The sequence below is a fragment of the Rhizobium sp. AAP116 genome (assembly GCF_001295785.1).
Classification (GTDB): Bacteria; Pseudomonadota; Alphaproteobacteria; order Rhizobiales; family Rhizobiaceae; genus Allorhizobium.
Map to the genome: position 1 here is coordinate 166,584 of NZ_LJIB01000043.1, position 56,923 is coordinate 223,506.

General features: G+C 61.1%; 52 protein-coding genes and 1 tRNA gene (1 of these 53 running past the window's edge). 10 read left to right on the forward strand and 43 right to left on the reverse strand.

Annotated elements, in window-relative coordinates; translation table 11 throughout:
• Positions 1-615: the 5' portion of an ABC transporter permease gene (locus IP85_RS20920; RefSeq protein ID WP_054151593.1), read on the reverse strand. Its footprint begins 162 nt before the window's first position; the window shows 615 of its 777 coding nt (coding positions 1-615); the start codon lies at positions 613-615; its stop codon lies beyond the left edge, outside the window.
• Between the two features lies 1 nt (position 616).
• Complete coding sequence (locus IP85_RS20925; RefSeq protein ID WP_054151594.1) at positions 617-1,453, reverse strand: ABC transporter ATP-binding protein; 837 nt, start codon at positions 1,451-1,453, stop codon at positions 617-619.
• 220 nt (positions 1,454-1,673) lie between these two features.
• On the opposite strand from IP85_RS20925, the gene IP85_RS20930 reads away from it, so the two are divergent.
• Entirely contained in the window at positions 1,674-2,378 is a 705-nt protein-coding gene (locus tag IP85_RS20930) for a GntR family transcriptional regulator (protein ID WP_054151595.1), read from the forward strand.
• Positions 2,379-2,397: 19 nt separating this feature from the next.
• On the opposite strand, the gene IP85_RS20935 is transcribed toward IP85_RS20930, so the two are convergent.
• Both IP85_RS20935 and IP85_RS22590 read right to left on the reverse strand, forming a co-directional pair.
• Positions 2,398-2,799: a hypothetical protein gene (locus IP85_RS20935; protein WP_054151596.1), complete on the reverse strand. Its 402-nt coding sequence runs from the start codon at positions 2,797-2,799 to the stop codon at positions 2,398-2,400.
• A 73-nt stretch (positions 2,800-2,872) separates the two neighbouring features.
• Positions 2,873-3,079, reverse strand: coding sequence for a hypothetical protein (locus IP85_RS22590; protein ID WP_245280927.1), 207 nt, complete (start codon positions 3,077-3,079; stop codon positions 2,873-2,875).
• Between IP85_RS22590 and IP85_RS20940 the strand changes: the two genes are divergently transcribed.
• Positions 2,984-4,168, forward strand: a complete 1,185-nt coding sequence (locus tag IP85_RS20940; protein WP_245280924.1) for an amidohydrolase family protein — start codon at positions 2,984-2,986, stop codon at positions 4,166-4,168. The genes IP85_RS22590 and IP85_RS20940 overlap by 96 nt on opposite strands.
• A 182-nt stretch (positions 4,169-4,350) precedes the next feature.
• On the opposite strand, the gene IP85_RS20945 is transcribed toward IP85_RS20940, so the two are convergent.
• The 7 genes from IP85_RS20945 to IP85_RS20975 form a co-directional block, all read right to left on the reverse strand.
• Positions 4,351-5,280 carry a phosphotransferase family protein gene (locus IP85_RS20945; protein WP_054151598.1) on the reverse strand — a complete coding sequence of 310 codons (930 nt, stop codon included), beginning with the start codon at positions 5,278-5,280 and terminating at the stop codon, positions 4,351-4,353.
• Positions 5,277-7,694: an FAD-dependent oxidoreductase gene (locus IP85_RS20950; RefSeq protein ID WP_054151599.1), complete on the reverse strand. Its 2,418-nt coding sequence runs from the start codon at positions 7,692-7,694 to the stop codon at positions 5,277-5,279. Before IP85_RS20950 ends, IP85_RS20945 begins: the two co-directional genes overlap by 4 nt.
• A 9-nt stretch (positions 7,695-7,703) precedes the next feature.
• The gene (locus IP85_RS20955) at positions 7,704-10,145 is read right to left on the reverse strand and encodes an FAD-dependent oxidoreductase (RefSeq protein WP_054151600.1); all 2,442 of its coding nucleotides are present in this window, start codon (positions 10,143-10,145) and stop codon (positions 7,704-7,706) included.
• Positions 10,142-11,050, reverse strand: coding sequence for a phosphotransferase family protein (locus IP85_RS20960; RefSeq protein ID WP_054151601.1), 909 nt, complete (start codon positions 11,048-11,050; stop codon positions 10,142-10,144). The genes IP85_RS20955 and IP85_RS20960 overlap by 4 nt, the downstream gene beginning before the upstream one ends.
• Positions 11,047-13,071 carry an ABC transporter permease subunit gene (locus IP85_RS20965; protein ID WP_054151602.1) on the reverse strand — a complete coding sequence of 675 codons (2,025 nt, stop codon included), beginning with the start codon at positions 13,069-13,071 and terminating at the stop codon, positions 11,047-11,049. The genes IP85_RS20960 and IP85_RS20965 overlap by 4 nt, the downstream gene beginning before the upstream one ends.
• Positions 13,072-13,075: 4 nt before the next feature.
• Positions 13,076-14,092 (reverse strand): betaine/proline/choline family ABC transporter ATP-binding protein, encoded by a 1,017-nt coding sequence (locus IP85_RS20970; protein ID WP_054151603.1) that lies wholly within the window; start codon positions 14,090-14,092, stop codon positions 13,076-13,078.
• Between the two features lie 100 nt (positions 14,093-14,192).
• A complete protein-coding gene (locus IP85_RS20975; RefSeq protein ID WP_245280925.1) occupies positions 14,193-15,110 on the reverse strand; it encodes an ABC transporter substrate-binding protein in 918 nt (305 codons plus the stop codon).
• Between the two features lie 279 nt (positions 15,111-15,389).
• Here IP85_RS20975 and IP85_RS20980 point away from each other — a divergent pair, with 279 nt between their 5' ends.
• Positions 15,390-16,157 carry a DeoR/GlpR family DNA-binding transcription regulator gene (locus tag IP85_RS20980; protein WP_150127517.1) on the forward strand — a complete coding sequence of 256 codons (768 nt, stop codon included), beginning with the start codon at positions 15,390-15,392 and terminating at the stop codon, positions 16,155-16,157.
• A gap of 261 nt (positions 16,158-16,418) precedes the next feature.
• Here IP85_RS20980 and IP85_RS20985 read toward each other — a convergent pair whose 3' ends face one another.
• From IP85_RS20985 to IP85_RS21015, 7 genes are all read right to left on the reverse strand, one after another.
• Complete coding sequence (locus IP85_RS20985; protein WP_054151605.1) at positions 16,419-18,071, reverse strand: dihydroxyacetone kinase subunit DhaK; 1,653 nt, start codon at positions 18,069-18,071, stop codon at positions 16,419-16,421.
• Positions 18,072-18,082: 11 nt separating this feature from the next.
• On the reverse strand, positions 18,083-19,078 hold the full coding sequence (locus tag IP85_RS20990; RefSeq protein ID WP_054151752.1) for an ABC transporter ATP-binding protein: 996 nt from the start codon (positions 19,076-19,078) through the stop codon (positions 18,083-18,085).
• On the reverse strand, positions 19,071-20,168 hold the full coding sequence (locus IP85_RS20995) for an ABC transporter ATP-binding protein (protein WP_054151606.1): 1,098 nt from the start codon (positions 20,166-20,168) through the stop codon (positions 19,071-19,073). The genes IP85_RS20990 and IP85_RS20995 overlap by 8 nt, the downstream gene beginning before the upstream one ends.
• A 3-nt stretch (positions 20,169-20,171) precedes the next feature.
• Positions 20,172-20,360, reverse strand: coding sequence for a hypothetical protein (locus tag IP85_RS21000; protein ID WP_054151607.1), 189 nt, complete (start codon positions 20,358-20,360; stop codon positions 20,172-20,174).
• Positions 20,357-21,301 carry a carbohydrate ABC transporter permease gene (locus tag IP85_RS21005; RefSeq protein ID WP_054151608.1) on the reverse strand — a complete coding sequence of 315 codons (945 nt, stop codon included), beginning with the start codon at positions 21,299-21,301 and terminating at the stop codon, positions 20,357-20,359. Before IP85_RS21005 ends, IP85_RS21000 begins: the two co-directional genes overlap by 4 nt.
• Positions 21,298-22,245: a sugar ABC transporter permease gene (locus IP85_RS21010; RefSeq protein WP_054151609.1), complete on the reverse strand. Its 948-nt coding sequence runs from the start codon at positions 22,243-22,245 to the stop codon at positions 21,298-21,300. Before IP85_RS21010 ends, IP85_RS21005 begins: the two co-directional genes overlap by 4 nt.
• 205 nt (positions 22,246-22,450) lie before the next feature.
• Positions 22,451-23,737 carry an extracellular solute-binding protein gene (locus tag IP85_RS21015; protein ID WP_245280926.1) on the reverse strand — a complete coding sequence of 429 codons (1,287 nt, stop codon included), beginning with the start codon at positions 23,735-23,737 and terminating at the stop codon, positions 22,451-22,453.
• Positions 23,738-24,052: 315 nt separating this feature from the next.
• On the opposite strand from IP85_RS21015, the gene IP85_RS21020 reads away from it, so the two are divergent.
• Complete coding sequence (locus tag IP85_RS21020; protein WP_054151611.1) at positions 24,053-25,075, forward strand: LacI family DNA-binding transcriptional regulator; 1,023 nt, start codon at positions 24,053-24,055, stop codon at positions 25,073-25,075.
• 131 nt (positions 25,076-25,206) lie between these two features.
• On the opposite strand, the gene IP85_RS21025 is transcribed toward IP85_RS21020, so the two are convergent.
• The 14 genes from IP85_RS21025 to IP85_RS21090 form a co-directional block, all read right to left on the reverse strand.
• Positions 25,207-25,845 (reverse strand): DapH/DapD/GlmU-related protein, encoded by a 639-nt coding sequence (locus tag IP85_RS21025; RefSeq protein WP_054151612.1) that lies wholly within the window; start codon positions 25,843-25,845, stop codon positions 25,207-25,209.
• Positions 25,842-26,702, reverse strand: coding sequence for a phosphonate ABC transporter, permease protein PhnE (phnE, locus tag IP85_RS21030; RefSeq protein WP_054151613.1), 861 nt, complete (start codon positions 26,700-26,702; stop codon positions 25,842-25,844). Before phnE (IP85_RS21030) ends, IP85_RS21025 begins: the two co-directional genes overlap by 4 nt.
• A complete protein-coding gene (gene phnE / locus IP85_RS21035) occupies positions 26,702-27,628 on the reverse strand; it encodes a phosphonate ABC transporter, permease protein PhnE (protein ID WP_054151614.1) in 927 nt (308 codons plus the stop codon). The genes phnE (IP85_RS21030) and phnE (IP85_RS21035) overlap by 1 nt, the downstream gene beginning before the upstream one ends.
• A 63-nt stretch (positions 27,629-27,691) precedes the next feature.
• Positions 27,692-28,594: a phosphonate ABC transporter substrate-binding protein gene (phnD, locus tag IP85_RS21040; protein WP_054151615.1), complete on the reverse strand. Its 903-nt coding sequence runs from the start codon at positions 28,592-28,594 to the stop codon at positions 27,692-27,694.
• A gap of 21 nt (positions 28,595-28,615) precedes the next feature.
• Entirely contained in the window at positions 28,616-29,422 is an 807-nt protein-coding gene (gene phnC, locus IP85_RS21045) for a phosphonate ABC transporter ATP-binding protein (RefSeq protein ID WP_054151616.1), read from the reverse strand.
• A 179-nt stretch (positions 29,423-29,601) separates the two neighbouring features.
• Entirely contained in the window at positions 29,602-30,771 is a 1,170-nt protein-coding gene (locus tag IP85_RS21050; protein ID WP_054151617.1) for an alpha-D-ribose 1-methylphosphonate 5-triphosphate diphosphatase, read from the reverse strand.
• Positions 30,758-31,465, reverse strand: coding sequence for an ATP-binding cassette domain-containing protein (locus IP85_RS21055; RefSeq protein WP_054151618.1), 708 nt, complete (start codon positions 31,463-31,465; stop codon positions 30,758-30,760). The genes IP85_RS21050 and IP85_RS21055 overlap by 14 nt, the downstream gene beginning before the upstream one ends.
• A gap of 7 nt (positions 31,466-31,472) precedes the next feature.
• Positions 31,473-32,288 (reverse strand): ATP-binding cassette domain-containing protein, encoded by an 816-nt coding sequence (locus tag IP85_RS21060; RefSeq protein ID WP_054151619.1) that lies wholly within the window; start codon positions 32,286-32,288, stop codon positions 31,473-31,475.
• The gene (locus tag IP85_RS21065; protein WP_054151620.1) at positions 32,285-33,199 is read right to left on the reverse strand and encodes an alpha-D-ribose 1-methylphosphonate 5-phosphate C-P-lyase PhnJ; all 915 of its coding nucleotides are present in this window, start codon (positions 33,197-33,199) and stop codon (positions 32,285-32,287) included. Before IP85_RS21065 ends, IP85_RS21060 begins: the two co-directional genes overlap by 4 nt.
• Positions 33,196-34,281 (reverse strand): carbon-phosphorus lyase complex subunit PhnI, encoded by a 1,086-nt coding sequence (locus tag IP85_RS21070; RefSeq protein WP_054151621.1) that lies wholly within the window; start codon positions 34,279-34,281, stop codon positions 33,196-33,198. Before IP85_RS21070 ends, IP85_RS21065 begins: the two co-directional genes overlap by 4 nt.
• Positions 34,281-34,838: a phosphonate C-P lyase system protein PhnH gene (gene phnH, locus IP85_RS21075; RefSeq protein WP_054151622.1), complete on the reverse strand. Its 558-nt coding sequence runs from the start codon at positions 34,836-34,838 to the stop codon at positions 34,281-34,283. The genes IP85_RS21070 and phnH overlap by 1 nt, the downstream gene beginning before the upstream one ends.
• Positions 34,838-35,293 carry a phosphonate C-P lyase system protein PhnG gene (gene phnG / locus IP85_RS21080; protein ID WP_054151623.1) on the reverse strand — a complete coding sequence of 152 codons (456 nt, stop codon included), beginning with the start codon at positions 35,291-35,293 and terminating at the stop codon, positions 34,838-34,840. The genes phnH and phnG overlap by 1 nt, the downstream gene beginning before the upstream one ends.
• On the reverse strand, positions 35,290-36,036 hold the full coding sequence (gene phnF / locus IP85_RS21085; protein WP_054151624.1) for a phosphonate metabolism transcriptional regulator PhnF: 747 nt from the start codon (positions 36,034-36,036) through the stop codon (positions 35,290-35,292). The genes phnG and phnF overlap by 4 nt, the downstream gene beginning before the upstream one ends.
• 695 nt (positions 36,037-36,731) lie before the next feature.
• Positions 36,732-36,807 (reverse strand) — tRNA-Ile (locus tag IP85_RS21090).
• 192 nt (positions 36,808-36,999) lie between these two features.
• Between IP85_RS21090 and IP85_RS21095 the strand changes: the two genes are divergently transcribed.
• On the forward strand, positions 37,000-37,743 hold the full coding sequence (locus tag IP85_RS21095) for an SIMPL domain-containing protein (protein WP_054151625.1): 744 nt from the start codon (positions 37,000-37,002) through the stop codon (positions 37,741-37,743).
• Positions 37,744-37,817: 74 nt separating this feature from the next.
• On the opposite strand, the gene IP85_RS21100 is transcribed toward IP85_RS21095, so the two are convergent.
• Entirely contained in the window at positions 37,818-39,074 is a 1,257-nt protein-coding gene (locus IP85_RS21100) for an AGE family epimerase/isomerase (protein ID WP_054151753.1), read from the reverse strand.
• Between the two features lie 157 nt (positions 39,075-39,231).
• Here IP85_RS21100 and metH point away from each other — a divergent pair, with 157 nt between their 5' ends.
• On the forward strand, positions 39,232-42,993 hold the full coding sequence (gene metH, locus IP85_RS21105; RefSeq protein WP_054151626.1) for a methionine synthase: 3,762 nt from the start codon (positions 39,232-39,234) through the stop codon (positions 42,991-42,993).
• A gap of 14 nt (positions 42,994-43,007) precedes the next feature.
• On the opposite strand, the gene IP85_RS21110 is transcribed toward metH, so the two are convergent.
• The 10 genes from IP85_RS21110 to IP85_RS21155 form a co-directional block, all read right to left on the reverse strand.
• The gene (locus IP85_RS21110) at positions 43,008-43,670 is read right to left on the reverse strand and encodes a hypothetical protein (RefSeq protein ID WP_054151627.1); all 663 of its coding nucleotides are present in this window, start codon (positions 43,668-43,670) and stop codon (positions 43,008-43,010) included.
• 260 nt (positions 43,671-43,930) lie between these two features.
• Positions 43,931-44,461, reverse strand: a complete 531-nt coding sequence (locus IP85_RS21115) for a GNAT family N-acetyltransferase (RefSeq protein ID WP_054151628.1) — start codon at positions 44,459-44,461, stop codon at positions 43,931-43,933.
• Positions 44,462-44,535: 74 nt separating this feature from the next.
• Positions 44,536-45,405, reverse strand: coding sequence for a hypothetical protein (locus IP85_RS21120; protein ID WP_054151629.1), 870 nt, complete (start codon positions 45,403-45,405; stop codon positions 44,536-44,538).
• A 74-nt stretch (positions 45,406-45,479) separates the two neighbouring features.
• Complete coding sequence (locus tag IP85_RS21125; protein ID WP_054151630.1) at positions 45,480-46,637, reverse strand: spermidine/putrescine ABC transporter substrate-binding protein; 1,158 nt, start codon at positions 46,635-46,637, stop codon at positions 45,480-45,482.
• A gap of 102 nt (positions 46,638-46,739) precedes the next feature.
• Positions 46,740-47,783: a zinc-dependent alcohol dehydrogenase family protein gene (locus IP85_RS21130; RefSeq protein WP_054151631.1), complete on the reverse strand. Its 1,044-nt coding sequence runs from the start codon at positions 47,781-47,783 to the stop codon at positions 46,740-46,742.
• Positions 47,784-47,857: 74 nt separating this feature from the next.
• The gene (locus tag IP85_RS21135) at positions 47,858-48,910 is read right to left on the reverse strand and encodes an ABC transporter ATP-binding protein (RefSeq protein ID WP_054151632.1); all 1,053 of its coding nucleotides are present in this window, start codon (positions 48,908-48,910) and stop codon (positions 47,858-47,860) included.
• 12 nt (positions 48,911-48,922) lie between these two features.
• Positions 48,923-49,705, reverse strand: coding sequence for an ABC transporter permease (locus IP85_RS21140; RefSeq protein WP_054151633.1), 783 nt, complete (start codon positions 49,703-49,705; stop codon positions 48,923-48,925).
• Complete coding sequence (locus tag IP85_RS21145; RefSeq protein ID WP_006728769.1) at positions 49,702-50,592, reverse strand: ABC transporter permease subunit; 891 nt, start codon at positions 50,590-50,592, stop codon at positions 49,702-49,704. The genes IP85_RS21140 and IP85_RS21145 overlap by 4 nt, the downstream gene beginning before the upstream one ends.
• 98 nt (positions 50,593-50,690) lie before the next feature.
• On the reverse strand, positions 50,691-51,797 hold the full coding sequence (locus IP85_RS21150) for an ABC transporter substrate-binding protein (RefSeq protein ID WP_054151634.1): 1,107 nt from the start codon (positions 51,795-51,797) through the stop codon (positions 50,691-50,693).
• A gap of 133 nt (positions 51,798-51,930) precedes the next feature.
• A complete protein-coding gene (locus tag IP85_RS21155) occupies positions 51,931-52,809 on the reverse strand; it encodes a MurR/RpiR family transcriptional regulator (protein WP_054151635.1) in 879 nt (292 codons plus the stop codon).
• Between the two features lie 181 nt (positions 52,810-52,990).
• Here IP85_RS21155 and IP85_RS21160 point away from each other — a divergent pair, with 181 nt between their 5' ends.
• The 4 genes from IP85_RS21160 to IP85_RS21175 all read left to right on the forward strand — a co-directional run bounded on the left by IP85_RS21160 (position 52,991) and on the right by IP85_RS21175 (position 56,868).
• Positions 52,991-53,761, forward strand: a complete 771-nt coding sequence (locus tag IP85_RS21160; RefSeq protein WP_054151636.1) for an N-formylglutamate amidohydrolase — start codon at positions 52,991-52,993, stop codon at positions 53,759-53,761.
• Positions 53,762-53,866: 105 nt separating this feature from the next.
• A complete protein-coding gene (locus tag IP85_RS21165) occupies positions 53,867-54,376 on the forward strand; it encodes a TRAP transporter small permease subunit (protein ID WP_054151637.1) in 510 nt (169 codons plus the stop codon).
• Positions 54,373-55,722, forward strand: a complete 1,350-nt coding sequence (locus IP85_RS21170; RefSeq protein ID WP_054151638.1) for a TRAP transporter large permease subunit — start codon at positions 54,373-54,375, stop codon at positions 55,720-55,722. The genes IP85_RS21165 and IP85_RS21170 overlap by 4 nt, the downstream gene beginning before the upstream one ends.
• A gap of 105 nt (positions 55,723-55,827) precedes the next feature.
• Entirely contained in the window at positions 55,828-56,868 is a 1,041-nt protein-coding gene (locus IP85_RS21175) for a TRAP transporter substrate-binding protein (RefSeq protein ID WP_054151639.1), read from the forward strand.
• Positions 56,869-56,923: the final 55 nt, after the last annotated feature.

Below are 56,923 nucleotides of genomic sequence, written 5' to 3' on the forward strand. Positions count from 1 at the left end.
GTTGCCGATGCCGCGATTGGAGGCGACTGTCTCCGACAGAACGGAGCCGACGAAGGCAAAGGTCGCGGCGATTTTCAGAGAGGCAAAGAAGAAGGGCATGGTGCGCGGCAGGCCGACGTTCCACAGGATGTCCAGCTTGCTGGCGCCCATCGATTTCAGTACGTCCTCAAGTTCAGGCTCGGTCGTGGCCAGTCCCGTCGCGATGTTGACGACGATCGGGAAGAAGCACATGGCCAGCGCCGTCAGGATCGCCGGCACGGAACCGGATCCGAACCAGAGAACGAAGATCGGAACAACGGCCACCTTGGGGATCGAGGAAAAGCCGATCAGCAGGGGATAGGCCGTATCATAGGCAATCCTGGAGGTGCCGATACAAGCCCCGATCAGCAGGCCGACCGTGACGCCGAGGAGGAAGCCCACCATCGTCGTCCACAGTGTCTGCAGGATATGCGGCCAGAGGACATCGAAACGGTCCACCAGCGTCGTCATGACCTGCGAGGGGCGTGGCAGGACGAGGTCGGAAACCTGCAGCGCGATGCAGAGGATTTCCCAGAGGCCGAAGAAGGCGAAGATTAGGAATGCTGCCCAGAAGCGGCGGCGAATGGTGTAGGACATCTCAGGCCTCCTCAGCGACGTCGGTGCGGGCATCGATGATCAGCTCGCGCAGGCGCTGGTTAAGCGCCGTGAATTCCGGCTCGAAGGTCATCGGGACCGTTCGGGGGCGGGCGAAGTCGACGGTGCTGTCGTCGATGACCCTGCCGGGACGGGCGCTCATCACGCAGATGCGCGATGCCAGAAAGCCGGCTTCCTTGAGGTCATGCGTCACCAGCAGAACCGTCGGTTTGCGCTTCATCCAGAGCGACTGCATCGTCGCCCAGAGCTCCTCGCGGGTGAACTGGTCGAGCGCTCCGAAGGGTTCGTCGAGCAGGAGAAGGCTCGGTTCATGGACCAGGGCACGACAAAGATTGGCGCGCTGCAACATGCCCCCGGACAGCTGCCAGGGGTAGTGGTTTGCGAAGCGCTGTAGCCCGACGTCTGCCAGAAGGGTGTGGACGCGATCGCGGTACTCCGTATTCTTCTTGGAACGGTACTGCGAGCGGAACGGGCGCACGATCTTCAAAGGCAGCATGACGTTGCGTTCGATGGTCAGCCAGGGAAGGAGCGTTGGGTTCTGGAAGGCCATGCCGATGCGCAGAGCCTTGGCGCTGACTTCCTTGCCGCCGACGATCACCGCACCGCTGCTCGGCTGCAAAAGGCCGGAGGCCAGTTTCAGGATTGTAGACTTGCCGCAGCCGGACGGGCCGACGAGTGCGAGAAACTCGCCCTCGGCAATCTTGAGGCTCGTTTCCTGCAGGGCCGCGACGGCTCTTTCTCCGCGGCCAAAGGATACGGCCGCCTGCGACAGCTCCACCGCCACGGGATGCCTGTCTCTCGCGTCTGAAAAATCGATCATGCACCTCACCTTCAGTTGTTGCGAAACTGTATGCAACAGGCGTGCCAAATCGGCTCACTGAAGGCGAAGTCCGGAAATCATAGCAGTTTCATTTTCGTAAAATGTCCATGCGAAAAGTGCATGCAATTAAATTGTGCAATTTGCTTGCTATGGCAGCATCAGGGCGAGTTGAAAAAGCGGTTTGGGTGGATTATCCAGAGCAGCATGAAGGGAGCCCGTCATGGCATCTGAAAAGCGTCAGCCGCGGAGCGAAATCGATCGCGTGCAGGGCATTTGTCATGCTCTGCGCACGGCGATTATCGAGCGCGCGCTCTTGCCGGGCGACCGGCTGCCCGAAGATGCACTTGGTGAACGTTTTGGCGTCAGCCGCACGATCGCCAGGCACGCGCTTGGTCAGCTGGCAGCCGAAGGTCTGGTGGATTTGAGGCGTAATCGGATCGCCGTCGTGGCGACGCCTTCCTTCGAGGATGCCAGAGATATTTTCGACATCCGGGTCGACCTTGAGCGTCAGGTGGTGCGTCATCTCGCGGGTAAGCTGACGGACACCCAAGTCAAGCAGTTGAAGGCGATTGTCGAGGCAGAGCACGAAGCGCGCCATGGCGCAGAAGGCACGTCAATTCGGCTGGCGACGGAATTCCATGTCCGGCTTGCGGAGATGACTGGCAAGCCCATACTCATTCGCTACGTGACAGAGATCTGCTACCGCGCCGGCCTGTCCCTGTCCGCCTTTGCGCGTCCTCATTCCTCCGACTGCGCCGTCAGCGAGCATTTGGAGTTGATCGACGCCATCCAGCAGGGACCCGCCGAGCGGGCCTGCATGTTGATGGATGAGCATCTGGAGGCTGTCGCATCTCGGGCGCTGTTGCAAAGCTCAGGCGCCAGAAGCAGGGATCTGATGAATATCCTTGCTCCCTACGCCGATTGAAACTGTCCACACCTGCATCTCATTGCCGTGCACAGGAGGGGTCGAGGATCCATTCGGCACTGTCGTTCCATACGTCGGTCTCGACGATGAGCCCGTTGCGCACGACGAAGCGGTCGACATAGCGATTGTTGTCGAAGCGTTGCCCATCCGGCCATTCGCCGTATAGGTAGCCGAGGCTGTAGACGATCGTCTCGCCGTCGCCTGGCACGACGTCATAGCGCTCGATGCGCTTCTTCACCCATTTGTAGCGAGTGGCGTTGAAGCCCGTGGGACCGCTTGGGCTATCGAACACCCGGTTGCCTGTGAACCTGCAGACGAAGCTTGCATCCACATATCGGGCTGCCCGTACGGGGTCCGGCGCCATGGAGGCCTCCAGGTAATCTTTGACTGCCTGAAGGTCGCGCTGCGCAAGGTCGTTCATTTTTTATCCCCGTCTGTTGCCATGATCGACATTAAACTGCATACAGTTTCTCTATTCAATTCCTATTTTGGCTTCAAGCATGAGTTCCATTCCCGCCTTCGATACCCTTATCCGGAACGCCGCCCTGCAGGGGAGCGTGGCCCTGACGGACATCGGCATCCGTGATGGGCGCATTGCCGCGATCATTCCTGTTGCGCAGCGCGGGGAAGATAAAGCTCATGTCGTAGAGGATGTCGGTGGCCGTCTCGTTTTGCCGGGCTTCGTCGACACCCATGTGCATCTGGACAAATCCTGTCTTCTTGCATGCTGCAGGGGTGTTGGGGGAGGGTTGAAAGGCGCAGTTGCTGCAGTGTCGCGGCGGAAGCAGGAATTCACGGAAGAAGATGTCTATCGCCGTGGTGCCCGAACCATCGAAATGGCTATCCTGCAAGGCACCATGCACATGCGCACGCATGTGGAGGTCGATCCGCGTGTCGGTCTGCGAAGCCTTGCTGCTATCCAGCGGCTGAAGCGCGACTATGCCTTTGCCATCGACCTCTCTGTCTGCGTCTTTCCGCAGGAGGGCCTGTTTAACGATCCCGGCACCGAGGCATTGCTGGAGCAGGCGCTAGACAGTGGCGCGGATCTGCTCGGCGGCTGCCCCTATACGGACAGCGATCCTAGAGCGCATATGGAGCGTCTGTTTGACATGGCAGAGAGCCATGACGTCGATCTCGACTTCCACCTCGATTTCGATCTTGATCCAAGCTGGACCCATATGGATGACATCTGTCGCTTGACGGAAGCCAAGGGCTGGCAGGGGCGGGTGGCGATCGGACACGTCACCAAGCTGGCTGCAATGGAGGAGGCGCTCTTCGAGCGGCATGTCACCCAGCTATTGGCCGCCGGCGTTGCGGTGACCGCCCTGCCTTCGACAGATCTCTATCTGAACGGGCGCGACAAGGGGTTTCGTGCCGTACGCGGCGTTGCACCTGTGCACCTGTTGGCGGACCGAGGTCTTACGACGTCGATTGCGACGAACAACGTGATGAACCCGTTCACGCCTTACGGGGATTGTTCTTTGCTTCGCATGGCCAATCTCTACGCAAACCTCATGCACATAGGACCCGAAGGTTTCTCCCAATGCCTCGATATGATCACGGGCGATGCCGCGCGCCTGATGCGTATCGACGCCTACGGCATCGCGCCGGGCCATTTCGCAGATCTGATCGTTCTTGATGCCACTTTGGAAGATGAGGCTTTCGGCAGCATCGCGCCCGCCTTGATGGGTCTAAAGAAAGGCAGGAAAACATTCGAGCGACGGGCCGAAATTTTTCATAGTCGACGAACGCCGATCGCACAGGCTGAGATGATTGCCGAGGGGCCGTAAGCCTTGCTTTAAACAAGACTGCAGACAGATCTATCGCGCTACCAGTGCAAGGGCTGGAGCCTTCTCCACATCAGGACGCGCTGATCCAGTTGCCGTCGGATGCCCGCGTCTCCCGCGTTTTGTGATGGTTCAGTATCGGAGAGTCTGTCGATAACCGTTGGGCAAAAGACCCTTTTGGGCTGTCATGTGTCGGCCGACTTGGACGTCGCAACCGCCTCTAATGCCTCGGCGAAGAGGCTTGTACCCATCAGAGCTCTGCAACGGGCGAAGCGCCTATCGGCATAACTGCGGAAGTCGTCTGCAGGATTGTCGTTTGCGAGCTGTATTAAGCCCCAGAGTGTCCATAGAAGGTCGCACATTGCCTTATATATGATGATGCGCCCACGCTCGGCGGCAGTGGGCTCACCGCCGAAATAAGCAAGGATCATTTCTTCCTCCTGCTCCGGCCCGAAACCGCCTTCGACGCAGAGATCGCCGAGATCCCACATGGGGTCGTTCATGCCGGAATATTCCCAGTCGACGATCCACATGCGCTCACCACTGTCGAGGAAGTTTTCGCAAAGCGGATCGCAGTGGCAGGCGACATTCGGCAGCGGATGGGCCGATAGCGCTGCCCGCACCGCCTCCGCCTCGCTTAGGACGTCATGATATCCTTCCGGCAGGTCGACATCCTTCGTGGCGAGGATGCCGAGGTAGCTGTCGATCATCGCGAAGAGTTCGAAGCGTGCAGGGAAGATGGCGCCACTGTCATGCAGTTTGCGAAAGGCCTTGCCTGCCCTGGCAGGGGCGCCGGCTCGCGACCGAAACCGCTCCGGTGTCATGGTCGCGGCCCCATCCAGGAAACGGGAGACGAAGATGCCGCTTGTCGCGTCCGCAAAGAGAATGTCCGGGCCGACACCGGCAAAGGCGACTGCCTCTGTCGCCATCATCTCGTTGGCGCGATCAATGTATTCCTCTGTGCCCTTGCCAGGGATGCGCAGGCAGTGGTCCCCAACGCGGAATACCAGATTGGTGAGGCCGCCCAGGCGTTCGATCGGGCCGTCATGACCGGCCAGCAGGGGGATCGTCTTCACTGTTTCCCGGGCGAGCGCGATCTCGGTCTCTTCGTTCATGCCTTCAGCCTCTCCATCTTCGCATCATAGAGGGTGCGGGCGCCCCGGCGGGCTTCATAGGTCCTGCCGAAGGCCTCGATCTGGAAGTGCTCGCCTGTGGCAATCTCAGTTGGCAGGTAACCGAAGGCAATGGTCTTGCCGAGCGTATATCCGTAACCGGTGCTGGCCGTGGAGCCCACGACCTTGCCGTCGAGTAGAACCGCCTCGCCGCCGTGGAAGGGGGCGAAGCCGTCGACGGTGTAGGAAACGAGCCTGCGCTTCACGCCGTCCGCCTTGATCGTCGCCAGGGCCTCCCGGCCGATGAAGTCGCCTTTGTTGAGCGCGACGCAGAAGCCGAGACCAGCCTCATACGGATTGTAGTCGGGCGTGATGTCGCCGGACCAGTAGAGATAGCCCTTTTCCATGCGGGCCGCATCGATGGCCCGGTATCCGGCATCGGCGATGCCTGAGGCTTGTCCGGCCGTTTTCAGTGTATCGTAGACATGGGAGGCGTATTCCTGGTCGATATAGAGTTCATAGCCGAGTTCGCCGACATAACCGATGCGGACCGCAAGCGCGGTGGCTGAGCCGATGTCGATGCGTCTTGCGGTCAGAAAGGGCAGCGCGTCATTGCAGAGGTCGTCGTCGGAGATGCTTTGCAGGACGTCACGCGCCCGCGGTCCGCAGATGTTGAGGGTGGCGAAGCGATTTGTGACGTCGCGCAGGCAGACGCCTGCCGGCAGGTGGCGGGAAACCCAGTTACCGTCTCGGACGCCGAAGCCGGATCCGGTGATCAGGTAGAGGAGGTCGTCGGCGAGATGGACGATCGTCACATCAGCCTCGATGCCGCCGCGCTCGTTGCAGAGCTGGGTGTACACGGCCTTGCCCGGCGGGCCGGACAGATCATTGGCCGCGATCCGCTGCATGGCAGCCCAAGCGCCGGGACCGCTGATTTCGAACTTGGAGAAGGACGATTGATCGATGAGCGCCACCCGCTCGCGGATCGCCTTGACCTCGTCTCCGACCGCGTCGAACCAGTTCGGCTTGCCCTCGAATGAGGGGATGTCCCTGGCTTCCGGCCCCGCTTGCGAAAACCAGTTGGGCCGTTCCCAACCAAATTTCGAGCCGAAGACGGCGCCATTTCTCGCCAGGACATCGTGCAGCGGCGGTCGGCGCAGACCTCGGACGGCCTGCGCTTCCTCGCCTGGCCAATGGACCTTGTAGTAGGCGCCGTAAGCCTCGATGGCGCGTTCTTCCAGATAACGTCCCTGGGCATGGACAGCGCCGAAGCGACGGACGTCGAAAGGCCAGAGATCCATGCCGGCATCGCCGTGCAGGATGAGATTGGAAAGCGCAAGGCCGGCTCCGCCAGAGGCCGCGATGCCCGCGGTGAAGCCGCAGGCGACGTAGAAATTGTCGAGGCCCGGGGCAAGCCCCATGATCGGCTCGCCGTCGAAGGAGACGGGGATCGGGCCGTTGATCACCGTCTGGATGCCGATCTCGTTGAGGGCGGGAATGCGGGTCGCGGCCGGCAGGGCAAAGAGCTCCAACCGGTCCCAGTTCGGCTCGAACAGTTCGCGACCGAAATCGAGCGGCGGCTTGCCACGCCAGCAACCCTTGGTGCCATCCTCCCAGCCGCCGATGGCGAAGGAGCCGGTGTCCGGCTTCAGATAGAAATTGTTGTCGGGATCGCGCAGGGTGGTGAGATCCGGGGGTAGAGTGAGCTTTTTTTCGGTGAGGAAATACTGGTGCTCCACGACGCCTGCCGCGAGCGGGACGCCGGCCATCTCACCGACGCGTTTCGCCCAGAGGCCGGCACAATTGACGAGAATATCGCAGGAGATCGTCCCGCCATTCGTCACCACGCCGACGGCCCGGCGGTTCTCGATGACAATCTCCTCGACCGTCACCCCTTCCTCGATCTTCACGCCGTTCATCCGCGCGCCCTTGGCATAGGCCATGGTCAGGGAATAGGGATCGATATAGCCGTCGCCGGGTATGAAGGCGGCACCCTCGATGCCCTCCTTGACGATGTAAGGGAAACGGTTCGCTGCCTCTTCAGCGGAGAGGGAGTAGCATTCGACGCCGAAGCTTTTTGCCTGGGTCATCGAACGGCGAATTTCGCTCCAGCGCTCAGGACTTCCGGCAAGCCTGAGCGAGCCCACCTTCTTCCAGGCAATGTGCTGGCCCGTTTCCTGTTCCAGGCGATCGAAGACCGCGACGGAATTTTGCATCAGCCGGGTCAGATTGCGCTTGCCGCGAAGCTGGCCGACGAGGCCTGCCGCATGCCAGGTGCAGCCATGGGTGAGCATGGCCTTTTCGACCAGCAGGACATCCCTCGCGCCGTCGCGGGCGAGGTGGTAGGCGACGGACGTGCCGATGGCCCCACCGCCGATGATGAGGATGTGGACGTGACGATCCGCGCGAAATGACATATCGAAACCTCAGGCTTTGATCTTGTCCATGGCCGGGTCGAGGATCGGCCCGAAGTGAAGGGTGGCCGGCGTCTTTTCCGCCGCAACCACGAGCTCGTAAGTTCCGCTCTTCAGATAGTCGTCGCTAACGCCCTCAGTGTTGCGAACATAGCCGTAGCCAATGTTTCGGCCGAGCGTGTAGCCATAGCCGCCGCTGGTCAGGTAGCCGACGGCCTCGCCGTTCCTGAGGATCGTCTCGCGTCCCGCGATCACGATCGATGGGTCGTCGACGGTGAAGCCCATGAACCGTTTCTTGAGCGGCTGACCGGCAAGGCCTTCCAGCGCTCGGCGACCAAGGAAATCGGTGTTCTTGCGGAGTTTCACCGCCCAGCCGAGTCCAGCCTCGAAGGGCGTGTCGTTCGGCGTGATGTCGGAGCTCCAGGCACGGTAAGCTTTTTCGAGGCGCAGGGATTCCAGTGCGCGATAACCGATGGGGCGGATGTCATGGGTTTTGCCCGCTGCCATCAGGACATCATAAACTTCTCCGAGTGCGGCGATCGGTATGTGCAGTTCCCAGCCGAGTTCGCCGACATAGGTGACCCGGAGCGCCCGAACGGTGGCGCCGGCAATCCCGATTTCTCGCACATGGCCGAAGGGGAATGCCGCATTCGACACATCTGCGGCGGTGACGCCGGCGAGTACTTCGCGGGCCCTTGGTCCCATCAGCGACAGCGTGCCCCAGTCTTCGGTAATGTCGGAGAGCGTGCAGTCCAGACCGGCCGGAATATGATCTGATATCCAACCGAAGTCATGGGTGCGGAAGCCGGTGCCGGTGACGATGTAGAATCTGTCTTCGGCGAAGCGCGCGACGGTCAAGTCCGCCTCGATGCCCCCCCGCGTGTTCAGAAGCTGTGTGTAGGTCAGGCGACCGACGGGCTTGTTCACGTCGTTGGCGCATATCCAGTCGAGTGCCTTGAGGGCATCGGGACCTGAAAGCTCGTATTTCGCAAAGGACGACTGGTCAAACAGCCCGACCGCCTCGCGCACGTGGCGATGCTCGTCGCCAACGGGCCCGAACCAGTTCTGCCGGCCCATGGAGTAAACGTCCTTCGGTGCCATGCCTGATGGTGCGAACCAGTTGGGGCGCTCCCAGCCGAGCTTTGAGCCGAAGACGGCGCCTGATGCCTTCAAGCGGTCGTAGAGCGGAGAGACAAGACGCGGGCGGCCGCTTTCATATTCCTCGTGCGGGAAGGCAATTGTGTAGTGTTTGCCATAGGCCTCCAGCGTGCGGTCGCAGACCCATTGGCGGTCGCGATGCATGCCGGCGAAACGCCTGATGTCGACGACCCAGAGATCGAGCGGCGCTTCGCCGTCGACCACCCATTGCGCCAGCACCCAGCCGGCGCCTCCGCCGGACGCGATGCCGAAGGCGTTGAACCCGGCGCCGACGAACATGTTCTTGCATTCGGGGGCTGCGCCGAGAATGAAGTTGCCGTCGGGCGTGAAGCTCTCCGGACCATTGATCATCTGCTTGACGCCGACCGTCTCCAGAGCTGGTACGCGTTCGACGGCCTGGATCATGTGCTGTTCGAAATGGTCGTAATCGTCATCGAACAGGCGGAAGGCCCAGTCATTCGGCAGGTCGCCAGTAAGCCAGGGTTGCGGATTGGGCTCATATCCGCCCATGACAAGGCCGCCAACCTCTTCCTTGTAGTAGGTCCGCCTGTCAGGGTCGCGGATGGTCGGTGCGTCGGTCGAAAGGCCGTCGATCTTCTCGGTGATGATATACTGGTGCTTGACCGCCTGTAGAGGCACGTTGATGCCCGCCATTTCGCCGACCTGGCGCGCCCATTGGCCGGCACAGTTGACGACCTTTTCGCAGGCGACGTCGCCCAGCGTGGTTTTCACAGCTGTGATCCGGCCGTCCTTCATCTCGAAGCCGATGACCCGAACGTTTTCGACGATCTTCGCGCCATGCATGCGGGCGCCCTTGGCCAGCGACTGGGTGATGTCAGAGGGGCTCGCCTGACCGTCCGTCGGCAGCCAGCTCGCACCGACGAGATCATCGACATTCATCAGCGGCCACATCCGCTTCACCTCTTCGGGGGAAACGAGATGCATCTCCATACCGAAGCTCCCGGCCGTCGTGGCGAGGCGCTTGAATTCGGTCCAGCGATCCTGATTGGTGGCAAGCCGCAGGCAGCCCGTCATCTTCCAGCCCGTTGCGAGCCCGGTTTCGGCTTCCAGCCCTTTGTAGAGCTCGACCGAATATTTCAGCACGCGGGTGATCGAGGCGGACGAACGCAGCTGGCCGACGAGACCCGCCGCATGCCAGGTCGAACCCGATGTGAGGGCGCCCTGTTCGAGGAGCAGAACGTCTGCCTTGTGATCCTTGGCGAGATGATAGGCGGTGGAGCAGCCGATGATGCCACCGCCGATGACGACGATCTGGGCGTGGGAGGGCAGGGTCATGACGCATGTTTCCCGTAGACTGAGTTGTAGTGGTCCAGCGCTTCTTGGAGGCGCGTGAGGTTTTCGGCCGTGTAGCCGACATAGTCGGCCCCTGGCGCATCGAGGTAGAGTTCGGAGGTCATGCTCCACATCGCTTCGCGCAACAGAGAGGCGCATTGCATGGCGGCGAGCGAGCGGCGGATCTCGGGCGAGGGCACACCACCGAAATAGGCGGTGAGGAACTCTTCCGACTGGTCGGGTGTCAGGCCGGCATTGGAGGTCGCACCGGCGAGATCGAACATGGGCGTCGAGAAACCGGCATATTCGAAATCGATCAGCCAGAGCCTTTCGCCGTCGTCGAGGATGTTGGAGGGCAGGAGATCGTTATGGGCGAAGACGATCGGCAAGGGCGTCTGCGCGGCTTCGAGCTCCTCGGCCAGCACCAGGTAACGGGCCAGCTCCGGGATCATCCGGCTGTTGCCTGCCTCGAGCGTGCGGGCATAGTCGCGCACCACGTGGAAGGGCCAGAACATGAAGCCCGCACCGGTTACGTGGCGTGGCATTTCCTTGTGAAACCGGTGGAGAAGGAGCGCCACGCGCTGGCGTTCGGCTGCGACGTCGTTTGCCGAAAACGTCTTCGCGTCGAGGAAGGCAGACACCATAACGCCCGATTCTGCATACTCCACCTTCGGAGCGAAGCCGGCCGCGTGGGCAGCGCGGGCCGTCATGAGTTCGCGGGTCCTGGAAACGTGATGGAAGGGATAATCTGTCCCGAAGCGCACGACGTGGCGGCCAGAGGCATCGGCCACCAGGAAGCTCTCATTGCTGAGGCCGCCCTTGAGCACGGAGATCTCCAGCGCTCCAGTCCAGCAGGGCAGGGACGCGATGCGATCTTCGAGTACTGGGTTCGGGGCGATGTCGGTCATGCCATCCGCTCCCTCAGACGAGCAGCGCCGGCAGAGATCAACCGGTCGGCGATGATGGCGATGAAGGCAACGGCGAGGCCTGCGACAATGCCGCGGCCGGTATCGGCCTTGGTCAAAGCGATATAGACCTCCTGGCCGAGGTCGCGGGTGCCGACCAGGGCCGTAATCACGAGCATTGAGAGGGCGAACATGATCGTCTGGTTCAGGCCGAGCATGAGTTCGGGAAGTGCGAGCTTCAACTTGATCTTGGTGAGGATCTGAAAGGGCGTGCACCCCATGGCGCGTCCGGCCTCGACGACCTTCGGGTCGACGCGCTGTATCCCGAGTGCCGTGTAGCGGATCGCTGGTGCCACGGCATAGGCAACGATGGCGATCAGAGCTGTGAAGTCGCCGACACGGAAGAGCATTACGGCCGGCATCAGATAAACGAAGGAAGGTAGCGTCTGCAACGTGTCGATCACCACCTGCAGCCAGCGCCAGAGCCGCTCACGCTCTGCGGCGAGAATGCCGATTGGAATACCGATCAGGCAGGCGATGATCACCGCGATGCCACAGAGATAGACCGTCACCATCGCCTTTTCCCATTGGCCAGTCGCGGCGATCAGGAAGGAGAGCGTGGCGGCCAGGACAGCGAGCCGCAGCCCGCCGAGGCGGTAGCCGGCGATGGCCAACACGGCGACGACACCCAGCCAAGGCAACTCGGCCAGGAAGCGCTTGATCGGTACCAGAAGGTGGATGAGGAGGGTGGTGCGGATCGCCTCGAGCGCGTCGAAGAAGTTGATGTTGATCCATTTCACCACCTCGTTCCAGAAGGTGCCGGTCGATAGGGTGAGGCTGTCGGGCAGGGTGGCGACAGCAGGCGAAATCAGGCTTGCGACGAGGCTGAAGACGAGCACGGCAAGGCCTGCAGTCAGATACGGGTGGCGCTGCATCAGGTTGTGGTCGCTGGTCGTTATGACGGACGGGACGCCGGCCTTTCGCGCAAAGGCCTGGCTCAAGCGGTCGAGGGCGACGGCGAGTGCGACGATTGCGAAACCCGCCTCGAAGCCGGCGCCGATGTCGAGACGGCGGAGGGCTGCCAGCACGTCGAAACCGAGACCGCCGGCGCCGATCATCGATGCGATGATCACCATGTTGAGAGAGAGCATGATGACTTGGTTGACGCCGACCATCAGCGCGTCGGCGGCCGAGGGCACCATGACCTTCCAGGTCATCTGGCGGCGCGAGCAGCCAACCATTTGGCCAAGATCGCGGATTTCCGACGGAACGGCTCTCAGGCCCAGTAAGGTGATGCGCACCATGGGCGGCATGGCGTAGACAATGGTCCCGACGATGGCTGCCGTCGGCCCGAAACCGAAGAGGAAAAGGATCGGCACGAGATAGGCGAAGATCGGGATGGTCTGCATCAGGTCGAGAAGTGGCGAGATCGCCCGTTCTATCCACGGAAAGCGGTAGCCGGCGAGCCCGAGTAAAAGGCCGAGAATGACACCGATCGGAACAGCGACCAGGATGGAGGAGAGCGTCACCATGGCGCTCGACCACTGGCCGAATGCGGCGAGGAATCCGAAGCAGGTGACGACCAGTGCCGCCAACTTGGCGCCACCAGCATAAAATCCCATCAGACCGACGAGCACGATGACACCCAGGTAGGATATCGGCGGCACGATCTGGACTGCGGCGGATCCCTGGCCCGCGAGGAAGCCGGTGGAGAGCAGGCTGAGCGCAAACGTGTAGGGAATGTCGATGAGGTCTGCGATGAAGCGCGTGAGATCAGTGAAGGAGAAGAGGCCGAAGCTCGCTTCGTTGACCAGCCATTTCATCCAGACGCTGATGTGTCGAGCCGCGGGGATTTGCCAGGCGCGTGGATAGTCGAAGGCCCATTTTCCGATCGACGGGCCGAGCCACCAGGCCATGAGCATGGCAAAGGCGGCAAGCGCCAGGGCGATATCCACGAAGCGTTTGCCAGACGGCGCGCTTCCGGTCTCGTCGGCGTGGAATGGCGGGGCGGATAGCGCGCTCATCGGCTCAGCCCTGCATCATGACGTCAACGACATCGCTGCGTCGCAGGAGACCAACCGTCCGGCCATCTGCATCGACGACGCCGAGTGTGTCCCCGGCTGAGGCGAACAGGGGTGCGGCTTCCGAGATGGAAGCCGATGGCGATGTGGTGGCAGCGGGCAGGGGCCCGGTTGCGGCCGTCATCAGCGAGGCGACCTTAACGACCTTGGAACGGGCGACGTTGCGGGTGAATTCGGCGACGTAATCGGTGGCGGGCGCCAGAACGAGTTCTTCGGGGGTGCCGGCCTGTACGATCTCGCCATCCTTCATGATCGCGATGCGGTCGGCGAGCCGGATCGCTTCGTCGAAGTCGTGGGTGATGAAGACAATGGTCTTCTTCAGCACCGATTGCAGGCGCAGGAATTCGTCCTGCATTTCGCGTCGGATCAGCGGATCGAGCGCCGAGAAAGGTTCGTCCAGGAACCAGAGTTCGGGTTCGACCGCGAGCGAGCGGGCAATGCCGACGCGTTGCTGCTGGCCACCGGAGAGTTGGCGCGGGAAGGCGGTCTCCTTGCCGGCGAGACCGACCAGTTCGACCATGCGTCTGGCGCGACCCTCCCGCGTCGGCCGGTCTATGCCCTGGACTTCCAGGGGGAAGGCGACATTGTCGAGCACCGTCAGATGCGGCAGTAGCGCAAAATGCTGGAAGACCATGCCCATCTGATGGCGCCTGATCTCGATCATCCGCGCTTCGCTGGCTGAGAGCAGGTTTTCCCCGTTGAAGAGTATTTCGCCAGATGTCGGCTCGATCAGTCGTGACAGGCAGCGCACCAGTGTTGATTTGCCAGAGCCTGAGAGCCCCATGATCACGAAGATTTCGCCGGCTCTCACCGCAAGATTGACGTCCCTGACGGCGCCGACCAGGCCGGAATCTAACAGCGTCTCGGCGTCAGGCTTGCCATCGTTGAAGGACATGGCATCGCGGGCGCCCGCACCGAATATCTTCCAGACATTGCGGCAGACGAGTTTGGCTTCAGTCGACATGGCAGTTCCGCTGGATCGCAGGACGGATAGCCCGCAGGGGCCGCTCGAAAGAACGGTCACCCGCGCCGAGGGAGTGCGCGGGCGACCGAAGCCAGTCCGGCTATTTCTTGATCCATTCCGACCATTTGGCCTCGTTGGCGCCGACCCATTCGGCGACGACTTCCTCGACCTTCTTGCCTTCGAGATCGACCTTGGTGATCATCGCGCCCATTTCGTCGTTGCCGACATTGAAGGCCTTTATGGCCTCATGAGCGCCGGGCCACTTGTCCTTCAAACCGGACCAGGCGACCTTCCAGATCGGACCGAAGGGCTTGCCGCAATCATAGGCCATGTCCGGATTGGAGCCCCAGGCGGCGTCGGTGTAGCATTCCTTGGTGTATTGCGGGAATTCGACCCATTCGCCCTTGTATTTGGCCGGGGCCCAATGCGGCGCGTAGATCCAGAGGAGGATCGGTGCCTGACGCTGATAGGCGCTTTCAAGCTCTGCGAAGAGTGCCGCATCGGTTCCGGCATGCACGACCTCGAAGGGCAGGTCGAGCGCTTCGACACGTTCGTCATCAAATCCGCCCCAGGTGACCGGACCGCCGAGATAGCGGCCTTTCGGCGCTGTTTCCGCCGTCGAGAAGGCTTCGGCACAGGCTTCAGTCTTCAGAGCTTCCCAGTTCGGCAGGCCGGGGCATTTCTCCTTCATGTATTCGGGAAACCACCATTCTTCCTTGGCTTGCATGCCGGTTTCGCCGAGGTTTTCGACCTTGCCCGTTGCCGTGGCTGCGTCCATCGCCTCGCGGCCGGTCGTTTCCCAGATTTCCATGGCAACATGGAGGTCTCCGGATTCGAGACCGGCAAACTGGGCCAGATAGTCGGCCTGAACAAACTCGACGGAATAGCCCGCCTTCTTCAACACCTCGCCCATGATCTGGGTGGTGATCAACTGGCCTGTCCAGTCATGTAATGTCAGTTTGATCGGATCGGTGGATTCCTGCGCTGATGTCGGTGTGACGAAGAATGCGGCAGTCATCAGCAATGCGGCTGCGATAGTTCTCGGCATGCGGTCATGGTGAAGCATTCGAGTTCTCCCAGTAGAGCCCGTTGAGATTGCTTAAATCTGGCAAGGCACCCGGTCGCCGTTCCCCGTACTTTTCGTATCTGATGACGACCGCGTGTATGTCCGCAGTCTCGGGTCAAGCGAGAGAGCTTGTCAATCCGAATCTGTGGCATTTTGTGATTTTGTGACCGATTATGTGGTGTCTACTTGAAGCTGGTGTTGCCGCGAGCTAACGATGCGGTGACGAGCAGGATGGAGATGGTCATGCCCCCTTCAACACGGCAGCGAGAGATCTTGCGTGTTCTGGATCGCGAGGGAACTGTGGCCCTTTCGGCCCTTGCGCGCAAACTCGGTGTATCGCTGGAGACTATTCGGCGGGATCTTAAACCGTTGGCAAACGGTGGCAGTCTGATCAGGATGCATGGCGCAGTAAGCCTGACTTCCATGGTCGGCGAGGCGCCGTTCGAACGCCGGATGCGTGAAAACAGCGAGGCCAAGCGGGCCATCGCGGCCTCTGTTGCAGCGACCATACGTGACGGGGACTCGATCATGATGGACACAGGCACGACAACGAGCTTCCTTGCGCGGGAACTCCTGGGTCACCGGCGTCTGACCGTCGTGACAAACTCTTCCGACATCGCGCGCACGCTTGCTACGCTGAATGACAACAAAGTTTACATGGCAGGCGGGGAGTTGCGCAGCGACAACGGGGCGGCGTTCGGGAGTACGGCTATCGATTTCATCAGTCGATTTTCCGTAACCCACGCGATCATCTCGACGGGTGCCGTGAATTCAGAGGGGATGATGGATTACGATCTGGATGAGGCGGAATTTGCCCGCACGGTTATCACGCGCGGACGACGCACGCTGGTTGTGACGGACCGGAGTAAATTCGGTCGCGAGGGTCTGGTCCGTGTCTGTGGCTTCGAGGCGATCGCTGAGCTTGCGACCGATGTCCAGCCTCCACCGGACATTGCCGAGGCTATGGCTGCAGCCGGTACCAGTGTGTTGCTTGCCTGAACTCTGAGGCTATGTGTTCTTCGGCCGGTAGCCGAACTTCCCGATCGGGACGCACGTTTTGCGCGCCTAGAAGACCACGTTTGTTGGAAACGTTGAGGCCATGATCGATCGTCACGTCGCTTTGACAGTCAGGGTCCCGCGATGTCTCGGTTGGTCTGCGCGTTCGAGCCTGAAGTCCCGGTCCGAAGACAGTTTTAAATTGGCGCGTCAGAGACGGTGCGGATGCACGGCATCCACCGCACCCGTCCTTGGTTCAGTGCATCACTCAGCTGCCTTGCCCTGAGAGCCGCCATGGCGTCGCGCCAGGAACTCGAAGAGACGCGCGACAGCCTCTGCACCTGGATCGATGTGTCCTTCGAGCTGCTGAGCATTGATATACGCGGCCCGCCCGGCTCGGGCCTTGACGTAGGTTGCGGTGAGGTTGGCGCCTGCGCGTGCAGCACTTGCTGCTGCCGCGAAACCCTTGTCATAGGCATCAAGCGCAGGCGAAAGTGCGTCGATCATGGTTCGGTCGCCGAGCGCAGCGCCGCCGATTTCCTGCATGCGGGCAAGCCCGGCCTTCAACGCGTCGCGCATGCCGAGCCCACTTGAGGCTCCATCGCCTGCCGCAGCAAAGAAGATGGCGAGCAGCACTCCGGACGAACCGCCCATGGTCTGGCTAAGCTCCTGACCCATGGCGCGCAGTAACTGGGTATGGTCAGCAAGCGGCAGGCGGTCCAGAGCCTCGATCAGGGCCCGTGCGGCGCTTGCAAGGGTCGAGCCGGTATCGCCGTCACCGGATTTTGCATCAAGCGCATTGAGGTCCTTTTCTGCCTCGATCAGAAGCTTGCAGCACTCGGTGAGAAATTGACGGGTCGGCAGATGCTGCGAGGCAAGTGGCGCGATCGGGGTCAATCCGTCGGGCAGGGCGATGAGGTTGACCGGCCGAATGGCCGTTACGCCTGGCCATGCTGCAAGATCGACTGGCTTGGCAAGCAGGTCGAGGTCGGCTTTTTCCGCCGGCATGACCGAGATCGAAAAGCCCTGCATGTCGAGCGAGGTCATCAATGGGGCAGGACCAACGATATGCGAAATCCGATCGCCGATCGCTGATTGGACAAGTTCGTTGAGGACCACGGCCATTTCAAGCACGGAGGTGCCGCCAAGATTATTGATCAGCACCACATGCGGCTTGTCTTCCATGCCCACGGCAAGGCGGTCCACCATCGCTGCGACCGCGCCACGCACGCCGTCATACTCGATCTGCTCCACGCCCGCCTCACCATGGATGCCAAGGCCGAGTTCAGCGCGGCCCTCGGGAATTCGCGCTTCCTTGGGCGAGCCCGGTACGGTGCAGGTGTCTAGCGAAATCCCGATCGAGCGAATATTGGCGATCACGCGGCGTGCAGTGTCGATGACGGCATCGAGGCTTGCGCCGTTTTCGGCCATCGCACCGGCGATCTTGTGCACGAAGAGCGTGCCCGCGACTCCGCGAGACTGCGGCAGGTCGGGAAGCGCAATGTCATCATCTACGATCACCATCCCGACATTGAGCCCGAAGGCGCGCGCGCGCTCGGCCGCCAAGCCGAAGTTCAGCCGGTCGCCAGTATAATTCTTGACGATCAGCAGGCAACCGAGCGGGCCGGTCACAGCAAGGATTGCAGCCAGAATGGCGTCGACGCTCGGGGAGGCGAAGACATCACCACATACAGCGGCCGTCAGCATGCCGCGTCCGACAAAGCCTGCATGGGCCGGCTCATGGCCGGATCCGCCGCCCGACACGATCGCCACCTTCGACTTGTCCCAGTCGGACCGCACCACGACGCGAATATGCGGAAAGCCATCCAGGCGGCTCAAGGCTCCGGCTGAGGCCATGAGTACGCCGTCGATTGCTTCGGTGACGGCATTTTCCCTGCTGTTGAGGAATTGTGGCATGAGACCCTCCCTTAGACGAGACGCATTCCGGCCGCATCGAAATAAAGCGGCTTGTGCGGCTGGATTTTGATGATGTCGCCGCCCTTGAGAGCGGTATGGGCATCGGTGACGGTGATGATCGGGTGTTCCCCGAGCATGAGATGAAGGCGCGTCTGATCGCCGAGATGTTCGACCCGGGTGACCTGAGCTTCCTGGCCTTCTCCCGCACGAATATGCTCGGGCCTCAGCCCAATGGAATGGGCCCTGACCGGTGCGCCGGGGAAGAGGCTTGCGGGGAGCACGTTGATGCGCGGCTGACCAAGCCGGGTTGCTGCATAGATGCTGACCGGCGTTTCATAGATCTCGCGCGGCGATCCGAACTGCGCGAGTTGACCCTCCTTGAGTACACCGACATGGGTCGCCATGGTCATCGCCTCGATCTGGTCATGCGTCACATAGAGGAACGTGGCGCCCGACTGAGCCTGGATGTTCTTCAGTTCAACGCGGAGATCCGCGCGGAGTTTCGCGTCGAGCGAGCTGAGTGGCTCGTCCATCAGATAAATCTGCGGATTGCGGACCAGCGCGCGACCGATCGATACGCGCTGCATCTCTCCCCCCGAAAGGGCTGTCGCCTTGTTGTCGAGCTTGTGGGAGATCTGCAGGACCTCGGCGATCGCCTTCACCTTCTGGTCGATCTCCGCCTGCGGCGTGCGCAGCAGCGGCGACTTCAGCGGAAATTCGAGGTTTTGCCGCACTGTCATGTGCGGATAGAGGGAATACTGCTGAAAGACCATCGCGACATTGCGCTGTGCTGGTGTCAGTCCTGCCATGGAGCGTCCGCCAATCCTGACGTCGCCTTTGTCTTGTGTGTCAAGGCCGGACACCGTGCGCAGAAGGGTGGTTTTTCCGGCTCCGGTGGGCCCCAGGAGTACCACGAACGAGCCATCCGGAACGGTCATCGTCACGTCATCGAGCGCACGGGTGGCGCCGAACGACTTGCTGATGCTGGAAAGGACGACGTCAGCCACGAGCCAGTACTCCTTCATTGCCTTCGGACACCAGTGCCCTCCCGCTTTTCGCATCAAAAAGGGTGAGCGAGCGGCGATCCAATTCAAGCCCAACGGAAGCCCCCGTTCGGATCACATCGCTTGATGCTGTCCGCGCCTTGATCTCTCCGTGGTTGGTCTCGATCGTGAGGATCTGTGTGGTGCCGAGATATTCAACGGCGGCCACCCGTCCGCGAAGGCCGGCCGCGTCCGACAGGCGGACATGTTCCGGCCTCACCCCGAGTGTCAGCGCACCCTTGCAGCCTTCCCTGGATGTGGGAAGCTCGATGCGCGATCCACCGATCTCCACTGCATTGCCGCCTTCTTCAATCGCGCCTTCGAACTCAAGGAAGGACATCGGCGGCGAGCCGATAAACTTTGCCACGAACTTGGTTGCCGGCCAGTCGTAGATCTGTTGGGGTTTGCCGAATTGCTCGATCACGCCATGGTTCATGACGACGATCTTGTCGCCCATCTGCATGGCTTCCAGCTGATCGTGGGTGACATATACGGTGGTCGCCCCCATGCGGTCATGAAGGGCACGCAGCTCCTCGGCCATATGTTCGCGGAACTCCGCATCGAGTGCGCCGAGGGGCTCGTCCATGAAGAAGGCTTTCGGCTGGCGTACGATCGCACGGCCAAGCGCCACGCGCTGCCGGTCGCCGCCCGAAAGCCCGCCGACGGGTTTGTCGAGGATCGATGAGATCTGTAGGATGCGGGCGACTTCGGCGACACGGCGATCGACTTCTGCGCGCGGCACGCCCTGGCTCACCATGGGATAGGAGATGTTCTTGCGCACATTCATATGCGGATAAAGCGCAAACATCTGAAAGACGAAGGCGATGTCGCGCTCGCTCGCGCGCTTCATGCCTACCTCGTCGCCGCCGATATAGATCTCGCCACTGGTCGGCAGCTCAAGGCCAGCCATCATCCGCAGCGTCGTCGTCTTGCCGCAACCGGACGGGCCGAGCAGCATGAAGAACTCACCGTCCTCGACGGTGAAGGTCGACGACTTCACCGCATTGAAGGCTCCGAAGTCTTTACGCAGGTTTTGAACGCGGATCTGAGCCATCACTTACTCCGGGAAATGACTGACGACGATGAACATGACGGTTCCGATCAGCGTCACCGGAAAGGAGAAGGTAAAGAGCGTCAGCGAAAGCGGCTGCATGAGCATGACCACGCCGAGCGCAATCAAGGCCGAGGCGATCATTTCCCATTCGGACCGGCGAAACCGGCTGAGGCGGGTAAGGAAGTTCATCATTTGCGCACGGCTCCGAATGTGATGCCGCGCAGCAGATGCTTGCGCAACAAAACGGTGAAGACGACCACGGGTAGCAAGAACAGCGTCGCAGCCGCTGCAACCGCCGGCCAGTCGATTCCGCCGCCGACCGAGAGGATGGTTGGAATGAAGGGAGGTGCCGTCTGGGCATTGCCGCTCGTCAGCAGGACCGCGAAGGCATATTCATTCCAGGCGAAGATCAGGCAGAAGATCGCGGTCGAGGCGATGCCAGTTGCGGCCTGCGGCAGCACGACCTTGTAGAAGGCCTGGAAGCGGGTATAGCCATCGATCAGTGCCGCTTCCTCGTATTCGCGCGGGATTTCATCGATGAACCCCTTGAGCAGCCAGACCGATAGCGACAGGTTGACCGCCGTATAAAGCAGGATCATGCCGAGGTGCGTGTCGGAAAGGCCGAGCTGGCGGAACATCAGATAGATCGGGATTGCGACCGCAATCGGCGGCATCATGCGGGTCGACAGGATGAAGAACAGGAGGTCATCCTTGAGCGGCACCTTGAAGCGGCTGAAGGCATAAGCGGCAAGCGTTCCGAGGAAGATTGAAAGGAATGTCGAGCCGAAGCCGATGATGACCGAATTCAGGAACCTCTGACCGAAGCGCGACGGACCCGAGATGATCATGCCTCTGTCTCGGGTGATCTTGTCATACCAGGTGGTGGGCGGTGGCAGTTTGGCAAGGTCCTGTGCCGATGGGCGTGACTGTGTTGTAAAGAGGTTCACATAGCCTTCAAGCGTCGGCTGGAAGACCACTTTCGGCGGATAGCTGATCGAGTCCGGGCCGGACTTGAAGCTCGTCGAAATAATCCACAGCAACGGGATCAGCGTGATTACCGCGTAAAGTCCGACAAGGATGCCTGCAATCCACTTGGAGGCAGGCGACGGTTCGGTGACGGAATGTGCGCTCATCGTTCCTTAACCTTGTTCAGTGCCTTGACGTAAATAGAGGCGAGGCCGAATACCGTGACGAACAGGATGATTGCATAGGCACTGGAATAGCCGGTCCGCCATTTTTCGAAGGCCTCTCGCTTCAGATCGATCGAGGCGAGCAGTGTCTCGTCCCCCGGTCCGCCACCGGTCAGAAGGACCACGAGGTCGAACATCCGGAAATTTTCGATGCCGCGGAACAGGACCGCAAGCATCAGGAACGGTAGCGCCATCGGCAGCGTGATCGTCCAGAACTGCCGCCACTTCGATGCGCGGTCGACCTCCGCTGCCTCATAGATGTAGTCGGGAATGGAGCGCAGGCCCGCCAGGCAGATCAGCATGACGAAGGGCGTCCACATCCAGGTGTCGACAATGACGATCGCCCAGCGTGCCCAGCCGCCGGGGCCAAGCATCGAGAAGCTGTCGGCCGGAATGCCGGTCAGGAATTCGACGGCGTAGTTCACGAGGCCGATTTGCGGCTGGTAGAGAAAGGTCCAGAAATTGCCGACCACAGCGGGCGAGAGCATCATCGGGATGACGATCAATGTCGTGACCAGGTCATTGCCCTTGAACTTGCGGTTGATCAGCCATGCCAGGGAGAAGCCGATCAGCACCTGGAAGGTGATTGTCCAGATGAGGAAGTGGGCGGTTGTCTGCATGTTCGCCCAGGTGTCGGCGTCTGTCAGGATGCGCATGTAATTGCGCAACCCGACCCACTGCACTTCCGCATTCGGCTTGTTGGCGGCGAAGTTCGTAAACGACAGGCGGATTGTCCAGATCAGCGGGAAAATGTTGACGGACAAAAGCAGGAAGATCGTCGGCGCGACAAAAATCCAGGCAATGGCTCTATCGCTCAGACCCCGGATACGTTTTGCAACCGGTTCGGGTGTTGCGCGGGCGAGGCGGTCTGCAGTTTTGTCGGTCATCGTCCCGATCCGTGTGACGTTTCCAAATGGGCAGCCGGGTCCTTGTGCCTTGTCGCAACGACGCAAGGTTCGGCTTTAGCCGGCAGGCTTCAAGGGTCTTAAAGATTGGTGCCGGCGGCAGCGCTGGCTCTGTGTCTCTCCCTCGGCATTGCCGAGGGAGAGAGTAGGGGGCTTACCCGGGTCCGGGCATCAAGCTCGTCTTGTGTCAGAGCTTACCTTCGTCCTCGAAGGTTTCCGTCCAGTCGGCGATCAGCCCGTCAAGCGCTTCCTTGGCGGTGCCATTGCCAGCGACGACATAATCGTGGAAGCGCTTCTGCGATGCCTGTAGAAGCGACGCATAGGCCGGCTCTGCCCAGAAGTCCTTCACAATCGCCATGCTGTCGAGGAATGTCTGCGCATAGGGCTGGCTCTTGGCGAAGTTCGGGTCTTCGACCACGGCGCGAAGGCACGAGAAGCCGCCCATGGACCACCATTTGTCCTGCACATCCTTCTGGGCGAACCACTTGATGTAGGCCAGCGCGCCGTCCATGTTGTCGGTATTGGCGACGACCGAAATGCCCTGACCGCCGAGCTGGGCGAATTTCTCGCCGCCGGGGCCTGCGGGATTGACCAGATAGCCCGTCTTGCCGCCGCCAACATTCGGATCCGCCTCGAACCCCGGCCAGGTGAAGGCGAAGTTCATCTGCATGGCGACCTGGCCCGACTTGTACGCGTCAATGCCTTCGCCCATGTAAGTGTTCGACGTGCCCGGCGCGACGCAGCAATCATAGAGCGACTTGTAGAATTCGAGGCCCTTCACGGCGCCTTCCGAATTCACGAAGCCTTCCATCTCATAGGGCTTTTCGGGGTTGTCGTACTTGAAGCCATAGCTGTAGAGCACGTCCATCACGCCCATCGTGATGCCTTCCGAGCCGCGCTCGGTATAGATCGAGGCGCCGTAGACGGTCTTGCCATCGATCTCCCGGCCCTGGAAGAATTCGGTGACCTGCTTGAGTTCGTCGAAGGTTGCCGGTGGCGTCAGGTCGCGACCGAACTTTTCCTTGAAGGCTGTCTGGATTTCCGGGCGTTCGAACCAGTCCTTGCGATAGGTCCAGCCGACCACGTCACCGAAGGCCGGTAGCGACCAGTAGTTCGGGGTATTCTTCGGCCATTCCGAATAGCCTGTGACGGTTGCCGGAACGAAGGCATCCATGCTGATGCCTTCCTTGTCGAAGAAATCGTTGAGCTTCACGTACCAGCCGTTTTCGGCGGCACCGCCGATCCACTGGCTGTCGCCGATCATCAGGTCGCAGAGCTTGCCGCCGGAGTTGAGCTCGTTGAGCATGCGGTCGGCGAAGTTCGGCCACGGCACGAACTCGAATTTCATCTTGATGCCGGACGAGGCCTCAAAATCCTTGCTGAGTTCGACCAGCGCATTCGCCGGATCCCAGGCGGCCCAGCAGAGTGTCAGTTCCTTTTCATCGGCATGCGCCACGACAGCGCCGAAACTCATTGAAGATCCGACTGTCGCGGCAGCAAGCAGGCCTTTCACATAAAGGGATTTCATCATGTCATCCTCCCAGCGCCGTCCGGTCTCCAACGGATGGCGAAACGCCCTTTCGGGCCAAATGCCGGCTCCGGACCCTCATCCAGGCCGGCCTCCTCCAGCGGAACGGGCGGCGTTGCTTGCGCCGACCTGAACCACGTACAAGGCTAATTGATGTGCGCACCTCAAAGCAAGTCGTTTTTGAGGTGCGCACATCATTTCTTGCGTTTTGCCGCGATTTGAAGGAAAGCTCTGCCAGGCGGCAATCAGCAGGAAGTGTTTATGCGTCCAACAGCGAAGGATCTGGCCGAGGCTGCGGGCGTCAGCCTTGCGACCGTCGACCGTGTCTTGAACGACCGGCCCAATGTGAGCCCGAAGGCTGCTCGGCTGGTGAACGACGCGATCGAGCGGATCGGCTTCGTGCGCAACCCGGCAGCCGTCAGCCTGGCCCGCAGCAAACTATATCGCTTCCTGTTTCTGTTGCCGGTTAGCGGCGATCTGTACCTCACTGAACTCCTACGCCATGTGGAGGAGCTGACCGTTGCGTTGAAAGGCGACCTCACTGAAATCACCTGCCGCCAGATCGCGACCGACGATGCACATGGCATGGCAAAGCTCCTCTCCGGTCTGGACAGGGAGACCGTTGACGGTGTTGCCTTTATGGCGCCCGAGTCCCCGCAGGTGCGTGACGCCATGGCCCGGTTGCTTGAGCGTAATATCAAGGTTGTGCAGTTTCTTTCCGGTCAGGAGAAACTGCCTGAGGCTGATTTCGTCGGCATTGATAACTTTGCGGCTGGAGCAACCGCTGGCAAGCTGATGGGCATGCTGGCAGGTTCACAGCCTGGGAAAGTCTTGGTGATTGCAGAAACCATGCAATCGCTCGATAGCATCCAGCGCCGCCTCGGCTTTGACCAGGTCATCAACCAGATGTTTCCGCATCTGACCTGCCTGCCTTCGATCGAAACCCATGCCGATGAGGCACGCACGCGGCAGGTGGTTGGCCGCGTGCTGGCTGGCAATCGCGACGTGGCTGGCATCTACGTGCTGAGCGCAGAGGCTCGCGTGCCGATCCTGGCTGCTGCCGGAAATGTTGAGGTGAGCCGGATAGCTGTGGTCGTACATGAACGAACGCCCTTTACCGAACAGGCGCTGCGTGACGACGTGATCGATGCCGTCATCGCACAAGATCCGGGCCATGCTGTGCGCAGCGCAATTCGTATCATGCGCGCCCGATCGGATGCCCGCGAGCCGCTGGCTGCACAGGAAAAGATCCGTATCGAGATCCTGCTCAAGGAAAACCTCTAAGCGCGACGTCTGAGCGGAGCCGTAGGCGTCAGGTCAGTCGAGTGGCTTGCCGATCATTGCCGCACCTTGCAGAGATGCGAGTGCGGTGCAACCAGCAGTCCAAGAGGCAGGGCAACAGAGGGCCGCCTGGTTCAAGTCGATGCCATGGGGGAGGCCGTGTCCCGGCGATATTTTTCGATGAAGGCGTCGATCGCGAGTGCGCGGATGTCAGGCAGGCGGCCGCGCAGCGTGTCATGGTGCCAGTCCCACCAAGCGATATCGAGCAGTGCTTCGGCCTGCTTTTCGCTGAAGCGCCGCTTGATGAGCCTTGCGGGAACGCCGCCGATGATCGTGTAAGGCTCGACATCCTTCGAGACGACCGCACCGGCGCCGATCACTGCGCCGGTACCGATTGTCACGCCTGCAAGTACTGTGACGCCGTGGCCGATCCACACGTCGTGGCCGATGGTCACCCAGTGATCCTTGCGCCACTGGAAGAAGTCGGTGTCGTCTTCGCCCAGCCCGTATTGTGCAGCTCGGTAGGTGAAGTGGTGCTGGCTTGCGCGCCAGGTGGCGTGGTTGCCGGGATTGATGCGCGCGCCTTCGGCAATCGAGCAAAACTTGCCAATCGTCGACCATACAACGTTGCCGCCCTTGACGATGTAGGAATAGTCACCGAACTGACTTTCCCGCATGCTCACATGGGCCTGGATCTCGGTCCATTTGCCGAGTTCGCAGCCGAAGACCGTCGCCGTTTCATGGATGGTCGGAGCTTCCGACAGCATTTTCATTTCGCGTGTTCCCATTTGCCGATGAACCGCTCGCGGATTGCGCCGGAGATGGCGTCGATTACATAGACCATGGCGATGATAAGGAAGATGATCGACCAGGCCTCGTCCCATCGATAGGCGCCGATGCGGTCGGAGAGGATGAAGCCGATGCCGCCGGCGCCGACAATGCCGAGAATGGTCCCTGAGCGGACATTGGATTCGAAGTTGTAGAGGGTGATGGAAAGAAGCACCGGCCAGACTTGCGGCAGCATCCCGAAGCGGATGGCCTGGGAGCGAGACCCTCCGGAGGCAACAACGCCCTCGACGGGCTTCTTGGAGATGTTCTCGATCGCCTCGGCGTAGAGCTTTGCAAGAACACCGATTTCGCCCACCGCGATCGCGAGCACTCCGGGAAGTGGGCCGAGGCCGAAGGCGCGGATGAAGACGAGCGCCAGGATCAGCGTCTCGAAGGCGCGGATGATGTCAAAACCGCGCCGAACGCCAAAGCGCAAGAAGGCGAAGCGGTTGATGTTCTTGGCGCCGAGAAAGGAAAGCGGAAAGGCGAAGACGGCGCCGAGCAGCGTGCCGAGAAAGGCCATGGCGAGCGTTTCGCCGAGGCCTGTCAGGATATCGCTTAAGGGATCCCATTCGGTCCAGATATGCGGTGGGAACATGAAGGAGAGAACGCGGCCGAGGCGGCTAAGGCCGTTGATGATGCGTTCCGGCGTAAAGCCGAAATCATAGAGGCACCAGGCAAACAGCGCGGTAAAGCCGAGCATCAAACTCCAGCGCTTCAGCCGCGTCTGCATGGACGGACGGAAGGCAAGCGGCATGGACTGGCGCAGCGCCAGGATTTCCGCGCGGGTAACGGTCGTCATCAGTGGATCCTTTCCATGCCGATGATCCGGTGGCGCAGCTTTTCCGAGCCCCAGTCGATCACAAAGACGGTGACGAAGACGATGATGAAGAGCGCCGACAGATCGGTGTATTCCTGCAAGGAGATGGCGGTGCGAAGCTCCTGGCCCAGACCGCCGGCGCCGACATAGCCGATGATCGAGGACGAACGCACATTGATCTCGAAACGCAGCAGCGTGTAGCTGATAATGTTCGGCAGGATCTGCGGCACCGCGCCATAGCGTATCTGGTCAGCCCAGCTGCCGCCCGCCGATTTGACGCCCTCCAGCGGGCGCATGTCGATGTTCTCGTTCACTTCGGAATAGAGCTTGCCGAGCGCCCCACAGGTGTGGAGCGCGATCGCCAACACACCCGCCATCGGGCCGACGCCGAAACAGAAGACGAAGATCAGCGCGAATACCAGCTCCGGCACCGTGCGGGCTATCTCGAGATAGCGACGCGACAGCCAGAGCAGCCACCTGCTGGGGGAGAGATTGCGCGCTGCCGGGAAGGACATAACGAAGCCGCCCGCGACCCCAAGCGCGGTTGCCATGAACGCAATGAGCACGGTTTCGAGGAGGAGCCAGCCCCAGACCTTCCACCGCCAGAACCAAGCAGCGAGATCTGCGCCAAGCGTTTCCCACGACAGCTGAGGAATAGTCTTGGCAAGATATTCGCCGAGCCGTGGCAAGCCTGCGAGCAGGATCCAGCGTTCGGCTCTGCTGCCGTCAGAAAGCGTGATCTGGCTGACCTTCAGGAGATTGGAGAACTCGGCTGTCACAACAAAGGCGATCAATAGCGCCGCCGTCACGACGAGGAAGGTAAGCCGGCCGCGGGCGCGCTGGCGGGCGTAGGCGCGTTCGAAATCCAGCACCGCCTCGGAAGGGGATGCTGCAGGGGCGAAGGTCATGGCGTTTCCCTGTAAAAAAGGGGCGATCCCTGTCGAGATCGCCCCATCTGCGTCTGCGTGGGATCAGCTCTTGCGCTGGGCCTTCAGCCAGGCGCGCATGTCGACGATCCACTGGTAGCGGTCATGGTCGACCTCGACATAGCCCTTGGCCGTCGAGTTTTCCGCGCCGGTCATTTCCTTGTGGGCTGCCGGATCGGCTTCCGGAACAGCCTTTACGGCGGCCTGCATGTCGGCGATCAGTTCAGCCGGCAGGTTGGCACGGGCGGTGAACGGACCGGAAGTAATCTCGGGCGACTTCCAGATATTGCAGACCTCGCCTTCCTTGATCATGCCCTTGGTGACCATGCGCTGCGGAATGCCGCTCTTCTCGTTGTTGATATAGGTGGCGGCGGCATCGAACTGTCCGTTGACGACGCCTTGAACGCCGGCCTCGTGGCTGCCGGAGAAGGGCGTGGCCGAGAAATAGGTCGAAGGCTCGAAGCCCTGCTGCACGAGGTTGTAGTTCGGAACAGCATAGCCGCTGGTGGAATCCGGATCGGCGAAAGCCAGGACCTTGCCCTTCAGGTCCTCGATCTTCTTGTAGGGGCTGTCGCAGCGCACCGTGATGACCGAGAAATAGCCGGTGGAATCGTCTTCCTGAACCGCGGTCAGGAGCGGAACGATTCCGCCATCGGTCTCGGTATAGGCCGCGGCATAGGCGGAGGAGCCGAGGAAGGCGAATTCGATCTGGTCGGCGGCGAGCGCCTGGACGACTCCGTCGTAATTGCCAGCAGTGAAGAGTTCGACGTCGATGCCGAGGGTCTTTTCAAGATAGGCCTCGAAAGGCTTGTAGCGAGCAACGCGATCCTTCTCGTTCTCGCCGGACAGGACGCCGAAGCGGACGACCTTGTAGTCGGACTTCCAGTCGGCAGCGATGGCCGGCAGGGAAGAAAGCGTGAGGAGGGCTGTGGCGGCGATGAGACGCATTGGTATTCTCCCAGAGGTTGATCAGGCCGGAATCGCCGACCGGATGGAGGTCGAGGTGATGGATTCGTTGAACTCGGTGAGGCCGGAACCGCCGTAGATGTCACGAACGACATCGTCGGTAAGATTGCGGGCGCTGCCGTCGAACATGACGATGCCGGAGCGCATGGCGATGATCCGGTCGCAATAGGCACGCGCGGTGTCGAGGGTGTGCAGGTTGACGATAACGGTGATGCCGTCCTCGGTGTTGATGGTGCGCAGCGCTTCCATGACGCGCATGGCGTTGCCGGGATCGAGGCTGGCGATGGGTTCGTCGGCAAGCAGGATGCGCGGCTCCTGCAGGAGGGCGCGGGCGATCGCGACGCGCTGCTGTTGTCCGCCTGAAAGCGTGCCGGCGCGCTGAAGGGCCTGGGGCGCGAGATCGAGCCGGTCGAGCGCGCGGATCGCCAGCGCCCGTTCGGCGTCGGAAAAACGCATCGCCATGGAACTCGCAAAACCATGCGAAGAGATGCGGCCGACCAGCACGTTGGTCAAAACGTCCAGGCGCTCAATCAGGTTGAACTGCTGAAAGATCATCGCACATTCACGTCGCCACTGGCGCAGCGCCCGTCCATTGAGCGACGTGATCTCGCGCTCACCAAAATGGACGCTGCCGTCGGTTGGATCGATCAGCCGATTGATGAGGCGCAGCAGCGTGGACTTGCCGGCGCCAGAGCGGCCTATGACACCGACGAACTCTCCGGCGGCGATGTCGAGACTGACACCGCCGACGGCTCTGGTCTGGCCAAAGGTGCGGCCGAGCTTGCGAAGGGAGAGTGTGTTCTTTTCCATGAAGCGATCATGGAGCGCCTCTGTGACAGCGACATATCATCCGAATGAATTTAATTTGGAGGATTTGCGACAGTTCTGTAGCAGCCTCAGCGGCGTTCCAAGCCCTGTAGACAAGGGCGAAAGAGAAACGGGCCGTGCAATGCACGGCCCGTCAGACGGCGACAGGTTCTTTAGCGATCTTACGCAGCTTGAGCGAAGGTTAGCGAACCGTCGGAATAGATTTTGCGGCCACCCCGGAAGACGCAGCGGACATGGCCGATGCCATTATCGTCGGCGACAAGAAAGTCTGCTTTTTTTCCGACCGCGATCTCGCCACGATCGGCAAGCCCGAGCGCCTGAGCTGGATTGGACGTCGCCAGCCGGCAGGCACCGGAAAGGCCATGCTTGTCGGTCTTTGCCAGTTCCAGCACCGCCGGCAGGATGGCCGACGGGTGATAATCTGCGGCCAGGATATCCAGCAGTCCGGCGGCATGAGCGTCGCGCGCCGAAAGATTGCCTGAATAGGACTGTCCGCGCAGCGCGTTTGGCGCGCCCATGGCGTTCATCAGGCCGAGTTTCTTCGCCGCGGCGGCGGCCTCGAGGGTGACCGGGAACTCGCTGATCAGGACACCAAGCGAATGCATCAGTTGAACCTTGGCGACGGTGTCGTCGTCATGGCTAGCGATCGCCACACCATGGGCATGGCAGGCCTTCGAGATCGCATCCAGCGTATGCGTCATTACGTCAGCCGGCTGGGTGCGCTCCTCGATGCGCCGCGCGATCGACTGCGCGGCTTCTTCGAGGCTCATACCCTTTTCGCGAGCGAGCTTTTCGATGTGGCGCTCGACATCGCGATACTGCCCCTGTCCCGGCGTATGATCGTTGAGCGAGATCAGATCTACGGAACCCTCGGCGATCAGCTCCTCGATCACGGCGAGCGCCTTGGGGAAGGTGATTTCGAAGCGGGCATGGACTTTGTGATCGACCAGGAGCTTGCCGCGCATGGTCTTGATTGCGCGGATGATGCTGCTGGTGTGCTCGTAGCTGCGCAGGTGCCCGTAGGTCGAGGCAGGACTGAAAGATAGCGCGGCATAGGCGGTCGTGACGCCAGAAACAGCAAGACGGCGGTCGAGATCGCGCAGACCGAGCTCAAGCGGCATGCGCACATTCGGCCGTGGCTCCACCTCGCGTTCCACCATGTCGCCGTGCATGTCGATGAAGCCCGGCATAAGGATCAGGCCTTGCGCCGACATATCGGCATTGGCGACGGGTTTTTCCGAGATTTCGGCGATCATTCCGTCCTCGATGCGCACCGCACCGTTCGGCAGCACGCGGTCTAGCAGCACCACCCGGCAATCAGAGATCCACATTGGCAAGTTCCTCAAAGGCTTGAAGTTCGATTTCCCGGTCGATGAGCCCAGCCACGTCGCCCGGATGATGAAAGACGCCGATCATGGCGACACCCTGCGCCTTGAGGTCGGCGAGACGGTTGACCAGCGCCTTGCGAGCGCCGGCATCAAGTGAGGCCGTTGGCTCGTCGAGCAGCAGCAGCCGCTGCGGCAGGATGAGCGCTCGTGCGAGGTTCACCTTCTGCTGTTCGCCGCCGGAAAAGGTGGTGGGATAGGCTTTCCAGAGATTGCGCTTGACGCCGAAGGCCTCCAGCCAGCGCCGTGCCTCGACGAGCGCTTCTTCGTGCTGCATGCCCGCTTGGCGCAAGGGTTCGGCAACGATATCCTCGGCAGGAACCCGCGGACGGGCGATCAGGAATTGCGTGACAAAGCCGATCTCACGCCGGCGCAGAAACGCAATATCGACATCGGCTGCCCTGGCAAGGTCGATGCGGCCCTCGGCTGTATGGTACCAGATATGCCCCGCGCGCGGCAGATAGCTGCGATAGAGGGTGCGCAGAAGCGTCGATTTGCCGACGCCATTCGGCCCTCTCAAAAGCAGGAACTCGCCGGGGTTCAGCGTAAACCCTATGCCTGAAAATGCGTGAAGGTTCTGGTCGAGATGGTGCATGTGGAAGGTTTTCGAGAGGCCTTCCACCTCCAGGACGGGCTGCATGGCGGCCTCACAATTTGGCGTGAACGAGTTGCTGGGTGTATTCGTGTTGCGGATCCTGAAAGATCTGGTCGACCAGGCCTTGCTCGACCACGCGACCGCGCCGCATGACCATGACCCGGTCTGCCATGGTACGGATCACGCCGAGATCGTGGCTGACGATGACCATGGTGATCGCGCGGTCCCGCTGCAGCCGTTTCAAGGTGTCGAGCACCAGCGCCTGAACGGAGACGTCGAGGCCGGTGGTCGGCTCGTCCAGCAGCAGCAGTGCCGGTTCGAGCGCAATCGCCTTGGCGAGCTGCACGCGCTGCTGCATGCCGCCGGACAGTTCGATTGGCCGCGCATCCATGCGCTCTAACGGGAACTCGGAGGCATCGAGCGCCTCTCGTGCCTTTGAGCGCAGTTCGGCGAAACTCCGCTCGCCAGCGATTAACAGTCGCTCCGCCACGTTGCCGGAACTGGTATGACCCATCAGCAGGCCGAGATGCGGGTTCTGGTAAACGATGCCGATATGGCGCGCGCAAAGCATGCGGCGGGAGAAGCGGTCGAGATCGAACAGGTTGCCGTCGAGCTCCGGCAGGGCCAGGCGATAGTCACCGCTGTCGGGTGTGTCCTCAAGGTTCATCATCCTCAGAAGCGTGGACTTGCCCGAGCCGCTCTCGCCGACGATGCCGAGTACCTCGCCGGGATAGACGGTGGCGGACACGTCCTGAAGCGCGACCACCTTGCCGAAGCGTTTGCTGACGTCGGTCATTGTCAGAAGCGGCGGGGTTGTCATCAGTTGCGGCGCGTTCTGCAGCCGCTCAGCCAGAAGTTCTCCGATCATGGGCGGAATTCTCCGTTCTTGTACCAAGTCTCGCCCTGTTCCACGTTCAGCCCCTCGGTGCGGCGGATCGCCTTGATGCCGAAATTGCTGTCGGACAGCTCGAATTGCGAGCTGCCGTCGTCCTGCGGGATCTCGTTCATGAAATAACCGCTGACGCCCGAGCGGTGGCAGGTGAGGGCGGCATGGTCCTCGACCTTGTAGGGCACGTCGGAGAAGACCAGCGGCTCGACCCGCGTGAAAGGTGGCACGGCGTAGAGCCGCTTTTCGCGCCCAGCCGAGAGAAAGGTCAGGTGCCTTGCCATGTCGAGCTTCGGCACGTCCCAGCGCGGGATCGGCGAGGGGGTCATGACATGGCGGCCGTTGACCAGCGAAGGATAGGCCGCGCCCTGCATGATGCGGCCCGAACGCACGATCTGCTCATAGAGCGTCAGCCACAGCCGGCCGTAATCGGCGTCGGCATGCATCTGGCGGGCGATCGACATGTTGGGCTCGACCGGGCGCAGCGGTTCGGGATTTGGCACCTGCAGCACGAGGATCTGATCCTCGCGCAGCTTTTCCTCAGGGATACGGTGCCGGCTCTGAATGATCGTTGCCTCCTGCGTGTCCCAGGTCTCACCGGCGCCGGATACGCGCGAAAGGAATCGGCGGATCGAGGCGGCGTTGACGCTGTCGTCGGCGCCCTGGTCGATCACCTTGATCACGGAGGAGGGCTTGATCAGGGTCAGCGTCACTTGCAGGCCGCCGGTGCCCCAGCCGCGCGCAATCGGCACCTCGCGGCTGGCATACGGCATCTGGCAGCCGGGTACGGCAATCGCCTTCAGCATCTTGCGGCGCAGCTCGCGCTTGGCCGAGGCATCAAGGAAGCCGTAGCTGAAGGCTTCCCATGGCTTTGTGAGTGCTGAAAGGCTCATGCCGGCTCCTTCACGAGCTTGGTGGTTTTCGTGGCGTCATCGGCAGGGGGCGCCGTCTTCTTTGCGTCGCGCAGGGCGTCGAGCGAAGACTGGAAGGTGACGTAGTGCGGCAGCTTGAAATGGATGCAGAAGCCCGAGGCTTCCACGGGTTCGGTGTGGTAGAGGAAGAATTCCTCGTTGACGGGTGAATTCTGATCCGCCGCTGCCGAATTCAGATCCAGCGTCGCGCCAGCGATGGTCTTGATTTCGTTCCAGCCGAGTGTCGCGCAGAAGCCGAGCTGAAGCTGGCCGCCTTTTCCTTTGCTCGTGACTTCCGCCTGCGAGACGCGAACGCGACCAGCCGAGAAAACCGTGCCCGCCGGATGGCGCACACGCACCTCCGCTTCTGCAAGTCGCAGCTCGTTGACGGTCGGATGCGCATTGCCATAGCCGCGCATCGCCGAATAGCCGAGTGCCAGCACACCGCCTGTGTCGGCGCGAGCCAGGCTTTGCAGCGTATGGGCGCGCTTGGCCGGAAACAGAAGCGGCTCGCGGGTGAGGTCTGGAATGTCGTCAGGGGCGACTTCGTCGGCGGCGATGTCTGCAACCAGTCCTTGCGCCTTTTGCCAGGCGGCAAGCGACGGCTGGCACGCCGGTGCGGGTCTTGCCGCAGGTTCGACCGGGGTCGGCTCGAATGCCTGGCCTTCCAGCACGCCGGTCGCCAGCAATCGGTGTGAATAGTCGAGCGTCGGGCCGAGCACCTGACCGCCGGGAATATCCTTGAAGGCAGCAGAAATGCGGCGGTGCGTGAAAAGGCTTTCCTGCGTCACCGGTTCGGCGATCGCAAGGCGCGGCTGGGTGGTGCGCCAGGCACGCAGAAGGAGCACCGCCTCGTAAAGGTCGCCGCCGGCCTGGGCGAGCGCAAGCGCTGCCAGATCACGGTCGTAGAGCGAGGCCTCGCCCATCACGCGGTCGATCAGGTAAGGCAGGCTTTCGCGGACGTCCGCGACGCGCTCCATGTCAATCGTCCCCATTTCGGCGCGGTAAAGCCTTTCAGATTGTTCAATGGCGCGTTCACCGCCTCGAGTTGCCACATAGGCCATCAGAGCACCTCCACCGTGGTTGAGCGTGGCAGACCGACAACACGGTCTCCATCGACGAAGAAGAGTTCGAACCCGGTCGGGTAGAGGCAACGCGTCGCGCGAAGCGTCCAAATATCAGGCCTGAGGCCGCCGAGGCGGATATCCTCATAAGTTTCGATGCCGGGGCCGCGCAGGCGAAGCCCTTGTCCCTCGCCAATCCTCGCCCCTGAAAACACGGTGGCGCCATCATCGGGATAGAGATGCGACCCCGCGGGCGCGACGGCCAGATCGCGCAGGCCCGCCTCAGTTTCCAGATCGATAAAGGCGTGGTCGGCGTCGCGTGCGCCGGTAATCGCCGCTCCGGTCGAGGCGATCAGCGGCAGGAGCGTCTTGTGGCCCGAAAAGACCCTGCATTCGCGGTCAATCAGCGTTTCGACGATGGCCTCCAGGCCCGGCTGTGGCAGTGTCTGGACAGTGCCGGGGCGGGCGAGCGCCCACATCAGGGCGTCGTAGGTGGCATTGTGAAGCCGCTCCAGGTCGTTTGGAACGGGGACAGCAATCAGGGCGGAGGCATCCATCAGAAGGTCTCCATGTCTACACGGGTCGCCTCGACCGCGCGAAGGCGCTCTGTGTCTGCGCCCATGATCTTCAGGGCCTCATCTTCCACGAAGTCAGTGATGCGCGCGGCGAGGGTTTCGATCGATCCGGCGGCGTCCACGATCGCCATTGCCATGGCCCGCTCGAGGTCGCGGCCAACAATCATGCCATAGCCTTCAGTGCCGTTGGACTGAAGCCGGATATGCGCCTCCGCCACCAACACCTCGCCGAGATGAAAGTCTGTGCCCTTTACCGTGTCGCGCATCGGCAGCATCGCGAGCCCTGTGCGGCTCTGAATGACGTCGATCGCGCCGAGCGGTGCAAGAAGCTCTTCCGCGAAGGCCTTCAGCGCGGCTGTATTGGCGCGCGCAAGGGTTTCGAGCCGGCGGGCGTGGGCGTCGCCCGGCGCACCGGCATGCTGGAACTGTGTTGTCATGGGGCCTTGCCCTCCTCGCCCACGAAGGGGTCGTCGAGACTGTCAAAAGAAAACTGGACGCGGTCGCCTGCCCAGACCGCCTCGGAATAACCAAGCGCGGTGCCCTTGGCATCGACGTCGATCTTTGTGACGACCATGACCGGATGATCTGGGTGTTGCCGCAGCAGTCTGGATTCCTCCGGCTCGGCGCGGCGGGTGAAGATGGTGGTGCTCTTGCGGAAATAATCGGTGACCCCGTGGTCACGATAGATTTCGGTCACGGAAACGCCGGCCTCACGGCGCACGCCTAGGTCCGGAAAGAGCGCTACCGGATGAAAGGCGATGCCGAGATTGATCGGCATGTCGTCGGCCAGACCCCGCCTCATGATCCGATGGACCTCGGCCCCGCGAGCGATCCTTAGCGCCTCCGCTACACGGTCGGGCGCCGGCACGATAGTTGAGGAGAGGTGCTCGGCGGAGGGTTTGTAACCCTGTCCGGTCAGGTTCTCGCGGAAACGCGTCCTGCGCCCGATCTGGTAGTTGATCAGCCGGGTCGCCTCGACGAAGGTGCCGCGCCCCTGTTCAACCCTGAGCTTGCCCTCGACCGCAAGCGCCGATACTGCACGCCGGACAGAGTGGCGGCCAACGCCGAAGACCTCGCACAGCTCGGGCTCCGTCGGCAGCCGCGTGCCGGGAGCAAGTTTGCCTGAGGCGATGTCACTGGCCAGATGGTCTTTGACGATTTGCCAAGTGTCTCTTTGCATACGCTATCCATGATTCATTCGAATGAATCATGGATAGCGTATGCGTATGACGCGGCGATGACGCGGCCTTGATCCTCAGGACAGGAAAATGGGTTTGGGTTAGCGAGGTACGATCAGTACAGCTGCATGCACGAGCGAGGAGGGCGGACTGCGAGTCTTAGCGTCTAGATGGCGATTCCACCAACAGAGAATTCTGTATAGATGCGCATCTATAATATATGTAGAACATAAATTGCTTTATTTATAAGAAATCCGCTGGTGATTCTGGTGTAAAATTTCGTTTTTTATAATGTTTAAATATAGAATGTAATTATCTGCAGTCTAATTTATGCAAAATACGGAACGGTTAGTGGCAATTCCCCGTTTTAATGGGGTTCTGCAGTAGAATTCACGCAGCCATTTCCAGTTTATGTGCGGGTGTGATGCCGCCGATGCTCATATTGTGGCGTTCGTTGCTGTAGGTCCATAGCCATTGTACGGCGAATTCCTATGTTTCTCGTGCGTCACGGGTCTGTAGAGAAAGCTTGAGCGTCGATGCCTTTTTCTGTGGATGTACCTGCTTCGGTAGCGGCCAACGCAGATAGAAAACACCGCATCGCGACTTCACGAGATAGGACGGATTGAACAAACCAATGTTCCCCTTGGATGCCACCCCCAAGAAAATCCAATATTTAAGGCATTGATTTTAAACGAAATGGTGGGCCCGGAGGGACTCGAACCCCCAACCAAGCGGTTATGAGCCGCCGGCTCTAACCATTGAGCTACAGGCCCAGCCCGGCGTGATGCCGTCGGGCGGGTTATGGTCACCCCGCACCGGTCACGGGCTCTAACGCAATTTCAGGTATGCGACAAGCCTCTGCCGCATTGGCTTCACAATCACGCGTCATCACAGATGTCGGAAGGGCATCTGTGCCGGGTGAGACGAAGAGGTCCGCCGGCACTGCGGGACAAAGGACATATTCCATGCTGAAAATTACACGCGCGCTCGTCATGGCCACGGCTCTGTCGGGTTCGGTTCTCTCGAGCGGCTTTGTTGCCCAAGCCGTGGCTGCCGAGGGCGAGCGTCGCGAGGCGACGATCATGGTCTCGGGTGAGGGTGAGGCTGCGATCGCGCCCGATATGGCCGTCATTTCGCTCTCCGTCGTTCGCGACGCAGAGACTGCTGGCGAGGCGCTCTCGGCCAACAGTGCTGCCATGAGCGAGGTGCTGGCAGATCTCAAGGCGCAAGGGATTGCCGAGAAGGACCTGCAGACCACGGATTTCTCGATCCAGCCTAAATACAAGCAGGAAACCAGAACCGATGGCACCTACGAGGCGCCCGTGATCGTCGGCTATACCGTCAGCAACGGTTTGACCGTTCGGGTGCGTGACCTTGCCAAGCTCGGTGAGATCATCGATCGGTCGGTAAAGCTCGGCGTCAACCAGGGTGGCGGCATCACCTTCACCAATGATGATCCGGAGACGGCGATCGAGGTGGCGCGCAAGCAGGCGGTCGAGAAGGCCGCCGCCAAGGCGAAGACGCTGACGGAGGCCGCCGGCGTCAAACTCGGCCGTGTCGTTGAGATCTCGGAGAATTTCGCCCGACCGATGCCGCAGATGTATGCCGCAGCGCCGATGGCGAAGATGGCGGACGAGTCAGTGCCGATCGCATCCGGCGAAAACCTTTATACGGTGACCGTCAACGTCACCTATGCGATCGAGCAGTAAGCGCCAACGCTGTTGCGAGAAATGAAAGAGGGCCGGTCTTCCGGCCCTTTTGTCTTTGCTGCATTCGCCGACGGTCAGACGTCGAGCGGGTGTTCCGAAATCATCTTGGTCAGGCTGCCTTCTGCCGGGAAAAGCGGGATCAGGCAGGCCTGCAGGGCGTGGTAGATGTCGCCCTTGCCGGGGAAGAGGCTGTTGCACGGCTTGCCGTCCTCGGTCAGTTCCTCGTGCCAACCGCCGAACTCGCGGTCGAGGCTGTTGCCGGCGATGTAGTTCCAGATCTTTCGGTAGCTCTCCTCGTGGAAGTCGCTTTCCTGATGCTGGTTGAGGAAGTGCGCAGCCGCTGCCCCTTCGCAGAGCGGCCACCAGAGCTTTGCGCGCTTGTCGGGGGCATTTTCCCAGTCGAGCGTATAGAAAAAGCCGCCCTTGTCCTTGTCCCAGCCGAGCGCCATGGACTGGAAGAACAGGCCGCGTGCCGCCTCCGGCATCCAGGCCTGTCGCTTGCCGCCGAGTACCCAGAGCTGCAGGATGAGGCGGGCCCATTCCAGCCAGTGGCCGGGCGTGGTGCCGGCCGGGCGGAACATTTCGTTCGGATGATAGTAGTTGCGGTCGACCACCCAGTTTTTATCGAAATGCTCAGCGACGCGGAAGGCTTCTTCGCGGGCGCGGCGGTTAATGATCAGGTCGGCTATGCGCTCGGCCTTTTCGAGGTAATGCCGCTCGCCGGTCGCCTCAAAGGCAGCCATCAGGCTTTCGGTCAGATGCATGTTGGAGTTCTGGCCGCGATAGCCGGGCACAGGTTGCCAATCGGCGGAAAATTCTTCCGCGATCGCGCCGTGCTCGTCTTCCCAGAATTTCTCGTCGATCACCTGGGTGATGTCCGCCAGCATGGTGTCGGCCAACGGATGGCCTGCGCATTTGGCCGAGGTGGCCGCGAGCAGGACGAAGGCGTGGCCGTAGCCCTGCTTCGTGTCGTCGGCAGCGCCTGTGTCATCAGCCTGCCAGAAGTAACCACCATTCTTTTCATCGCGGTGGCGTTCCCAGAGATAGCGCATGCCGTGGTCGACGATGTCGGCCGAACCCGGGCGACCAAGCAGATGGCCAATCGCGTAGCAATGCACCATGCGGGCGCTGGCATGGATACCACGCGCCGGATTGTCGGTTGAGAGAGGCTTGCCGTCACGCGACAGGTCGTAGAAGCCGCCCTTCGGGTTGAGGGCCGTGCCGGAGAAGAAATCGAACAGACCGTCTGCCTGTGCCAGCAGCCATTTGCGGTGGTAGGGGCGGGCGCTCCAGGGGGTAGATGGCAGCTGCTGTGATTGATTTTCCGACATTTCTTCCTCCCTGGACGTATCGTTGAGCTTTCTATAGCCGATCGCCGACGCCGCTTCCACCGCCTGGCCTTTGTCGCGCACAAGTGGATCAATTGTTGACATAAAGATATCTTTATGTGATTTGGGCGTGTCGCATACGCAATAGGAGAGTTCGCAGATGCTCGATCAACTGTTCGGCCGCGAGGGCGCAAACCGTGACGGGGCGGAGATCCTGAAGGCGCTGCAAGAGGCAGCGCGCGAACGCATCCTGATCCTCGATGGCGCGATGGGTACCGAAATCCAGGGTCTTGGCCTGACGGAAGACGACTTTCGCGGCGAACGTTTCCTCGGCTGTGCCTGCCATCAGCAGGGCAATAACGACCTCCTGATCCTCACCCAGCCTGATGCCATCGAAGACATCCATTTCCGCTATGCGATGGCGGGTGCGGATATTCTTGAAACCAACACCTTTTCGTCGACGCGGATTGCCCAGGCCGATTACGAGATGGAAGGGGCGGTCTACGACCTCAACCGCCATGGTGCGGAACTCGTGCGCCGGGCGGCATGGCGCGCCGAGCGGGAGGACGGCAAGCGGCGTTTCGTGGCCGGTGCCATCGGGCCGACCAATCGTACGGCGTCGATCTCGCCCGACGTAAACAATCCCGGCTACCGTGCCGTCTCCTTCGACGATCTTCGCCTTGCCTATGGCGAGCAGATCGACGGCTTGATCGATGGTGGTGCCGATCTCATCCTGATCGAGACGATCTTCGATACGCTGAACGCCAAGGCTGCGATCTTTGCCTGCGAGGAGCGCTTCCTCGCCAAGGGCATTCGCCTGCCTGTGATGATCTCGGGCACGATCACCGATCTTTCAGGCCGGACGCTCTCCGGCCAGACGCCGACGGCCTTCTGGAATTCCGTGCGTCATGCCAAGCCCTTTGCCGTCGGCTTGAACTGCGCGCTCGGGGCTGATGCGATGCGGCCGCATCTGCAGGAATTGTCCGGTGTCGCCGACACCTTCATTTCGGCCTATCCGAATGCCGGTCTGCCGAATGAGTTTGGTCAATATGACCAGAGCCCGGAAGAGATGGCGGAGCTCGTTGCCGGTTTTGCCGAAGAGGGCATCGTCAATGTGGTCGGTGGCTGCTGCGGGTCCACGCCTGCGCATATCGCCGCCATTGCCGAGGCCGTGAAGGGCAGGGTGCCGCGTGCGCCTGCCGAGCATCGGCCCTTCATGTCGCTCTCGGGGCTCGAGCCCTTCGAGCTTACCAAGGACATTCCCTTCGTCAATGTCGGCGAGCGGACGAATGTCACCGGTTCTGCCAAGTTCCGCAAGCTGATCACGGCTGGTGATTATTCCGCAGCGCTCGTCGTCGCGCGCGACCAGGTGGAGAATGGCGCGCAGATCATCGACATCAACATGGATGAGGGCCTGATCGATTCGGAAAAGGCCATGGTCGAGTTCCTCAACCTGATCGCCGCCGAGCCTGATATCGCCCGCGTGCCCGTGATGATCGACTCGTCGAAATTCGCGATCATCGAGGCGGGGCTGAAATGCGTGCAGGGCAAGGCGGTGGTGAACTCGATCTCGCTCAAGGAGGGCGAGGAGAATTTCGTCGCTCAGGGCAAGCTCATCCGCAATTATGGCGCTGCCGTCGTCGTCATGGCTTTTGACGAGAAGGGGCAGGCCGATACCTACGAGCGCAAGGTCGAGATCTGCCGGCGGGCCTACAAGATCCTCACAGAAGAGGCGGGCTTTGCGCCTGAAGACATCATCTTCGATCCGAACGTCTTTGCTGTCGCGACCGGAATCGAGGAACACGACAATTACGGCGTCGACTTCATCGAGGCGACGCGGACGATCCGGCAGGAAATGCCGCTGGTGCATATTTCGGGCGGTGTGTCGAACCTGTCCTTCTCTTTCCGCGGCAATGAGCCGGTGCGGGAAGCGATGCATGCGGTCTTCCTCTACCACGCCATCCAGGCGGGCATGGATATGGGCATCGTCAATGCCGGTCAGCTCGCGGTCTATGAAAGCATCGACAAGGATCTGCGCGAGGCCTGTGAGGACGTCGTGCTGAACGGCCGCAAGGATGGCACCGAGCGGCTGCTCGAGATTGCCGAACGCTATCGCGGCACGGGCGAGGCCAAGGCCCGCACGCAGGATATGACGTGGCGCGAATGGCCGGTTGAAAAGCGGCTGGAGCATGCGCTTGTCAACGGCATCACCGAATTCATCGATGTTGATACGGAAGAGGCGCGCCAAAAGGCTGAGCGTCCGCTGCATGTCATCGAGGGGCCGCTGATGGCGGGCATGAATGTCGTCGGCGACCTTTTCGGGGCCGGCAAGATGTTCCTGCCGCAGGTGGTGAAATCGGCCCGCGTCATGAAGCAGGCTGTGGCGGTGCTGCTGCCCTACATGGAAGAAGAGAAGCGCCTGAATGGCGGCACTGGTGAGCGCCAGGCGGCCGGCAAGGTGCTGATGGCGACCGTCAAGGGCGATGTGCATGACATCGGCAAGAACATCGTCGGCGTCGTTCTCGCCTGCAACAATTACGAGATCATCGATCTCGGCGTCATGGTGCCGGCCACCAAGATCCTCGAAGTGGCGAAAGCCGAGAATGTCGATGTCATCGGTCTCTCCGGCCTGATCACGCCCTCGCTCGACGAGATGGTGCATGTAGCGGCTGAAATGCAGCGGCAGGGCTTTACGGTGCCGCTTCTCATCGGTGGTGCAACGACGAGCCGGGTGCATACGGCGGTGAAGATCCATCCGCAATACAAGGCGGGCCAGGCGATCTATGTCACCGATGCCAGCCGTGCCGTGGGCGTGGTTTCGGCGCTTCTTGCCGAGGACGGCAACGAGACCTATGTAGACGGTATAAAGGGCGAATATGCCAAGGTGGCCGAGGCCCATGCGCGGGCGGAAGCCGAGAAGCAGCGCCAGCCGCTGGCGTCTGCCCGGGAGAATGCGGTCAAGGTCGACTGGAGCGCTTACAAGCCGACCAAGCCGAGCTTTACCGGCACCAAGGTGTTCGAGACCTATGACCTTGCCGAGCTTGCCCGCTATATCGACTGGACGCCCTTCTTCCAGACCTGGGAGTTGAAGGGCCGCTATCCTGCGATCCTCGAGGACGAGAAGCAGGGCGAGGCGGCGCGACAGCTGTTTGCCGATGCGCGGGCGATGCTCAAGAAGATCATCGAGGAGAACTGGTTCCGCCCGCGTGCCGTGATCGGCTTCTGGCCGGCCAATGCTGTTGGTGATGATATCCGGCTGTTCAAGGACGATAGCCGCACCGAGGAACTCGCAACCTTCTTCACGCTGCGCCAGCAGATCGCCAAGCGCGAGGGGCGGGCGAATGTGGCGCTCAGCGATTTCGTCGCGCCGGTGGAGACCGGCGTTTCTGACTATGTCGGTGGCTTCGTGGTGACCGCCGGCATCGAGGAGGTGGCGATTGCCGAGCGCTTCGAGCGGGCGAATGACGACTATTCCTCGATCCTGGTCAAGGCGCTGGCCGATCGTTTCGCCGAAGCCTTTGCCGAGCGCATGCATGAACAGGTGCGCCGCGAGTTCTGGGGCTATGCGCCCGACGAGGCCTTCGCGCCGGAGGAGTTGATCTCAGAGACCTATGCCGGTATTCGCCCGGCGCCGGGTTATCCGGCCCAGCCCGACCATACGGAAAAGGTGACGCTTTTCTCGCTGCTCGATGCCACCGCTGCGACCGGCGTGACGCTCACCGAGAGCTATGCCATGTGGCCCGGCTCCTCAGTCTCGGGCCTCTATATCGGCCATCCCGACAGCTACTATTTCGGCGTTGCAAAGGTCGAGCGAGACCAGGTCGAGGACTATGCGGCGCGCAAGGGCATGGATGTGCGCGAGGTCGAGCGCTGGTTGGGGCCGGTGTTGAATTATGTGCCGAAGGCGGTGGCTGCAGAGTGATTGCAGGCGTCCGCTCAGAAGTGGAAGGCTGGAGAGCGCAGAGCGTTCAAGGGATTGAGATTGTCCATGGCATGAAGTGCGGATTGCATGACCTCTCTGGAGCTACCGGCAGCTAGCTCGTCGGTGGCCTGCAGGTCGTTCTCCCGGATGAGGTCCTCCAAGGACAGATCCAGTAGCGCCCATGCTTGGTAGATTGCCGAGCGGAAGGTATCGAGGGTGTCCTGGTCGCGCTCCGTCAGAGTAGCGATGGAGGCGTTTTCAACAGGCAATGCCGTTGACGGAGGCTCTGAACTCACAATGCCATTGGTGACGGCAGTGGAACCTGGATCTCTCTGTGCGGTCTCCATGCTGTCGCGAACGAGCTCGGTATAGTCTGTCGCTGCGTTTCCAAGCTCCTTCCCGATGGCCGCTGCACGTTGCGCCAGAAAGGCCGGCGAGACGGAGAACTGACGGAGGATCCGCATTTCCTCCTTAGCCCGATCGAGGCGGTCTTCCGCGATCTTGCGACGTGTCTCGGTCAGCGCTTCTTCCAGGCCGGAAAGCAGATTGTGATCAGGCTCGGAGCCTGTTGCGTGGACGGCTACCTCGCCCCCGCCGGTCTTCAGCCCTTGCGTCTGAACGCGATCCGTTTTTCTGGCTTCCAACCGGCTTGCCGAGGCACTTTCAATGCTGATCACCGGGGCGGCCTCACTCGATTTCCTCAACACGTTCGAAAATTCAAGCGAAGTATGCACGTAGAAGATTGATTTAGCTTTACCGTTAGTTGCCTGCGTGCGGCCGTCTCTTTGTGGCTGCGTCTTCTTCTCCTCGCTTGCGGGGAGAAGAAGCCCGAAGGGTGAGGCGCAACTCGTTGCGCCGGGGATGAAGGGCTCATCCTTTCCTTCACCTTCCTCACAAACCGATTCCGAATTCGGCGGTAAGTTATTGAGGCGGATTCCTAATTGCCTTCGCGCCTGCTGCCTTTAGCCTGCCTGAGAGCAAAGGCTTCTTTACGGCTGATATAGACGAGATTTCTCTCTTCAGTCCCGGATGCCTGGGGGACCGCTCCAATCCTTTTCGCGACCGCGATGGAGGCGAGGTTCTCAGGGTGAATGACGTGGATTGCTTCGGTCCAGCCAAGTTCCTCAAACGCCCAGATAAGGCAGGCTGTCGCAGCCTCCGTCGCATATCCTCTTCCCCAGACGGTGCGATGAAACGCCCATCCGATTTCTCGCCCGGGCCAGCCGGGCGGGTACCATGCACCAGCGCGACCGACCCATCGGCCAGACGCTTTCTCGATGACGGAGAAATTACTGTATCCTTGGATGCTCCAGGCACCTGCAAAGAGGCACAGATTGCGCCAAGCTCCAGCCTCATCCTGCGGTCCGCCAATGAAACGCGTCACTTTCGGATCAGAGAGGAATGCTGTCCATGCCGAGCGATCCGAAGTGTTGGGCGGGCGCAGAAGAAGGCGTTCGGTTTCTATCATGTGGCGCCGCCTCGTTCCGGCCCGGACGTGCGTTTAGCTTTCCTTTGTCACAACAGGATGACCGTTCATTGCCTTTACGCCTCCAGCCTCAGCAGGATCGCTGTCGTGTCGTCGCTCTGCTTGTAACGCGGATATTTCAATCCGTCCGGGTCCACCTCACGCTCCATATGCCGCAGTTCTGACACCAGCGATTTCAGCCCGGCTGTCGCGGCGCGCTGGATGAGCGTGGCGGGGTCGTAGAGCTTGTAGAGAGCCACAAGATCGGCGAGGCCGTCGGAGCAGAGGAGGGCGGTGGCGCCGCCGCCGTAAACGGGGACGTCGACCAGAGCGAGGTGATCGGCGGCTTCGGGGACCACGCCGAAGGTCCAGGTCGAGCCACTTGGCGTGTTCTGCAAGGCGCGACCACGACGCAGGTCTTCCAGCGTCTGCGGGTCGTCATTGGCGACCCCGGCCGCGCCGATGCCGCCGAGGCGGGCGATGTGCTCTGCCGCCCGATGTTGCTCCCATTCATAGGCGCCTGGGATCGGGATGACGAAGTCGGATTGGCCGTTGTCATGCAGGATGTACATGCAGCTGTCGCCGAGGCCAAACCAGCGGAAAACGGTGCTGGTCGCCTGCAGGGCGGTCAGGCTGCAGAGCGGCCAGGCGTAGCGCGGCTGGTCGCCAGCCATTGTCGTGAATGTATCACGCGCCTCTTCTGAGACCTCTCGCAGGACAGCTTTCGGATCGGCGCCGCCATCGAGGCGTTCAGCGAAGCGGAGTGCTGCGAATTCCGCGATCCAGGCGGCGTCCGAGCCGAAGCCATCCATGAACTGGCGGTCGCCAAGGCCTGTCGCGCCGTCGATGACGAAAGCGGCATGCCTGTTGTAGCCGAGGCGATCCTCGTTTGGTCTCGTGTCTTTGCCGGGGTCTGAAATGGTGTCGATGATGGAAATCTGTGGCATGAAGGCCTCGCGCTGAAAACGTCGTGCCGGAGGTATCCGGCGCGTTTCGTGCCTAGCATGGCAGGAGGTTGGCGTCAGCCGCGGGCGGCGCGAAAGCGACTCATGATCTCGGCGCGGGTCGGGTCCGTCATTGCGACGGCCAATCCGAATTCGAGCGGTGAAAGTCTCGCTTCATCCGGATAGATGATCTCGTCCGCGAGGATCTCTTCCGGCAGAAGCGCACGGACGCGTCGATCGGTTACCGTGCCGCCATGGACGATGTGCTCGCGGGCTGCGATCTCCGGGTCGAGCAGGTGGTTGATCAGGGCATGGGCGCCCGGCTTGTTATGTGCTTTGGCCGGGATCGCGTAATAGTCCGTCCAGATCTCGCCGCCATCGGTCGCGATGGAATAGGCGATCTCTGGCACATCTCGGTGCATCTGCGAGGCGTCATTGCTCCAGCACATGGTCATCCAGGCCTCGCCGGTGCGCATGGCAGGCTGATAATCACTGTCGACCGCCAGCAGATGCGGCCTGACCTCAATAAGCAGCTTTTCAGCGCTTTGCAGTTCAACTGGGTCAAGTGAGTTGAAGTTGTGGCCGAGGGCGACCAGAGCATTGCCGATGGCGGTCAGCTGGTAGTCATGCACGATGGTCCTGCCCGAAGCCTCCGTCATGGCGATATCGAAGAAATCGCGCCAGGTCTGCACCGGCTCAAGTTCACGGCTGTTGTAGGCAATGCCAGTCGTACCGGCGTTCTTTGGCACGCCATAGATCGCGCCTGCCCGGACGCCGGGCTTCATGAAGCGATCGGCATGCGCGGCCAGATCAAAATTCGGAAGGCGCCGGAGTTCAAGGGGCTCGAGCATGTCTCGTTGCACATAGGGCGCGATCGCATACTGGGTGGGTACGATGATGTCCCAGACCCTTCCTCTTTCAAGGGCCAGCAAGGTGCCCTCGTTGGAACCGATGATCGAAACGTCGACCTCGACGCCGTAGCGGGACGTGAAGTTCTCGAAGGTCGTGGGATCATGGTAGTTCGGCCAGGTCGCGAGTGAAACCTTCTTGCCGAGCGGCGAACCTTCCGACGTTGCCACGCTGGTCCTGCGGCTTCCTCCAATGACGAGGGCGGCCATTCCGAGCCCGGTGACAGCAAGAAAATGACGACGCGTGACGGAGCCACGTTTCAGGCGCATGAACTCTGCCATGAAACCCTTGGCGTCAATCTCCGTCGATGTCTTCCTGGCGGCCATGGCTGCTCTCGATCCGTTGCCGGTTTCGTGCCGCCGAATTTCACCACAAACGGGTTAACGCTATCACACCATAAGATGAAAACTGCTTGCGCGCCTGGGTTCTTACACCATGCGATCGATGATGCTGATGCCGTTTTCGCGGAAGCTGTCCATGGTGGCGAGCGCAGGGGCCGCTTCCGAAAGGGTGATGCGACGGCCGATCAGGCGATCGGGTGAGAGCTTGCCGGAGAGGATCATGCGCAGCATGGCATCATAGCGCCAGGACTGCATTCCGTGGCTGCCATAGATCTCGAGTTCGTGGGCAATGACGCGCGCCATCGGGATTGCCGGTGTCGCGTGATCTGCCAGCATCAGCCCGACCTGAACATGGCGACCGCGTCGGCGAAGGTTGAGGATCGAGTTGCAGCAGGTCTGGGGATGGCCGAGCGCATCGACCGAGACATGTGCACCGCCGCCGGTCACATCACGCACTGCTTCGGAGACATCGGCAACCGAGCGGCTGTCGATGGTGACGGATGCGCCGAGCGCCTTGGCGAGTGCCAGCTTGTCCTCGGCGATGTCGATGGCGACGACATTGGCGCCAAGCGCTGCACCGATCATGATGGCCGAGAGGCCAACACCGCCGCAACCATGGACCGCCAGCCACTCACCACCCTGGAGCCGGCCCTGGTCGACCACGGCCCGGAAAGAGGTGGCAAAGCGGCAGCCGAGGCTTGCCGCCGTCTCGTAGCTGATCTCTTCCGGCAGATGCACGAGGTTCTGGTCGGCATAATCGATTGCCACATATTCGGCAAACGAGCCCCAATGGGTGAAGCCCGGCTGGAACTGTTCCTCGCAAACCTGCTGGTTGCCGGAGCGGCATTCCATGCAGTGGCCGCAACCGGAGACAAAGGGCACTGTCACGCGGTCGCCGACCTTGAACCGGCGCACGTCACGGCCGACAGCCGAGATCGTGCCAGCCAGTTCGTGGCCGGGGACATGGGGAAGGCGGATATCGGGATCGTGGCCCATCCAGCCGTGCCAGTCGCTGCGGCAGAGGCCTGTCGCCTTGACGGAGATGACCACACCGGCATTGGTCGGCGTCGGATCGGGCAGGGTGCGGATTTCGGGTGCTGCACCGAATGCTTCAAAATACATCGCCCGCATGGGATATCCTCCAGATGCGAATGCCGCCCTTGCGGACGGCATTCCGACACAATTGCCCTTGGACGTCGTTTGCCTTAGTCGGCGAGCAGGATCAAGGCAGTCGGGTCGATCTTCACGCCCACGGTATCGCCAACGGTCGGCGGTCTGGTGCCGGGGTCGTTGAAGGTGTCGAAGGACAGTGTCTTGCCACCAACATCGATGCGTGTGCGGATAACCGAGCCGAGGAACTGGCTCGATGTAACCTGGCCCCGCACCGTGGCTTCATCCGCTCCTGCGAGCGTGCCGGCCTCCGGTCGCATGGCGAGCTGGATGGTTTGGCCGTTCGCCGTGGGGATCGTCTCCTTGATCGCCAGCGTCTTGTCCCCGATCTGCACGATGCCGGCGCCCTGATCGGCGACGACGGCATCCAGCACATTGAGCGTGCCGACGAAGGAGGCGACGAAGCGGGTCGTCGGGCGGTTGTAGATCTCGAAGGGCGTGCCGATCTGGTCGGCCTTGCCGGCATTCATGACGACGATGCGGTCGGATATCGACAGCGCCTCTTCCTGGTCATGGGTAACGAAGACAGTGGTTATGCCGAGCTTCTGCTGGATCTGGCGGATTTCTTCGCGCAGCGACACGCGGATCTTTGCGTCGAGCGCCGAAAGCGGTTCGTCCAGGAGCAGGACCTGGGGTTTGGGGGCAAGCGCGCGGGCGAGTGCGACGCGCTGCTGCTGTCCGCCAGACAGCTGGTAGGGGTAGCGCTCGGCCAGATGTTCGAGGTGAATGAGGGAGAGCATCTCCTTCACGCGCGCCTCGATATCGGCTTTCGGCATGCCGGCGATCTTCAGGCCAAAGGCGACGTTGTCGAAGACGTTCATGTTGGGAAACAGCGCATAGGCCTGGAAGACCATGCCGATGTTGCGCTGGTTTGGCTTCAGGTTCGTCTGGTCCTTGCCATCGACGACGATGGAGCCGGCCGACGGGGTCTCGAAACCGGCCACCATCCGCAGCACGGTGGTCTTGCCGCAGCCCGACGGGCCAAGGAAGGAGACGAATTCGCCCTTGTCGATCGCCATGTTGAAGTCGTGCACGACCTGCGTTGCACCGAAGGATTTCTTGAGGTTGTTTAGGGTCAGAAAGCTCATGAATTGATGTCCTCAAGCCTGGCGGGGGGCTGTTTTCTGGAGGCGGGAGACGAGCTGCATCAGGCCGAGGCAGCCCCAAGTGATGCAAAACGCGATCACGGCGAGAGCCGCCGGCTCATAGGCCCTGTTGGCGCCGAGCAGCTGCATGTAGGGGCCAAAGGCTGGCTTGTTGAGAAGGGCGGCCATCGTGAATTCGCCCATGACGATGGCGAAGGTGACGAAGGCGCCCGACATGACGGCGACGGAGACATTCGGCAGGATGATGCGGCCGATGATCGTCGCCCAACCCGCTCCGAGGCTCTGGGCTGCCTCCGTCAGGGTGGCGACGTCGATGGTTCTCAAGCCCGTATCAACCGCGCGGTACATGTAGGGCAGGCCGAGCGTGGCATAACCGAACATGAGCAGCATGTTCGTGCCGGTGGAGGAGCCGGTCAGCGGCAGCCAGCTCGAGGTGTTATAGAGGCGGATATAGCCGAACACGACGACGATCGCTGGGATCACGAGCGGCAGCAGCGTGACGAATTCGATGTACGGGCGAAGGCCGGGCATCTTCAGCCGCACCCAATAGGCCGTGGGTACGATCAGGAATACGCCGAAGATGATGGTCGTCAGAGCCATCGTCACAGAATAGCTGAAGGTTTCCTGGAAGCGCGGATCGGCCAGAACCTTGGCATAGGCATCGAAGGAATACTCGCCGCGGCGCATTTTCAGCGAGAAGTTCGTCATGCCGATCAGCGGCAGGATGAAATAGAGAAGGCCGAAGATCAGCGCGGCCCAAGCCCAGAGACGTTTCATTTCATCCACCTTTCGCTGCGGGCGCGCAGCCAGATGTAGAGGCCATTGGCAATTCCGGTGACGACGATCATGCCAAAGGCGAGCGCGTAGCCGAGATGGGGGTCGCCCAGGACGTCGCCGCGGATCTGGGCGAAGAGCAGGATCGGCACGATATTCAGCGAAGAGCCGGTCAGTGCGATCGCGGTTGCGACAGCGCCGAACGCATTTGCGAAGAGCAGCGCCATGGTGCCGAGGATCGAGGGCAAAAGAATCGGGAAGGCCACGAGCCGCCAGTATTGCGCATTGGTCGCGCCGAGGATCGAGGCCGCCTCGCGCCATTCGCGCTTCAGGCCGTCGAGTGCCGGCGCGATGATCAGGATCATCAGCGGGATCTGGAAGAAGAGATAGGTGATCGTCAGTCCCCAGAAGGACAGGAGATTGAAGCCGAGAAGGCGCAGATCGATGCCAAGCTGGGTCTTGAGGAAGACGGTCAACATACCGACAGGGCCGAGCGTCGCGAGGAAGGCGAAGGCGAGCGGCACGCCGGCGAAGTTCGAGGCAACGCCGGAAAATGTCAGCAGCGGGCTGCGGATCCAGGCAGGCAGTCCGCCGAGAATGACCGCGGCGGCCACGCCGAATCCGATCAGGCAGCCGAGAATTGCCGAGGCGAGACTGATCTTGATGGAGATCCAGTAGGCGGCCATGATCGAGGGGGTGAACAGGCCAAGCACATTGTCGAAGGTGAACGAGCCGTCCGGACGCTGAAATGCGCCGATGACGATCTTCATCGTCGGCATGATCAGGAAGAGAATCACGAAAGCTGCAAAGGGCAAGACCCCGAGCCAGTGAAGTGGAAGTTTCGTTCGTGGCCGTGCCTGATGGCCCGGGCTCACCGCCTCTGTCGACATTCGATCTGCCCCTCTGTCCGTGTTTCGACGGATCTTCTTAAAATGCGAGCGCCGCCCCGACCTTAGAAAAGATCGGGGCGGCACATCAAGGTCTCGACTTACTGAACGTTGGCGCCGACGACGCTGTCCCAGCCCGCCGTAACGGCAGCCTTGTTGGCGTCGACTTCTTCGAGCGTCGGGAAGTAGGCCTTTTCGTAGGACTCAGCCGGCGGCAGGGCGTCGAGAAGGTCCTGCGGAACCTTGCCGGCCTTGACCATGGCGTTGAAGCGGGCCGGGTGGCAGTAACCCTTCAGCCAGCCGAGCTGACCTTCGTCGGAATACAGGTGTTCCATCCACAGCTTGGCTGCATTCGGGTGCGGTGCATAGGCAGAGATGCCCTGAACGTAGACGCCAGCGAGAACGCCCTTGTCCGGAACGACGACTTCGACCGGCGGGTTGCCGGCCAGCGTGTCACGAGCGGCGAGCGCGTTGTAGTCCCACATGACGACGATCGGGGTCGCGCCCTGGGCGAGCGTGCCGGACTTGCCGATGACAGGCACGAAGTTGCCGGCCTTGTTCATTTCGGCAAAGTAGTTCAGGCCTGCTTCACCGGCGTCCTTGCCGGCAGCTGCACCGGTTGCCATGCCGGCGGCGAGAACGCCGAGGATAGCCTGGTTGGAGGCGCGCGGGTCACCGGCGAGAGCGACCTGGCCTGCATATTCCGGCTTCAGAAGATCGGCCCAGTCCTTCGGCGTGTTGGCGACGAGGTCCTTGTTCACCAGGAGCGACATGACGCCGTAGTAGTCGCCGTACCAGTAGCCTTCAGCGTCCTTGATGTTATCAGGGATTTCGTCCCAGGTGGAGACCTTGTACGGCTGAAGCAGGCCTTCGGCCTTCATCTGCGGACCGAAGGCGAGACCGACGTCAACGACGTCAGGAGCCTGCGGGCCCTTGTTGTCCTTGTTTGCCTTGATGGCTTCGACTTCGTCGGCCGAGCCGGCATCCGGGTTCAGTTCGTTGACGGTGATTTCCGGATACTTCGCCTTGAAGGCGGCGATGACTTCGCCGTAGCCGCACCAGTCGTGGGGCAGGGCGATGGTGGTCAGCATGCCTTCCTTCTTGGCAGCTTCGATGAGCTCGGCGCTCGGCTCGGCATAGGCGACGGCCGAGCTCGTCATGACCAGCGCGGTCGTGAGCGACAGGAATTTGCGAAGATTGGTTGTCACTGTAGTTCTCCTCTTGTGTTGGAAGCGATGCGGTTCACTTATGTGGCCTTTGTTATGGTTATGTGACGGATATCGGCCTTGCCTGGTCTATCGATATTGGCCCGTATCCTGGACGATCCTCCGGTTTCTTCTCTCAGCCATGTCGGGGCTTTCGGAACAGGCGTGCCTGTTCGAATAGTCCTTCGAGGGTGTTCATTCGCTCGCGCGTCTCGTCCCAGGACGAGCTCTGCACGGCCTCGATCAGGGCTTCGACGACAAACAGCGTCACGACGGAGCTGTCCCAAGCCGACGGCGCCTCGATATGGAGCTTGAAACAGTGGCGGGCATGCTGTGCCACCGGCGACATCCACTGGTCTGTAAACACGATGATCTGCACGCCGTTGGCGCGCGCGACCTCCGCGAGCGTCGTCAGATCCGCCTCGTAGCGCCTGATGTCGAAGATCACGAGCACGTCGCCATCCTGCATATTGAGGACGTGCTGCGGCCAGGAACTGGCATTCGACGACATCAAGGTCGTCCGGGGACGGATGACCTGCATATGGGTGAAGAAGTATTCGGCAAGCGCCCCCGTGATGCGTCCGCCGACGAAATAGATGCTGCGATGGCGGTCGCCGATCAGACGAGCGGCTTCATCGAAGGTCGCCGTGCGCAGTTCTCCCAGCGAGTTGCGCAGATTGGCCATCACGGCTTCTGCAAAGCGATTGAGGATATGGCGATTGGGGGCGTTGGCGGCCCAACGATCGTGCTTGGCGATCGGGTTTGAGATCGTCGCCTCAAGCTCCTGGTGGAGATGCGCCTGGAATTCCGGATAACCCTTGTAGCCGAGCTTCTGCACCATGCGGGCGACTGTCGGGGTCGAGACGCCGGCATTCTCGGCAACGGTGGTGATGCTGCCCAGTCCGGAGACGGGGTAGTTCTGCAGCAGGCTTTCTGCCAGCTGCCGTTCGGCACGCGTCAGCCCGTCGAAATGGGCATGGATCACGTCCGACACCGTGGTCGACGCATTCATCAAGAACCGATTGACTCCCCTCAAGCCAGTCTGTCGCCGGCTTTTTTCGGATTAAGCCTCGCTGTCACAATTGAGTCAACTGGCCATTGAAGAGAATTTTTCAGTAGCGGATTGACAGACGCTTAACCGTGAAGAATTCTCTTCGAAAATAAGTTGGGCCAACGAGCCCTGGGGAACAATCAGCATGCTCTTGAGGTCGGGGATCCTGACAGCGTCGGACGGTGAGGTGGTTGCAGTCGATAATGCGACGGCGGCGAGCGGTCTCGTCTTTGTCTGCGAGCACGCATCTGCCGTGTTGCCGCCATCGGCAGGTGATCTTGGTCTTTCACCGGAGGCACTGTCCAGCCATATCGCCTGGGATCCGGGCGCTCTGGAGATCGCCCAGCGCCTGTCGACCTCGCTCAACGGCCTGCTCGTCCACCAGCGTTTCTCGCGACTGATCTATGACTGCAATCGTCCGCCGGAATCGCCGGCGGCCATGCCGGAAAAGAGCGAGATCTACGCGATCCCGGGAAATCTGAACCTCAGCCCGGCGGAGCGTTATGCGCGGACGGCGGCGCTCTACGTCCCCTTCCACGACCGGATTGCTGCCGAGATTGCGCGGGTCGCCGGGGAGGGCGGCAAGCCCGTCATCGTCACCGTGCATACGTTTACGCCGGTCTATTTTGGCAAACCGCGCGAGGTCGAGATCGGCATCCTCCACGATACGGACAGTCGCCTGGCGGATGCCATGCTTGAGGCCGCGGCCGGTGGTCCTTACCGTGTTGAGCGCAACTCGCCCTACGGACCCGAAGACGGCGTGACCCATACGCTGCGTCTGCATGCACTGCCGCAAGGCTTCGCCAATGTGATGATCGAGGTGCGCAACGATCTGGTTCGCGATGAAGCAGGCCTCAAGGCCATCTCCACCTATCTCGCGGACTTGATTTCAGGAGCGCTCGAAAGGGTCGCATAACTATTCGAAACGCTGAGCAAACCAAAAATCAATGAGGGAACGGATGCCGGCATACGAGATCATGAGACGAAGACCGCTGATGCGGTCCGGGCAGGCGGTAGACTGATGCCGCAAGCCCTGAAAACCTACGTGCGTATCGTCGATGCCTTCAATCGCCGCGTCGGCCGGATCGTCATGTATGGCGTCTTCGTCATGATGGGCATCCTGCTCTATTCGTCCATCTCCAAAGGTCTGTTCCTGCCAGCGCACTGGACGCTGGAAATGGCGCAGTTCGTCATGGCAGGCTATTATCTCTTGGGTGGCGCCTATTCGCTGCAACTCGACAGCCATGTGCGTATGGACCTGCTCTACGGTCGCTGGTCGCCGAAGACCAAGGCGATCGTCGACGTGATCACGATCATGATGCTGTTCGTCTACCTGTTCTTCCTGCTCTGGGGCGGTGTCTCGAGCACCACCTACGCACTGCAATATGGTGAAACCAGCTATTCTTCCTGGTCGCCCTACATGGCTCCCGTGAAGATTGTCATGGTTGTCGGTATCTTCCTCACCTTCCTGCAGGCGACCTCGATCTTCATCAAGGACCTTGCCATTGCCATGGGGAGGCCGCTTGCATGACTGAGTTCCTCAGCTACGAAATGATCGCGCTCCTGATGTTCTCATCGATGATGATGTCGATGCTGACAGGGCAGCGTGTGTTTGCGACCATCGGCTTCGTCGGCGTCGTGGCGGCTGCCGTGCTCTGGGGCAATGGCGGCTTCGAGATGGGCTTCTCGGCCGGCATGAAGCTGATGAAGTGGTATCCGCTGCTGACGCTGCCGCTCTTCATCTACATGGGCTATATGCTGTCGGAATCCGGCATCGCAGAGGACCTCTACAAGGCCTTCCATGTCTGGTTCGGTGGCATGCCGGGCGGTCTGGCGGTCGGCACGATCGGGTTGATGGTCGTGATCTCGGCGATGAATGGTCTGTCCGTCGCGGGCATGGCGATCGGGGCGTCTATCGCGCTTCCGGAACTGCTGCGCCGCGGCTACGACAAGATCATGGTCTCCGGGGTCATCCAGGCCGGAAGCTCGCTCGGCATTCTGATCCCACCGAGTGTGGTGCTGGTGCTTTACGGCATGATTGCCCGCCAGCCGGTGAGCCAGCTCTGGCTTGCAGGCGTCTTCCCCGGACTGATGCTTGCGACGATGTTCTGCCTCTACATCATCATCCGCTGCCGTCTCAATCCGGCGTTGGGTCCGGCCCTTCCCAAGGAAGAGCGTGACATGCCGATGCGCGAGAAGCTCAAGCTCTTGCAGGCGGGCATCCTGCCGTTCCTCATCTTCTTCCTGATGATGGGTCTCTTCCTGATGGGCATCACCAGCCTCGTCGAGAGTTCGGCGGTCGGTGCGCTCGGGGCTCTCTTTGCGGCCTGGTACAAGGGACGGCTCACCAAGGCGGTCTGGAACCGGGTGCTTGAGCAGACGCTCGGCATTTCCTGCATGTTCATGTGGATCATTCTGGCAGCCCTCTGCTTCGGCGCCGTCTTCGACGGACTGGGTGCGGTCAGGGCGATCGAAAAGCTACTGGTCAATGACATCGGTCTGACCCCTTGGCAGATCCTGATCATGATGCAGCTGTCGTTCCTGGTGATGGGGGCCTTCCTCGACGATACGGCCATGCTGGTCATCGTCGCGCCGCTTTACATTCCGCTCGTCGGCAAGCTGGATCTGGGCATTGAAAACCCGCTGATCTGGTATGGCGTGCTCTACACGATCACCTGCCAGATCGCCTACATGACACCGCCCTTCGGTTATAATCTCTTCCTGATGAAGGCGATGGCGCCACCCGATTTCAGGCTGATAGATATCTATCGGTCGGTGATCCCGTTCGTCCTGATCATGGTGCTCGGCATGGTGATCATCATGATCTTTCCACAGATCGCGACATGGCTGCCGAGCCAGATCTATCTCAGAGGTTAGCGTTCGAATGAAAAGAGGCCCGACAAACGGGCCCGGCACCAGGACTACCCGCCGGACCTCAGGTCCTGCGGGCTTCAAAAGAAACGAAGAACAGAGGGAAACAACATGACCAACAGCAGACGTTCATTCCTGAAGACGGCCGCCATGGCGACCCCTGCCGTTCTGGCAGCCCCTTATGTCAAGGCACAGAACGCCAAGATCACCTGGCGCCTGCAGACCTATGCCGGTGCAGCACTCGCCGAATTCGTCATCCGCCCGTCGGTTGACGCCTTCAACAAGGCTGCGAATGGCGAGATGGAAATCCAGCTCTTCACGGCAGACCAGCTGGTACCGACCGGCGAACTCTTCCGCGCCATGCAGGCCGGCACGATCGACGCTGTCCAGTCCGACGACGATTCGATGAACTCGCCTGTCGATATCAAGGTGTTCGGCGGCTACTTCCCGTTCGCCTCGCGCTACAGCCTCGACGTGCCGACGCTGTTCTACGAATATGGTCTCGCCGAGATCTGGGATGAGGCCTATACGGAAGTCGGCGTGAAGTGGCTTTCGGCCGGCGCCTGGGATCCGTGCAACTTCGCCACCAACAAGCCGATCACCAAGCTCGATGATCTCAAGGGCCTGCGCGTCTTCACCTTCCCGACGGCCGGCCAGTTCCTGTCGCAGTTCGGCGTCGTGCCGGTCACCATTCCGTTCGAAGACGTACCGGTTGCCATGCAGACGGGCGAAATCGACGCGATCGCCTGGTCCGGCATCACCGAGGTCTTCACCTCGGGCTGGGTTGATGTCACCAAGTACTTCCTGACCAACAATGTCTCCGGCGGCTGGGCGGGCTCGTTCTTTGCCAATGCCGATCGCTGGAATGAGGTCCCGCCTCACCTGCAGACCCTGTGGCAGATGTGCATGGATAGTTCCCACTACAAGCGCCTGCACTGGTACTGGGGCGGCGAAGCCCGTCTGCGTGCCGAGGGCGGTCGTCTCGAGCTCACCAGCATTCCGGATGCCGAATGGAAGACGGTCGAGGACGCGGCTCGCGTGTTCTGGGAAGAGGTTGCCAAGCAGACACCGCGCACCGGCAAGGTCGTCGAAATCCTGAAGAAGTATAATGGCGATATGGAAAAGGCCGGCAAGCCCTACCGTTACGGCTGATTGAACCGACATGGCGATCCGGCTTCGGCCGGGTCGCCTCCACAAAACAAGACGG

Coding starts and splice junctions, on each gene's coding strand:
- IP85_RS21065 (WP_054151620.1), bottom strand. CDS start 33,199: ATGAGCCTTTCAGCACTCACAAAGCCATGGGAAGCCTTCAGCTACGGC.
- IP85_RS21165 (WP_054151637.1), top strand. CDS start 53,867: ATGCCGCAAGCCCTGAAAACCTACGTGCGTATCGTCGATGCCTTCAAT.
- IP85_RS21100 (WP_054151753.1), bottom strand. CDS start 39,074: ATGTCGGAAAATCAATCACAGCAGCTGCCATCTACCCCCTGGAGCGCC.
- IP85_RS20970 (WP_054151603.1), bottom strand. CDS start 14,092: ATGTCGACTGAAGCCAAACTCGTCTGCCGCAATGTCTGGAAGATATTC.
- IP85_RS21060 (WP_054151619.1), bottom strand. CDS start 32,288: ATGATCGGAGAACTTCTGGCTGAGCGGCTGCAGAACGCGCCGCAACTG.
- IP85_RS20960 (WP_054151601.1), bottom strand. CDS start 11,050: ATGACCGACATCGCCCCGAACCCAGTACTCGAAGATCGCATCGCGTCC.
- metH (WP_054151626.1), top strand. CDS start 39,232: ATGCTCGATCAACTGTTCGGCCGCGAGGGCGCAAACCGTGACGGGGCG.
- IP85_RS21140 (WP_054151633.1), bottom strand. CDS start 49,705: ATGAAACGTCTCTGGGCTTGGGCCGCGCTGATCTTCGGCCTTCTCTAT.
- IP85_RS20965 (WP_054151602.1), bottom strand. CDS start 13,071: ATGAGCGCGCTATCCGCCCCGCCATTCCACGCCGACGAGACCGGAAGC.
- IP85_RS21160 (WP_054151636.1), top strand. CDS start 52,991: ATGCTCTTGAGGTCGGGGATCCTGACAGCGTCGGACGGTGAGGTGGTT.
- IP85_RS21005 (WP_054151608.1), bottom strand. CDS start 21,301: ATGAGCGCACATTCCGTCACCGAACCGTCGCCTGCCTCCAAGTGGATT.
- IP85_RS20950 (WP_054151599.1), bottom strand. CDS start 7,694: ATGTCATTTCGCGCGGATCGTCACGTCCACATCCTCATCATCGGCGGT.
- IP85_RS20995 (WP_054151606.1), bottom strand. CDS start 20,168: ATGGCTCAGATCCGCGTTCAAAACCTGCGTAAAGACTTCGGAGCCTTC.
- IP85_RS20945 (WP_054151598.1), bottom strand. CDS start 5,280: ATGAACGAAGAGACCGAGATCGCGCTCGCCCGGGAAACAGTGAAGACG.
- IP85_RS21050 (WP_054151617.1), bottom strand. CDS start 30,771: ATGTGGATCTCTGATTGCCGGGTGGTGCTGCTAGACCGCGTGCTGCCG.
- IP85_RS21135 (WP_054151632.1), bottom strand. CDS start 48,910: ATGAGCTTTCTGACCCTAAACAACCTCAAGAAATCCTTCGGTGCAACG.
- phnE (WP_054151613.1), bottom strand. CDS start 26,702: ATGACGACCGTTACCCGCGCGGAAATCCTGGCGCTGCGCCAGTCCATG.
- IP85_RS20980 (WP_150127517.1), top strand. CDS start 15,390: ATGGAGATGGTCATGCCCCCTTCAACACGGCAGCGAGAGATCTTGCGT.
- IP85_RS21130 (WP_054151631.1), bottom strand. CDS start 47,783: ATGCGGGCGATGTATTTTGAAGCATTCGGTGCAGCACCCGAAATCCGC.
- phnC (WP_054151616.1), bottom strand. CDS start 29,422: ATGGAAAAGAACACACTCTCCCTTCGCAAGCTCGGCCGCACCTTTGGC.
- phnD (WP_054151615.1), bottom strand. CDS start 28,594: ATGCGTCTCATCGCCGCCACAGCCCTCCTCACGCTTTCTTCCCTGCCG.
- IP85_RS21175 (WP_054151639.1), top strand. CDS start 55,828: ATGACCAACAGCAGACGTTCATTCCTGAAGACGGCCGCCATGGCGACC.
- IP85_RS21015 (WP_245280926.1), bottom strand. CDS start 23,737: ATGAGTTTCGGCGCTGTCGTGGCGCATGCCGATGAAAAGGAACTGACA.
- IP85_RS21115 (WP_054151628.1), bottom strand. CDS start 44,461: ATGATAGAAACCGAACGCCTTCTTCTGCGCCCGCCCAACACTTCGGAT.
- IP85_RS20935 (WP_054151596.1), bottom strand. CDS start 2,799: ATGAACGACCTTGCGCAGCGCGACCTTCAGGCAGTCAAAGATTACCTG.
- IP85_RS21010 (WP_054151609.1), bottom strand. CDS start 22,245: ATGACCGACAAAACTGCAGACCGCCTCGCCCGCGCAACACCCGAACCG.
- IP85_RS21095 (WP_054151625.1), top strand. CDS start 37,000: ATGCTGAAAATTACACGCGCGCTCGTCATGGCCACGGCTCTGTCGGGT.
- IP85_RS22590 (WP_245280927.1), bottom strand. CDS start 3,079: ATGCACATGGGTGTCGACGAAGCCCGGCAAAACGAGACGGCCACCGAC.
- phnF (WP_054151624.1), bottom strand. CDS start 36,036: ATGCAAAGAGACACTTGGCAAATCGTCAAAGACCATCTGGCCAGTGAC.
- IP85_RS20955 (WP_054151600.1), bottom strand. CDS start 10,145: ATGACCCTGCCCTCCCACGCCCAGATCGTCGTCATCGGCGGTGGCATC.
- IP85_RS21120 (WP_054151629.1), bottom strand. CDS start 45,405: ATGCCACAGATTTCCATCATCGACACCATTTCAGACCCCGGCAAAGAC.
- IP85_RS20985 (WP_054151605.1), bottom strand. CDS start 18,071: ATGCCACAATTCCTCAACAGCAGGGAAAATGCCGTCACCGAAGCAATC.
- IP85_RS21125 (WP_054151630.1), bottom strand. CDS start 46,637: ATGGCCGCCAGGAAGACATCGACGGAGATTGACGCCAAGGGTTTCATG.
- phnH (WP_054151622.1), bottom strand. CDS start 34,838: ATGGATGCCTCCGCCCTGATTGCTGTCCCCGTTCCAAACGACCTGGAG.
- IP85_RS21000 (WP_054151607.1), bottom strand. CDS start 20,360: ATGATGAACTTCCTTACCCGCCTCAGCCGGTTTCGCCGGTCCGAATGG.
- IP85_RS21025 (WP_054151612.1), bottom strand. CDS start 25,845: ATGAAAATGCTGTCGGAAGCTCCGACCATCCATGAAACGGCGACGGTC.
- IP85_RS21055 (WP_054151618.1), bottom strand. CDS start 31,465: ATGCAGCCCGTCCTGGAGGTGGAAGGCCTCTCGAAAACCTTCCACATG.
- phnG (WP_054151623.1), bottom strand. CDS start 35,293: ATGACAACACAGTTCCAGCATGCCGGTGCGCCGGGCGACGCCCACGCC.
- IP85_RS21145 (WP_006728769.1), bottom strand. CDS start 50,592: ATGTCGACAGAGGCGGTGAGCCCGGGCCATCAGGCACGGCCACGAACG.
- IP85_RS20925 (WP_054151594.1), bottom strand. CDS start 1,453: ATGATCGATTTTTCAGACGCGAGAGACAGGCATCCCGTGGCGGTGGAG.
- IP85_RS21070 (WP_054151621.1), bottom strand. CDS start 34,281: ATGGCCTATGTGGCAACTCGAGGCGGTGAACGCGCCATTGAACAATCT.
- IP85_RS20930 (WP_054151595.1), top strand. CDS start 1,674: ATGGCATCTGAAAAGCGTCAGCCGCGGAGCGAAATCGATCGCGTGCAG.
- IP85_RS21170 (WP_054151638.1), top strand. CDS start 54,373: ATGACTGAGTTCCTCAGCTACGAAATGATCGCGCTCCTGATGTTCTCA.
- IP85_RS20975 (WP_245280925.1), bottom strand. CDS start 15,110: ATGACTGCCGCATTCTTCGTCACACCGACATCAGCGCAGGAATCCACC.
- phnE (WP_054151614.1), bottom strand. CDS start 27,628: ATGACCTTCGCCCCTGCAGCATCCCCTTCCGAGGCGGTGCTGGATTTC.
- IP85_RS21020 (WP_054151611.1), top strand. CDS start 24,053: ATGCGTCCAACAGCGAAGGATCTGGCCGAGGCTGCGGGCGTCAGCCTT.